Origin of the sequence: Nostoc sp. ChiQUE02 (genome assembly GCF_034531305.2) — a bacterium.
GTDB lineage: Bacteria > Cyanobacteriota > Cyanobacteriia > Cyanobacteriales > Nostocaceae > Nostoc.
Map to the genome: position 1 here is coordinate 173,015 of NZ_JAVRBN020000005.1, position 57,671 is coordinate 230,685.

The following is a 57,671-nucleotide window of genomic DNA, read 5'->3' on the forward strand; positions in this document are numbered from 1 at the left end:
GTATTAATATCGTGATGTTTGTAAGGAATGTTGCAATGTTTCGTATTAATATCGTGATGTTTGTGAGGAATGTTGCAATGTTTCGTATTAATATTGTGATGTTTGTGAGGAATGTTGCAATGTTTGTGAGGAATGTTGCAATGTTTCGTATTAATATCGTGATGTTTGTGAGGAATGTTGCAATGTTTCTGATGAACATTCCAATGTTTCTTATTAATATTGTGTTTGTCGTTAGAAACGTCAAAAAGCTTAGGGGCATTAAATATACGCCCCTACAGATGAAATGATTCACGATCAATAAGGTTTTGCCAGAATAGTAATCGTTCTTTGTTGCGAATTGAACTGGATTTCATCTACCACATATTGCCGATTTCTCGCCACTGACTGAATACCCTGCAACTGTGCTGTAGAAACTACAGGTGGTTTAAGTTTCACCACTGCTTGACCTTGAGTAGAATTTTTTACAGTAAAAGTATTTAGGGGTATACCACTCCAAGTTACTGGCTTACCTGTGGGGCGATCGCGTTCACCCCGGATAATTTGACGCCCATTGCTTCTGTAAACCAACGCCCGATTCTTGAAAACTACTTTTTGAATTTGGCTCAAGGGAATTGTGGCAGTTTTGTCATTACGCCGAATTGATAGTGCTTGCCCTTGTGCATCAATTCCTATTACTCGACCACTGCTTGACTCACCCCCTTTAAAGATGACCTCTGCTAACTCTGGTAATGCTACTGCAAGTTCTAATTCATCTGCGTTGACTGGTGTCTGTGCCAACAAGAAATTTCCCGTCTTGACATCCTGACCAATTACAGCTTCGACATTCCCTGCGATCGCTGCTGCCATTACTAAGATTGCCACAACCCATCCCTGGAAAAAAGCTTTCATGGCTTTAACAGTATATTTGACTATATTTAACTTTCTCATTAAACTTCAAAGGCATATATATAATTTCCGTAAAATCACTAAAACAAACTGAGGTAGGGTGTGTTATGCCGCAGGCTAACGCACCATCCTAAGTAAGTTTTCGGTGCGTTACGCTTCGCGGTAACACACCCTACATTGTTTCCCTTATCTCCACCGTACTTCCCTATGACCCAAGCCCCACATCCTAACCAAGAAACCAATATTTTAGGTAAATTCACCAGTGTACTGGGCTTGCTGGGTGCGGCGCTTTTCTTTGCTGGTTGGATTTACCGTTGGTCATATTTCTACTTTTTTCAACTAGAACTCAATACCCTCGACTTACCTGCACAGTCTTTTTTGATAGTTCCCCTGCAAATATTTCTCGGAGATGGTTGGACAATCTGCAAAAGTGCAATCGCCTTTTTTATAGCTGCGATCGCAATTCAGGCAACGTTATGGTTAATTAAAATCATCAGTGATACGGTAGTCTCTGCAAGCCAATTACTACTAAGTCGCATCATCTCTGCAACTCAACACAAACGCTCATGGACAGCTAAACGGCTAAAATCTCTAGCTGAATTTAGTTTTGGACAACTGCGCTCAGTTGAATTTCTGCGATCGCTAGTCAATGAGATAGTAATAGTATCGTGGGTATTAATTGTGATATTTTGGTTAGCTCGTTGGCAAGGCATTGCAGATGCACGACGAGACGCTGGTCAAAACTCCACTTTGCCGGTTGTAGCCTTAATTACACCGGAAGAAAAGTTTGCTGTAGGGCGCAAACTTGATGATATATTTGCCGATCCCTCCAAGAAAGGCTACCGCATTATTGGCGATCGAGGTCTATTCGATGACTTGCGAGGCAGAGAAGATAATGATATCAGCAATCCAAAGCAGCCGAGAGTCTGGCGCTTACTCCTAGAACGTAGCGGCTGGATTTATTTGTTTCGAGAATTGCCCCCAAATGCAAAACTTGATGAGCTACCCTCAGTATTGGCTATTCAAGAAAGTGAGAAAGGACATATCATCATTCGCAGTCCAGAAGTTTCTAAAACTAGTTCTCCTTGATATATTAAATAACTTGTTTAAATTTAGGTTGATAAAAAAATATTTATTCTTAGCCACCGTTTTATAATAACCCCTTACAGGATCTCCTTTAAAATACTACAGATTCAAAGGAAAAATTTAATGAACCAGTGGCAACCTACTCCTAAACTCAGGAGATATTTAACTCAATTAGTTTCCACTTTTATTGTTAAACCTTTGCAGCCTATAAAACGGTGGTGCATACAACCAATACAAAGTTGGTTGTATAGGTATTCTTCATGGGGCATTGTATCCCTCTTTTTGGCTGGAATTAGTTTAAGTATCCTGCTAGCTGCTTGCTCTTTACGTAATGTCGATAACACTGGTAATGCTAGCGCAACTTCTCAACCTGATGTAACCTTAACCTTTGTTTCTTACTCGGTTACTAGCGCAGCATACGAGCAGATCATTCCCAAATTTATCGAACAGTGGAAGAAAGAACACAATCAAAACGTTACTTTCAATCAAAGCTATGATGCATCACGTTCTCAGACCCTTGCTTCGGTGATTGAGGGTAAAGAAGCTGATGTAGTACACCTGTCACTTGCCCTTGACATTAATAAACTTGTTGAAGCGGGTTTTATTCAACCGGGTTGGGAAAAAGAAGCGCCTAATAATGCAATTGTTACCAAATCTTTAGATGCGATCGCCATCCGCCAGGGTAATCCCAAAAATATCAAAACTTGGGCAGATTTGGCACAAGATGACATCAAGGTGATTACAGCTAACCCCAGAACCTCTGGCGGTGCTCGTTGGAATTTCCTTAATCTCTGGGGTTCTGTGACAAAAGCTGGCAAAAATGAAAATCAAGCAATGGACTTTATCTCCAAAGTCTATAACAATGCACCTTTGTTGCCCAAAACTGCCCGCAATGCCAGCGAACTGTTCTTCAAAGATGGTCAGGGTGATGTTTTGCTCAATTATGAAAACGAGATGATTTTATCAGCAAAAGATGACGATAAAGTTTCATACGTTGTACCTGATGTCAATATCTCTATTGATAATCCTATTGCTGTTGTAGACAAAAATGTTGATAAACACGGTACTCGCCCGATTGCAGAAGCATTTATCAAATTTCTTTACACCCCAGACTCGCAACGAGAGTTTGCCAAATTAGGATTTCGTCCCGTTAATCTAGCGATCGCCAAAGAAACAGAAGGCAATTTTCCCCAAATTAAAACTATTTTCAAAGCTGAAGATTTAGGAGAATGGGACGAAATTCAGGCGAAATTCTTCGATGAAGGTGCTATTTTTGACAAAATTCGAGCGAAAAAGTCAACTTAACATAAAAAGGGTGGCTATAACCGCGTCTACACAGCTAAAGCCCGCGCAGGCGGGTTTCAAAGATATATTGAATAATTTGTTTAAATTTAGGTTAATAAAAAATTATTTATCTTTAACCACTGTTTTATAATGCCCCTTAACTACAGTATCTAACTCAAGTTACCGCAGATTCAGGGGAAAAATTTGATGAACCAGGGGCAACATACTCCTAAATCAAGGAGATATTTGACTGAATTAGTTCAGACTTATATTGTTAAAGCTTTACACGCTGCAAGACAGTGGCGCGTACAACTAATACCAAGTTGGTTGTATAAGTATTCTTCGTGGGGTGTTGCGTCCCTATTCTTGGTCGGAGTTAGCTTGAGTATCGTGATGGCTGCCTGCTCTCCAGGTAATGTCAATAATACTGGTAATGCTGGCGCAGCTTCCCAGAGTGATGTAACCCTAACCTTTGTTTCGTATTCAGTTACTAGTGCAGCATACCAGCAGATCATTCCCAAATTTATCGAACAGTGGAAGAAAGAACATAACCAAAACGTCACTTTCAATCAAAGCTATGATGGGTCAGGTTCCCAGACTCTTGCAGTGATTGACGGTAAAGAAGCTGATGTAGTACACCTGTCACTTGCCCTTGATATTAATAAACTTGTTGAGGCAGGTTTTATTCAACCGGGGTGGGAAAAAGAAGCGCCTAATGATGCAATTGTTACCAAATCTCTAGATGCAATTGCTATTCGTGAAGGTAATCCCAAAAATATCAAAACTTGGGCAGATTTGGCACGAGATGGCGTAAATGTGATTACACCTGACCCTAGAACCTCTGGTGGTGCTCGCTGGAACTTCCTTAGTCTTTGGGGTTCTGTGACAAAAACTGGCGGAAATGAAAATCAAGCAATAGACTTTACTTCCAGAGTGTATAACAATGCACCTTTGTTGCCTAAAACTGCTCGAAATGCCACTGAACTGTTCTTCAACAATAATCAAGGTGATGTTCTGCTCAACTATGAAAACGAAATGATTTCGTTAGCACAAAATGGCAAAAAAATTTCATATGTTGTGCCTGATGTCAATATCTCTATCGACAATCCTGTTGCTGTTGTAGATAAAAATGTCGATAAACATGGTACTCGCCCGATTGCAGAAGCATTTATCAAATTTCTTTACACCCCAGAGTCGCAACGAGAGTTTACCAAATTAGGATTTCGTCCCGTTGACCTGACTGTTACAAAAGAAGTGGAAAACAAATTTCCCAAAATTAAAACTATCTTCAAAGCTGAAGATTTAGGAGGATGGGACGAAATTCAAAATAAATTCTTTGATGAAGGTGCTATTTTTGACAAAATTCGAGCGAAAAAGTCTTAGAGGATGTTAGAAGGAGGCAGGAGATTCCGCTCACATGGGGATTCAACCCCACCTTCCTCGGTAGTTAGGGACTTCCAACTAAAAAAATATCCTATCGCTGTGGAGGCAGGGGGGCAGGGAGCAGGGAGCAGGGGGAGAAAGAAAAATCTTATCTGAGTAAATTTGGATAATTTATTTTCTGGAACTCCCTTATGCAGAAGTTGCGAGGGATTTAAACTTCGGGTTAAGATCCCCAATCTTAGGTCTACTTAAAAACCCACACTGTAACCGATCAAGAAGACAGTGTGGGTGATTTAAGCCTGTAACGGGAATAACAGTCTTTTATTGGCTAGCGGAACATACTACTGACTGAAGTATCTTCATGAATCCGCCAGATAGTTTCTCCTAACAGATTAGCTACTGACAGCACTACTAGTTGTGAAAAGCGATTGTTTTCTGGTATGGGAATCGTATTAGTGACAATGACTTCCTCAAACAAGCCACTAGACAACCGCTCCATCGCTGGTGGAGAGAACACTGCATGAGTTGCACAGGCGTATACCTGACGCGCTCCTTCTTCACGCAGTAATCGCGCTCCTTCCGCGATCGTGCCTCCAGTGTCGATCATGTCATCCACTAACACTGCCGTTTTACCTTTAACATCACCGATGACATTTAACACTTCTGCGACATTATGTGCCTGACGACGTTTGTCAATAATCGCCAGTGGGGCATCATTCAGTTTTTTTGCAAATGCCCTAGCTCGCGCTACACCGCCAACATCAGGGGAAACAACCACCAGGTCGGGCAGTTCTTTGCTTGCTAAATAATCCAGCAAGACTGGCGAACCGTAAACATGGTCAAAGGGGATATCGAAATAGCCTTGAATTTGAGCCGAGTGTAAATCCATTGCTAGAACGCGGTTAGCACCTGCTTCGGTGATCAGGTTAGCAACCAGCTTGGCGGTTATTGACTCTCGTCCTGCCGTTTTGCGATCGGCACGGGCATAGCCATAGTAGGGAATTACTGCCGTCACCTGTCGCGCAGAAGCCCGACGACAGGCGTCAACCATAATCAATAATTCCATCAAATGATCGTTCACGGGTTGACAACATGGCTGGATTAAATAGACATCACAACCCCGAATTGATTCTTGGATTTGAACGTAAAGTTCTCCATCCGCAAATCTTTTGCGAATCATTGGCCCCAAGTCCATGCCCAGATAACGAGCGACTTCTTGAGACAGTTGTACATTGGCAGAGCCAGAAAACAGCCGCAGGCGATGATTCTCAGTCAGTCCTGTTGCAGATGGTTGCACTTTGAAAGTTGCAGAACTGAGCACAGCAGATCCTCTATGTGCATTCATAGCAATATTATCATTAGAGATTTAATAGATTTAACCGAGAAATAGCCTAAAAAAACATCTGTGAGTTTTGTTAAAGCTTCCATACAAAATTTAAACATTTTCCCATAAAATTATCATTCGCTAACTGTCTAATTTTCTTGTCAAGCAAACTATTGATAGCTTAAGGAACATCAAGTCCGTCCACTAGGTCTATAATTCAATTTTTTTGAGTTGAGGCAAATAACCCCAATCTGTCAAAGATTGGTGTCATAGATTGCTTCTTCTAACTACCTCATTTATAACTGACAGTAAAGCATTTACAAATTAAGTGATATTGAGGTTTATTCTTAGACAAGAGAACATTTGGGACTAAGTGTTTAGGGTGTATCTTATTATATTCTATGATACTAGCAATAAATAAATAAACTGGCAGATTTAATTTTAAGTTTTAATTCACACAATAAAATTCCAGAATAGGAATATGTGAAGGAGGCAGAAGGCAGGAGGCAGGTGGTTACTGAGCGAGCGACTACGCTCAGTGACCACCTGCCTCCTTAATTTGCGTATACTCCTAACTGGGGGTATACCCATTAGGTAAGGTAGAATATCGCTGCATGTAAATGTGTTGCCTCTTGGACTTAATCTTTGTGGGTGACTTCCTCTTCAGTTGCTACTACACTCAATCAATCGATCATGCAACCACCCATTACAGTTGGCACTGTCTTGCAAAACCGTTACCGCATAATTCAAATTCTTGGACAAGGAGGATTTGGTAGAACCTATCTGGCAGAAGACCAGAGGCGCTTTAACGAACTTTGCGCGATCAAGGAATTGATTTCAACAGCAACAGAGGCTTTGGCTTGGGAGAAGGCACAAGAGCTTTTCCACCGGGAAGCTGCCATTTTATATCAAATCGAACACCCACAAGTGCCTAAATTCCGGGAAAGATTTGAGCAAGACCAACGCTTATTTTTGGTAGAGGATTATGTTGCAGGTCAGACGTACCGAACTCTGCTGACTGAACGTCAAGCTGTTGGTCAAACCTTTACAGAGGCTGAAATATTGCAGCTGATACAGTTGTTGTTACCTGTTTTAGAACATATTCACAGTCGAGGAATTATTCACCGAGATATCTCGCCAGAAAATATTATTTTGCGAGATAGTGACGCTAAACCTGTGTTGATTGACTTTGGGGTGGTAAAGGAACTGGCTACGCGTTTGCGATCGCCAGAGAGTGCAATGCCAGAAACCACCGTGGGAAAATTAGGCTACTCTCCTAGTGAACAAATGCAAACAGGGGGAGCTTACCCTAGCAGTGATTTGTATGCATTAGCGGTGAGTGCGATAGTTTTGCTGACTGGTAAAGAACCAAGGGATCTATTTGATGAAAATCAACTAACTTGGAATTGGCAGCGGTGGGTAAAATTGAGTCCGCGATTTGCCCAGGTTTTGAATCGAATGTTAAGTCATATACCGAGCGATCGCTATCAAACTGCTGCTAGTGTATCTCAAGCACTACAACCTTTAGAGCAAGTCAGTCTTCCTCCCCTGAATACATCTAACTTGCAGACAATGGCTGTTGGTCGCCGTCCTGACTTAGTACCACCACCAGCTTCGCCCAAGAAACAACCCGATCCTGTGATTCCACCAAGTTCTACTAGTTCAGTCTTGGATAATCCGTTAGCGATCGCCGCAATTGGCATTGCTGTCGTGATCGTCGCAGGATTTGGTTCTTGGGCACTAGTCAGTTCCATTCGCAGTCAGCCAAAAACACCAGATGAGGCGCTTCCACAAAATTTCCCTTCACCAGTGATTTCTGGTGGTACTACATTCACATCTACACCCACACCTACTAACGAGCAACCTGTTGTATCTAGTAAGCGCCTCAATCTGGGATCATTTAATAACACAGCCACGGTTAAAGATACTCTCAAAGCAAATCAAATAATTCGGTACACTTTTTCTGGGGAGGAAGGAGCCAAATTAACTACTTCTATTGAGCCAGGAAGCAACCTTTTGCTAACAATCTTAAGTCCCAATGGACAACCAATCGATCTAAATGCCCAGCAAGTAACAGCTTATGAAGGCATATTGCTGGTAACTGGTAGATATACTATTGAGTTAACTCTGGTTCCAGGAGTTGCCGAAAGCAATTACAAGCTCAATGTTGCATTAGAAAAACCAGTCAAACCAACACCTACAGAGACACCCTTGCCAATTCCGACAGAGACACCCTTGCCAATTCCGACAGAGACACCTTTGCCAATTCCGACAGAAACACCCTTGCCAATTCCCACAGAAACACCCTTGCCAATTCCCACAGAAACACCCTTGCCAATTCCGACAGAGACACCTTTGCCAATTCCAACAGAGACACTCTTGCCAATTCCGACCACTGGTGCAACGCCAACTTTTCCGCCGGTTGATGAAACACAACCATTTTCTGGTCAAAGAAATTAATGTTAAGCACACTACTGATTACTGGAACTGATACGGAAGCTGGTAAAACTGTTTTAACAACAGCGTTAGCAGCCTATTGGCAAAAATATTACCCGCAGCGTAGCTGGGGAATCATGAAACCGATTCAATCGGGGATTGGCGATCGCGAGTGGTATCAAAAGCTATTTGCGCTAGAACAATCCTCAGAAGAAATTACACCTTTGTACTTTCAAGCACCTCTGGCTCCTCCTATCGCAGCAGCACGGGAAAATCGCCGAGTAGATTTAGCTCTTGTGTGGCAAGCTTTATCTAAGTTGCGATCGCAACGTGATTTTGTGCTTGTAGAAGCTTTGGGAGGGTTAGGTTCGCCAATCACTGAGGAATTAACCGTAGCTGATTTGGCGGGGGAATGGCGTTTACCAACTGTATTGGTAGTGCCAGTTAGATTAGGAGCGATCGCTCAAGCAGTGGCGAATGTAGCATTAGCTAGACAATCGCGCGTCAATCTCAAAGGCATTGTGCTGAACTGCGTACAACCCCGAACGGATGCAGAAATAGCCGACTGGACACCACAGCAATTGATTCAATCACTCACCAACACGCCAGTTTTAGGCTGCTTACCCTATCTAGATAACCTGACTGATTTAGATAAGCTTGCTCAAATAGCATCAGATTTAGATTGGGAAACACTAATATTTCAGAACTATTAAATTGACATTAGGGACTAAATTCTTTACTACAAAAATGTATCACCATCAAAATTAATGCAATGAAGCACTACGTAGTTACTTAAGGCTCCTCCAAGTCACGTTAAACTGGGAAAATAATCTAAGTTAGCTGTACTTAAACTAGTTTGTCTTTATAATGGTTTCCACCTTTCCCAATTCTGCTTCTGTTGACCTATCTCGCATCCGACTAGCGATCCGTTCATTGCAACCACAACTAATAGAGTGGCGGCGGCGATTGCATCAACAACCAGAGTTGGGTTTTCAAGAAAAACTAACGGCTGAGTTTGTATCACAAAAGCTGCAAGAATGGGGAATTGAGCATAAAATTGGCATTGCTCACACTGGGATTGTTGCCACCATTAAAGGTAAAGGGCAAGATTCAGAAACAATCCAAAATCCAAAAGTTTTAGCGATTCGGGCGGATATGGACGCTTTGCCAATCCAAGAACTCAACGAAGTGCCCTACAAATCGCAGCATGATGGAGTAATGCACGCTTGTGGACATGATGGACATACTGCGATCGCATTAGGTACAGCTTATTATCTCCAGCAGCATCGCCAAGATTTCTCCGGTACAGTGAAAATTATCTTTCAGCCAGCGGAAGAATCGCCAGGAGGCGCAAAGCCGATGATTGAAGCTGGAGTCCTGAAAAATCCTGATGTTGACGCGATTATTGGTTTGCATTTGTGGAATAATTTGCCTTTAGGAACGGTGGGTGTACGGGCTGGGGCATTAATGGCAGCTGTGGAGTGCTTTAACTGCACAATTTTGGGCAAAGGTGGACATGGCGCACTACCCCATCAAACTGTTGACTCAGTTGTTGTTGCAGCCCAAATTGTCAATGCCTTGCAAACCATTGTCGCTCGAAATGTTAATCCCATTGATTCAGCAGTGGTGACAGTGGGCGAACTTCATGCTGGAACCAAGCGTAATGTGATTGCTGATACAGCGAGAATGAGTGCGACTGTCAGGTATTTTAATCCTAGTTTGAAAGGCTTTTTTAACCAGCGTGTCGAGCAGATTATTGCTGGAATTTGTCAGAGTCATGGTGCGAGTTATGACTTAGAATACTGGTCGCTTTATCCACCAGTAATTAATGATATTAAAATGGCAGAACTGGTGCGAACTGTAGCAGAAGGAGTGGTAGAAACTCCTATGGGTGTTGTTCCAGAATGCCAAACTATGGCTGCTGAAGATATGTCATTCTTTTTGCAAGAGGTTCCTGGTTGCTATTTCTTTCTGGGTTCTGCTAACCCCGCCAAAGACTTAGCATATCCCCATCATCATCCCCGGTTTGATTTTGACGAAACCGCCTTAGCAATGGGTGTGGAAATATTTGTTAGATGCGTGGAAAAGTACTTTCTTTCAACTTAAAGGGTAGGGTACTCACATCTGTTCATTGGTGTCAACTTAAGGTGAAAACCATTAAGCAAGTAGGAAAAGGTTCGATAGTCTTGGAATTTACCAGCATCTCTACGATCTTCTTCCTGATTTTTCGCGAGGTTAAAAAGGCGATCGCGGTCTACTGATAATTTGACCCTTTTGAACCAATCCATTACCCAGATATTTTTTAAGATTTGCAAGAATAATCACATCACCCTCTTTCAATCAAACCATCATACCTTCGTAGCGAATTTTTAATATTAGTTTATCAACAGAGTACCGACAACTCAAACTGTTGCATAAATGTTGTATACATATAGACGGTTATTGGTACTGGGTGTTTAACTAGTCTTAGTAATTCTTACACCAATTATATGGTTTTATACCTTCTTTAATGAAATACACAATAAATAGAAAATATTATCAAAGATACGCTTAGAAAGCTAAGTGTATTTGTGAAAATATTCATAATAAACTGTATTGCTTCTAGTTGTTTTAGTAGAATTCACAACTTGAGCTTATTTTTTGTAATATCTAACCATGCTAACTAAAATTTTGCAAAAACAAATAATTAGGTTTTTTATTTGCGGATTTTTTACGGCAGCTTTTAATATTTTAATTATAACTTTTGTCATTGAATTCTTAAATATTGAAAAACCTATATTTCGTAACATCGCTAACTTGATAACAATTGAAATATCTCTGTTATTTAGTTTCGTTGTTTACCGTAATTGGGTTTGGTCAAAAGGTAATTGGACATTACAAGAAGTTTTGTGGCGACAAATTCCTCTATACCACTTATCATGCGCCTCTATTGTAGCAACGAGAAGTTTGATTTTGTTTCCTGTATTAGATTGGTTGGGCATTAATTACTCAATTAATACCTTGCTGGGGATTTTAGTAGGTTCTATCATTAATTATTTTATGAGCAATCGGTTAGTCTTTAACGAAAAATAACAAAAACTGTATTGAGTATTGAGTTTTAAGTAATAACCAAGAGAATAATTACAATGCTTACAGACAAAAAAAATTTAATATTAAACAAATATGAGTATATAATTCCTCTATTTGCTATAGCTTCATTACTTATTTCATGCATCATTATTTCTGAAAAAAAATATTTTTGGAACGATGAGCTTTATTCATATTATTTCCTAGCTGACCGCTCTTTTAGCCACATGATGGCTGCATTCTATGACAAAATCAATAACACACCGCCTTTGTATTTCCTGCTGGGATGGCTGTGGGCTAGAGTATTTGGTTCTACAGAACTATCACTACGCTTATTTTCTTCTTTAGGAATATGTATAGCTTATGTTCTTGTTTGGGTAACTTTACGCCGCACATATCATTTTTGGCCAACTAATATTGGCAGTTTATCTATATTTTTGACTTCCGAATTGATCCTATCTCAAAATGCTGAAGCCCGAATGTACGGATTGTTCTTGGCGATTTGTGCATGGGCTTTGCTGCAATTTGATATTAATAACAGAAGTGAAAAAATCTCATGGACTATAATTATATCAAACGTTTGTATTCATGCAGCTTTAGTTAACACACATCTTTATGGTTTTTTCTACAGTGGAGCAATTATATTTGCACAAATAGTTAGAGATAGATATTTTCAGATATTACGTCCAAAAATTTATCTGTGTATTCTTTTTAGTTGGGTATCAATTATTCCATATATTCCCGCTTTCATTAACCAAGCTGATGCTGGCAAGCCCCGTGCATGGATTCCTATTCCTACTTTTGAAGATTTAATTAGTTTTCTCACTTTTTCTCGCTCGTGGTTTTCCAAGATTTTCATAGTTTTGATTTTAATAATCATTTTGGGATGGCAATTTTTAAGATACAAATCAAATAAAAGTGGAGATAATAAAGTTTCATCCAAAAATAATCAAAAATTGAAGTCAGACAAATCTCTGTTAATATTTGCCTATTCTTTTCTAGCAGTCCCTGTTCTAGTTTGGATAATTTCACAGAATATTAAACCTATCTTTTGGGATAGGTATATGATACCTAATACCCTAAGTTGGTCAATATTAATGGCTCATTTAACTTCATACGTCTTTGTAAATTCAAAATCTAATCAAAAAAGAATTTATAAAAACTCAGTTTTTTTATTAACGCTAACTACAATCTTAATTTTTACTCCCGTTGTCTATGCTCAGGTTTTACCAAAAGAACAGTTACCTGGACTTAATGATAAAAAATATGGTTATGAAGATTTGCCTATAGTCACACAATTTTCTAATAATTTTCTTACTCGCTTACACTACTCTCCCGATCGAAATAGATATTTTTTTATTTTAGATTGGCAGGCTGCTTTAGATAAAGCTAGTGGACTGTTTGGTTCACAGGAGTATAAGCATCTAGATGCTCTGAAGCGTAACTACCCTGCATTATTTAATAACCAAATTTTAAAAAGTGAGGAATTTCTAAATATGTATAGCCGTTTCTTAGTTTTAGATGATATCAATTATGACAAACAATGCCCATTAGAAGTAAAAGGTTTAGAAAAAGCTGATAAATGGGAGAATATGCATTGTCCAAGATGGGTAGAAATGAGGCTCTTAAACAATCCTGATTACAAAGTAACAGATGTTGGTGATATTGGTGCTAAAACATTATTGCTAGTAGAAAAACAAAAATAAAACCTAAAAGTTCAAATGTACAGACATTATAAATGCAAAAAAATCAACTTTACTAGATAACTAGGAGAACGGTAAATGAGTAAAAAAGTTTTAATTAAGAAACAACAGACACAATCTATTGATCGTATTCTAGGACTCCGTGAGCGGTATAGAGACCAGTACTGGCAAAAATGCGATTCGATCTATCAAAGTAGGTTGCTTTGGAGAGCACAATCTTTCCGCCACATAGTTCACCTTATTCCACATCAAACAATTTTAGAACTAGGTTGCGGTCAAGGCCTTTTTACTCAACAACTGCTTAACATTTCTCGCGGCGAAAACCCTATTACTTCAGTAACATTTACTGATAATCCCCGACCAGCAGACTTGCCCTCATCTGTAGAGTTTATCAACGCTTCTTCTATAGCAGATGCACTAGCAGGGAGGCATTTTGATTTTATCGTTGCAATGGATCTTTTAGACCAGCGCAATTCTCCTTGGTTGCTTCAAAATGTCTACGAATTACTAAATCCTGGTGGCCAAGTTATTTTTTATGAAAGTAATCCTTGGAATATAATTCTGAAACTACGCCGATTTATGTCGCAGTATTTTGGACAAAAGGATCCACGAAAACTGCTGAATCGCTCGGAACTTTATGAATTAATTTCCGAACTTGGTTTCATTAGGGTATTTGCGATATACAACGACTTTGTATACGCACCACTCACACGAAAATTGATTTGGTTACTACGAAATCTCTCAATTCTATTAGAAAATGCACCAAAGATTCAAACCTTGGCTGGCTCAATTCTAATTCATGCTCAGAAGCCTCCTCGTGTGGTTGAGCGGTCTCAAATTTCCTTATGTGAACATCAGCAGTTAAGGGGAGCTATTTCTGTTGTGATTCCTTGTCACAACGAAGAAATGAATATAGTACCTCTGATTACTCGGTTGAAGGAATTATTTGGTGAATATCTGCATGAAATTATACCTATTGATGATAATAGTCGAGACAATACTCGTGAAGTAATTCAAAGACTAGCTAATGAAGATCCAATAATTAAGCCTGTATTTCGTTCACCGCCAAACGGTGTTGGTAGAGCGATCGCAGATGGTTATCGAGTCGCTACAGGTCGCTATATTTTATCTATGGATTGTGATTTTCAGCATCTCTTACCTGAAATTCGCGATTTGTTTGATGCAGCGGCAGAAGGATACGATGTTGTTGTTGGTAGCCGTTTCTCTCGTCATAGCGTACTGCTAAATTATCCTTTTCAAAAAATATTTGTCAATCGTGGATTCCATCTCTTGGCTCAAATTTTGTTTCTACGCCATTTTCGCGATTTAACGAATAACCTGAAACTCATGCGCCGAGAAGTTGTAGAGAATCTCCAATTGACGCAGCCAGGTTTTGCCGTCAATGCCGAAACAGGGTTACAGCCACTCTTGATGGGTTACTCAATAAAAGAAGTTCCGATATCGTGGATCAATCGTACTCCAGATATGGGGGTGTCTTCATTCCGTTTGCTAAAAGTCGGGGGTGGTTATTGGCAGGTATTGCTTCGACTTTGGCTCAAAGTTGTGTTTGGTATTGGAGGTAAATTCTCCAATACTAATTTGACTCAACCGAAGCTGCATAAATAATTTTGCCGATTTAGGTTACCGTGTGAAGGCGGTAGAGTAATAGAAAATAACGGGGTAACAAGACATCTGCAAGCTTGTACCATAATGCTTTTAATCCCTTTGAACTCAACACAATTCAGGTTTGATTGATACTTTGATTGATAGTGAAAAACCTTTGATTTAGTACTAGGTTTCCTAAAAATTGCCTGAACGAGCTTGATTTTAGATCTATCAATTGAATTCAGGAGTCAATCATCTTTATTGTCAATAAACCTGCTCAAGTTTATACTTTGGCAAGTCAACAAGGCTAAAGTTCTTGTATTATAAGGCTTTAGCCTGCTTGTTATCCCGTCACTTTTCTAAATTTATATAGTTAGTGATTTTGAGAAATGTTAACTATCTTTTTAGGAAGACTATTTTATGAATGAATTTAACACATATCTTAAAGTACTTAAATATCATGATATTAAAAATATAGGAATTAGTATAGCTCATCAGCTCACATCAGGGTTAATTGAATTCAATATCCGCTCACTATCCTTGCGCTCCAAGGTCAAGCACCTCTATGGACCACACGAAATTATCTATGCTCCCGACGAACTGCTTTTAATTTCTGTTGTACGCAATGGGGAACTGTACATCAAATCATTCATGGAACATTATCTCTCTATGGGCGTTAGGCACATTGTGTTTCTAGATAATGGTTCAAACGATCGTACAGTTGAGATGCTATGTTCATACGATAGGGTAACAGTGCTTCAAACCGATGTACCATATCAAAAGTATGAGAACACAATGAAAAGATATTTAGCTGAAAGGTTCTCTAAGAACAGATGGAATCTCTGCGTTGATATTGATGAACTCTTCGATTATCCTTATTCTGCAAACCTTAGCCTACGCGATTTCCTTCAGTACCTCAATAAAAACCACTACACGGCTGTAATCGCGCAGATGCTAGATATGTTCTCAAACACACCACTAGCGGAACTAGAGAGTAGTATCAACGATTCGCTAAAAGAAAAATACCCTTATTACGATATCTCTGCAATATATAAGACAGAATATCTCTGGTCGAAACCGGGGAATGACAAAATCAAGATGCACTGGGGTGGAATACGTAAAACTCTGTTTGGCACGAATAACGGACTAACTAAAGCAGCACTCGTTATGATGGATGAAAAGGTGAAGACTTTTGTTGGTTGGCATCATGCTAAGAATGCGAGCATAGCGGACATTTCATGCGTTCTTAAACACTATCCGTTCATCAGTTCCTTCTACACAAAAGTGCAAGATGCAGTACGAACGGGAAGATACGGAATGCTTACGACTGGGGAGTATCTAGCTTACTGGAAGGGGCTAGAGCGTAATCCTAACCTTAACCTGAAGTTTGAAACGGCAAAGTGCTTATCAGGTATGGAGCCGTTAATTGATCAGGAGTTTCTTGCAGTATCTGACAAGTATAGGGAATGGGTGAATACTCACACAACATTCATCAGTTTGTAGATTATAATACTAAAACTTTTAGGATTGTAGATTTAATCATTTCCAAATATAATAGTAGCTTAGAGCTATTCTTCAAAGCTCGGAGCTACTTTTAAAATATATAAGGGTGCATCACATATTAATAATGCACCGTTCTTAAAGGGAAAAATTATGTTTTATTTAATCTTCTTTCCTTAATTAAATGAATTAAAAAGGCTTACAGTTTATTCAAATAATTACTTTATTAAGGAAAGTTGTAATTAAAAACATAAATTAAAAGTGTAAACTTCTATAGTTATCAGCTAATATTGCCCGCAAAGATTTCTTTCAAAATATCTGGAATTGTGTAGGTTATCTCCCAGCTAGGATAGTGGCTTTTGAATTTCTGAATATCACTAATCCACCAGATGTGGTCTCCAATACGATTCGATTCTACATAGCTCCAGTTCAGCTTTTTTTCAGTAATGGCTTCGCAATGTTGAATAGCTTCCAACATAGAACAATTACTAAAACGACTACCACCAATGTTATAAACTTCAGCTATTCGTGGAGCCTGATAAAAGTGGTAAAAAGCATTCACTAAATCGTAGCTGTGGATATTGTCACGAACCTGCTTACCCTTATAGCCGAAAATTTGGTAATTCTTGCCCATAATGGTACATTTCATCAAGTAAGATAAAAAGCCGTGTAGTTTAGTCCCAGAGTGACTAGGGCCAGTTAAGCATCCCCCTCGAAAACAAGCAGTTTTCATGTTGAAATAGCGACCGTATTCCTGCACCAATATATCCGCTGCAACTTTAGACGCACCAAACAACGAGTGTTTGCTATTATCAATGCTCATAGTTTCATCAACTCCCTGATAGTAGGGATGTCTCCGTTCAATTTCCCAGCGCTGTTCTTGCTCAACCAGTGGAAATAAATTGGGAGTATCTCCATAAACTTTATTGGTTGAGCAAAATATAAAGACGGCTTCTGGACAATTTTGGCGGGTATTTTCAAGTAATACTAAGGTGCCATTAGCATTGATAGTAAAGTCGGTATAAGGGGCGCTAGCTGCCCAATCATGAGAAGGTTGAGCGGCTGTATGAATAATTAGGCTAATATCCTTGTTATAAGTTTTAAAGATTTGGGAAATTGCCTCGTGATCGCGAATGTCAACGTTATAGTGTATATATTGATCACCATATTCCTGTAAAAGGCGATCGCGATTCCATTCTGTCGAGGCATCTTTACCAAAGAAAACCTGGCGCATATTGTTATCAATCCCAACAACTGTAAAGCCGCGTTCACAAAAAAATCTTACTGATTCAGAGCCAATTAATCCTGCTGATCCAGTTACTAAAATGATGGACATAGTAATCTCTGAAGTTTATTTAGTAGTAGAAAAACTGAAATATCAAATTTTTAATGTCTATGATTTTGCAGCACATTACCTGGAAAGTAGCGCAAGTATTAGACATGTGTGGAATAGGCGATAATTCAACTGAGCGGAACAAACGGAATCGCAAAAATGCTAGACATTCATCAAGTGCTGCAACAAAACCGTCTACTGAACGTCAGATGCAGATTTTAAATTACTTCTGGAGCTTAAATAGCGATCGCTTCCATAATAGATGTGGATTCGTTTGAAATTAATCCTTAAATCTGCGATCGCTATTGCTTTCTACGTAACTTAAAAACTACAAAGGTATTTAATCAAGGTTAGTATATTTACTAGTAGCCTACCTTGATTGAAACTGGTAATGGATTTTATCAATTATTTCTTGCCATAATATGTGGCAATTACTCAGCTATTTTTACCAAAAAGCTTTTGCTTTGCTACCTTGTAGTATGTCCGGATTTTCTATGCTTCTTTTTCTGATTTGCCGCGAGGTTGAAAAGGCGATCGCTAAAGTTTTTAATTTTCTAATTACTGTAGATACATTAGCTTTTTCACCTCCCATTACAAGTTTTAGAAAATCAATAGCTCTGGTGACAGTAAACCAAGGAAAGCCGTCATGCGCTATGACTTTTATGTTATGTTCACCATACAATAATTTCATTCCCTGATGGGTAGTATTCCATCTATATACTTGTTCCATCCAAGCCTTTTTTGGTGGCTTATCCATTGTCATATCTGTAATGCCGGGTGTTCTATTTGTAGCAATAACTTCTAGAAATATGTCACCTGTAAAGTCTGCATGTTTAGCTAATATCGTGGTATAAGTGTCATCACTTTTGACCCCTGGATAGCTTTCAGCAATCAATGCTAACAAGCTAATCATGACATCAGTTCTACCCACTGTACCTGCTGCTGGCTTACACCGAAAGCCATTATATTTACCATAAACAATATCCATAAACCATTGTATCGGTGGCAGTTCTTCACTGAAATTAGGTAGAAGAACTTCAATTCCATCTACCATACCTTTTTGGTAAACGGCAAACCTATTTCTTGTACCCAGAATATCTATTTGTGGCTGATTTTGCAGTTGGTTTACTATTAACTTTAAACCATTAGACTCTGACTCAATCACTGAATATTTTTGCTCAACTAAAAACTGAGATTCAGCATCAAAAGCCACTAAAATTGCGGGTGGCATCCATCCATTTTCTATACTATTCAGCAGTAATGAGCCATAAATATCTCCCAAAACTCGAATTTTACCTGCTGCATATTGCCCCTCTTTTTGATGGATTACAAATATCCTATGTCTGGATTGCTGAGGTTCAATGTTACTTAAATAATAGGGTTCGCCTTTGCACATTAGATTGCCAAATATTCTCGCTGGGATATTGTTGGCTAACTTTTCGTCAGTATATAGATGAATGACTTGGACATCTGGTAGCAAAGTAAAACGGTCGATAACAGTCGGACACTCAAAACCATTATTCAGACCGATTACTATATCAGCCATCATCCCGATTTCAGAGATTTGTTGAATGATTTGAGGGATAGTATAGGGTAAATAATTTTCGGCTCCTTTGGCAGTTGCAACTATTCCTAATATTCTGGTGCTGTCGAAAGTATTATTAGTTTTAGCCTGAATCCAAGCTCTGTAATACAGAACAGAACTTACATCTGCTTCTAAAGTTCTGTCTTGTTTTTCGCGTAATGCAAGCTTTTCCTCTCTTAAAAAATTGCTGGGGCGATCAGATGTTGCTAATAAGTTATTTAAAAACATTGCTTTACTCCTTTCCAATGTTCAAATGTTCAGTTTTAACTTGGCCGTATTCCAGCTTGACAATCCGATCTGCTAGGTAAAAATATTGGTCGTCGTGACTGATAACCAGTACAGTTTTCCCTCTATTTTTTAGCTCTGCCAGAAGTTGAGTGTAGAAAATTTCCTTAAATACCGGATCTTGATCTGATGCCCACTCATCAAACATATAGATGGGACGGTCTTCTAAATAGGCAGTAACTAAAGCAAGACGTTTGCGCTGTCCTTGAGAAAGATCAGTGGTAGAAAGCACTCCATTATTGACCTTAACTTTATGGTCAAGTTGCAATTGAACAAGGTATTTTCGAGTCTGAATATCCAGATTTTTGCTATCCAAACCAAGGAAACGATCAAAAAGATAAAAATCGGAAAATACTACAGAAAACCGCTGGCGATACCACTCTAAATTATGATTATCGATGGGCTTGCCATCTAGATAAATATTTCCTGTTTCAGGGATATAAAGCCCAGTAACTAATTTAGCCAGAGTGGACTTTCCACTACCATTACCTCCTACAATAAAAACAACTTCTCCTGGATGTAATTTCAAGTTAATAGGGCCAAGGATAAAGTTGTTTTCTTCTCGTTCCTGATAATAAGCATGGGTTATATTTACTAGCTCTAGACAGTTCCAATATTTATCTGATGTCAGTGAAATATTATCACCAATTTCGTTTGAATGATTTGCTAACGATAGGCCCAGAGACTCCACTTTTTTTAAAGCAACTAAGGCTTTAGTTATGCTAGGCATCATACTCATAATGTACTCTAGGGGTGATATCAAGTAGATAATAGTTATGGCATAAGCAGATAGAATTGCAGGTGGAATTTTATTGATATTAGGAAGAATGAATAAAAGTAAACCGATAGCAACAAAAAATAGAATTTGTCCCCAACTAGCAGCAGCAGCAAAGATGCTCATACCCACAACATTATGACGGCGGGATGATAGAGCAGTGGTATGAAAGTCTTCAGAAAGAAATGCTTGGCGTCGTCGATGATGCAGCTTGAGTTCCTTTGTGCCTTGAGTTACAGTACGAAAATGCTTAAACAATTTATCTTCCTGCTCACGAGCCAATTTTAGAAAAGACATAGCTTTCTTCATTGGTAGTGAATAGCTGAATATTCCCAGGAACATAAAGCTAATCCCTATAAGGAAGACTATTTTGGATAACCAGCCCAGATAAATCAGACAGGCAATCACAATGGCAATGTTAATGCACACAAAAGGAACAGTAATAACCGTGTTAGAGATCGTTTGAATATCTTCAGTGAGAACGGCTAAAAGACCATGAGCACCAATTTGTTCTAAGTGACGTAAGGGCGAGGCAAGAATGCGGCGGGTTAAAAGTATCCGCAAGTTGAGGATTGCTTTTTGTGAAAGTTGGATTAACAAAAATTGAGAAGTGAAATTAGCAATTAACCGTACTAAACAAAGACCGACAAAACTCCAAACCAGTATAGTTTTTGATGGCTGGTTTTGACTCAATGTCGTATTAATTAGGGCAATTAAACCAGCAGCAGTGCCGCCGCTGAAAATACCAGCTAAAATTGCAAAAAATAGGTGAAGAGAAGAAGTACGTAATAGCAGGCGGATCAGGTTCATAACGTAATTGATTAATAACCCACAGTATTCGGTCACATTAGCCAGCTATTTGGCAAATAAACATTTTGAAGACAATATCAGAAGCAATGGAATGTTACACCATAGACTGTAATTATTTGACTATCTGCTAACTATTGAACCAGCAGCTTTTACCTCCAGTTGCTTTGATGCTCCAACATGTTGGTAGAGTTTGTCTTCAAATTTTTCCATACATACCGACCAATCAAATTTCTGTATGTAGAGGCGAGCCTGTCGAGACATTTCTTCTTTGAGATCCGAATTTTCTAGAATCGCAATCACCTTCATAGCGAAATCTTTTGAGTTGTTGGGTTCAGCTAAAAAGCCGTTGCGACCAGAGAATATCTGCTCTGAAGTTGAAGGTGCAAGGGCCGCAACTACAGGGGTTCCAGAAGCCAGCGCTTCATTAGTTGTGGTACAAAAGTTTTCGGTGACGGAGGGATTGACAAATACATCTGCTCGCGCAAACCAACCCAAAAGTTCTGTGCCGTGGGACTCGCCCCAAATCGTAATACCAGATTCAAACTTTTGGGCACGCCGACGGATCTCCTTATCCTGGGGGCCACTACCAACAATCACTAGATGGACATCAGGAATTTTGGCAGCAATGAACACAAATGCATCCAGGAGTTGCTTGATATTTTTTTCTGCACTAATACGTCCGACAAACAACAGAGTGGGTCGTTGATCGTTGGGAATAGGGTCATAACAAATGTTTCGGGGATGAAATTTTTCGCAATCGACCCCTTGATAAGGGAGATATTCTGCACGCTGAGCTGTCATCAGTTTGTACTTAGTGAGTTGTTCTTGAGAAGAAAAGTAATTGACATCATAAGCCTCACTCAATTGCTTAATTAAAGTGGGAATGATCGGACGAAGAAATCTGAAAGACCAACTTCCTATGTAATATCGGATATAAGCAACGATATCAGTATGGAATATCGATATTATTGGGGTGTTTGTTCTCTTTGCATATTCGGTGCCAATGGGGCGGCCATAACCTTGCAAAAATAGTGAGTAGTAACCAATCATTTCTGGCGCTTCTTCAACCACCACAATGTCAGGCTGAAAATTTAAGAGCAACTTGGTATCACTCCAATACCGATAGTGCAATGGTTCGGGATGAAACTTGTAGAAAATCAGTGGCTTAGTTGGGTATGCATAAGAAGAAAAGTTGGAGAAAGACTGAACTTCCTCCAGCCTTAACATGGGGCGATCGCGAACTTCTTTGGGGTACAGGTCATTGACTCTAGGGTGGATCAGAAAGACTTCATGTCCCTGCTGTAATAACCAACGAACCCGCTGGTGTACTCCTATAGAAACCCCCGACATGAACGGAGCATATAATGCCGTAAAAATCGCAATGCGAAGACGTTGTTTACTCATGGTTTAACACTTGATATGTATGGATAATGGTCTAACACTTGGTATGTTTGATTAATGGTTTAACACTTGGTATGTTTGGTTAATGGTTGATATGTATGGATAATGGTCTAACACTTGGTATTGAAACTTTATAAATCACCTATGGCGACTCAATTATCTTTTGGATATCTGTTTTTTGCAGCCATTCCTGTATACGCTGCATCCCCTCTTTCAAACCAATTTTAGGTTTATAATCCAAAAGACTTTCTGCTTTAGCAATTGAATAAGCATAGGGGCGAGTGATAAAATCTATAGATTCCGGCAAAATATTGGCTTTCTTGCCAAATAATTTTTGTCCTTGGAAACGTAGTTTTATCAGAAGTTTGAGTTCATCTTTTGGTAGAGAATTGGGTGCAGGTACACCTGCTATTTCTACCAAATGAGTAAAATATTCTTTCCAAGAAGTTTCTTGTCCATCAGTGATATTAAATATTTCACCGTAGGTTTCTTTTGCGATCGCCAAAAAGATAGCATCAATCAAGTTATCTACGTATACATGATTGATGACTCCCCTGCCATCATTGGCATAGACAAATTCTTTTTGACGCATCATCAGAATGGGTCGGACTATCCAAGGAATACTTCCTGGGCCATAAACATCACCTGCTCTAATGATGATGATGCCAAAATCTGGTTTTAGTGGTAATATTGCTTCTTCAGCTTCTATTTTCGTCTGACAGTAGGGATTATTATCGCCAGACAACGGCCCAGATTCCGTGATGCGATCGCAATAGTTAAAACCATAGACCATGCCACTTGAAAGATGCACAAAGGTTTTGACACCAGCATTCTTAGCGGCTTTAGCTATATTGACAGTACCGCCAACATTTACCTCACGAAAATGGTCAATTGACCCACCTTCTTTGGCTAGTTCAGCCGTATGTGCAACTATATCTACTCCCTGACAAGCTATTTGGGCAGTAGCTGGGTTAGTAACACTACCAACAATCACCTCAACGCCCAGTTTTTGCGCTTGTTTGGCTTTATCTGAGGAACTTTGCAGCCCACGGACTTTCATTCCCTTTGCTATGGCTAACTCAGCAAACCGCAAACCGATAAACCCATTAATTTCTGTGATGAGAAGAGTTTTGTTTTCGATATTCACAGATTCAATCCACCACTGTAATGCTGGTTTGAATTTAGGTGCGTCATCTACTTCTCACATATATAGTAAGAATGTTATTAACACTGCCTAATAATTTCATCCAGTTGTGATTTATAAGCATATTATGACGATGAGATACTCAATCGCAACTGATATGCAACTCATACGCAACTTGAGAAATACTTGAGTAATTTTTTATAAAAAGCAAAAAGTCATTTGCGTAAAAATACTAGAAATAACGCTCTAGCATTTTTATGCAAATGACCTAAGCTTAATCGTGATTAGATGCTTCAGCTTTGCTGTATCGTACCCTATTCTTAAAGCTTGCTACGCGCAGCGTTTCACAGCAAAGAGAATCACCCTTTTGAATATGCTTATACAGCAATCCTAACTATTAAACAGTGATGTGATAATTAAGAGCCTCTTCGCAAATTTAGTTTCTGTATTCTTCTACTTTCGATTTGAGAGAGCCAAAATGTTTTCCACCTAATTCAATTTGCCCGTCTGCACACCCAGCTTTCAACCTTTTGACTAAATAATCCAAATCATGAGCTATAAAATTTGTGCCATGATCTGGTTCTATCAAACTAACTAAAGATATATTTCTTGCTTGTTGTTCAGCCAAGCTAGAAATACCTAGAAAGTTGAATACACCAGATTCATAGGTTCCACAAGGTACCGAAGGATTATGTACTCCAACACAGTATTCATTTGGTTTAAACCAATCAAATGCTGGATAGCCGTGAAAATGAACAATTGCTGCACCATCTTTAATTAATTCTGGTGTATACAAAGCCGCAGAAAGACTAATCGCAAGCATGACATAAATATCATAAGAAGGTTTCATATCTGCTAACTCCGAATGAATAACTTTAGGTAGTTGGAGATATAGCTTTTCTTTCAAACCAATTCTGATAATATCATCAGCGAGATTTAAATCTGTTTTATTTGACCCTGAACGAGAACTTACAAGCCAAATATCAGGTACTTGCCTAAATACATATTCTTCTAATCGTTTGATTTTGATATAGCGTCTACCTTTTTCATTTTGACGAAGTTCATTACTACTAAATCCCTTAACAGGTAATAAACTTTCCCACTGATTTTTAGTTACTTCTATATCTCCAAAATATTGTGGAGGTTCAGCATAGGCAACAAAGCCATAAGAGACACCTGTCCTGCCATTTATAATAACGCTGACAATATCTCTATGAGATTTTCTTTTAATAACTTCATCAAGCTTAAAGCCAGGAGGAAATAAGCCTGTTGATGCCAATTCCTGTCCCAATTTTACTAATTTTGCAGCATAGCTAGATTGCTGAGGATTATACTGCCCTAGTTCAAATCGACTCAGTAAAAGTGGTGCGATCGGCACAAAAACTTTAGGAATTAGTGATTTCAGGACAAATCTGTCTATCTCATTTTTGGAAAAAATAGAGTCTGAAAGATTCATATTTAATATAGAGATTTTATCAGATGATACCCCAATAACAATCTCTGAGAATGTTCTAATTAAAGTGTTTAGTCCAATATTTATTTTTTGTTTATACGGGATAGAAGGGTTGGTAAAATCAAGGTCTATTTCACTAAGGACAATTACTTGTGTCTTGCTAGGATTGTCAACATACTTAGCTGCATGATCCTCAGCCCAACTGCTCAATCGAGCCATTTTTATAACAGGGATTTTTCGACCATTTAAAACAAATTTAGAATAAAATTGATAGAGTAGCTCTGCTGCAAAGATGCCAATTTTTCTTAAAATAGAAGGGGGTATTTCTACATCAATAATTGCATTAACTTCTGATTTAACTCCTTTAAACTTGAATTTTTTGTTTTTGTTAATTATTGGGATAATTAGGTCATAGTTGAATTCTGCGATCGCTTCCTCCCAAGATAAAACTTTTACCCCATAATCTCTCAGTTTCACTTCCAATTCTTGGCGAAATTGCCGAATTTCTTGATTTTTGTAGCTCTTAGGCAAAGGCTTAAATGTAACTATCAGCTTTTGAGCCATAACTTTAGGATCGATAATTGGCGGCTTATACTCCACAGATGATTGCTCTGCAAATCCTCCAATTAGACGACCAATAGTTTGTAAGTTTAGTCCCTGACTTAAAGGGACAGACTCTAAATCAGCAGCTACATCCATCTCGTGTAGAAATGCGATAATCTCTGCTTTGCAAGCAACTATTTCTGCTTGCATTTTTAATGTGATTACTCCCTTTGGTGAACGAATTTTTAATTTGTCGTTATCAACCCATAAATGAACACCCTGTTGAGTAAGGTTTGCTACAATCTTTGATGCGTTCATAGTTTTAGAATCTCCTAATGGTTTCAAAATCTTCATTATTTAGCCTCTCAATTGAACAATAAATAGCCTAGTTGCATATTAAACTAGAGTTTAAATTCAAATTGCAAATATCACAAATATAAGACATAACATTATTGACAAGATTTTCCATAGTATCCTGACTAATTGAAGGTTGAGAAAATACAAAATTTAATAGCATTTTTCCTTCAAAAGTTGAGGCATGGATAACAAAAACACCTGCATACAAAGCATGAGAACCAGCAAAACTGATTTCTTCTAATTCAAATTCACCGTAATGTTTGGGAATATTTACTTTCCCAACATTAGAAACAGAAACAGTGGCAGCTACTTGCTTGGGGTAGATAAAACAAAAATCTATGAGATGTTTGGCAATCAAAATCATTTTAAAGAGTTGGCCGGACTTTTTACCGACTTCCAGCTTTTGTTTTACTTCACGAGCTAATTCCCAAAGGGATGTGTTTCTCTTTATGGTATGAAATCCCATAATAGAGGAGGCTAATACAGCCATGTGATCATCACTGATTTCTGGTTCCAGATGTCTTCTCAAATCAAAATATGATAGGCAGTTTACTCGGACATTTTTTCTATGATCTTTAATTATTTTTCTGCCTATTGTAAACATCAGTACAGCACACAAAGCACTATGTACTGTTGTATTTTCTTGCCGACAATGATTGACCAACTTTTGAGTTAAGTCCTGATCGAGTTGTCTTTGGATAATATTGCAACGACGCTTTGCAATGGACACATACTTTTCAAAGCCTAATGTTTGTGGTCGATTCCAGATGTGTTGCAACGCAACTTGTAACAAAAATATAATACTGTTTATCCTACCTCTGAAACCCCTAGTCCATTCGGGCATTAGTTCTTCGATGGGTGGAAGTGGAGTTAAGCTTGTAGCTAGATTAATTGGTTCGCCGGACACAATTTTATGACAACAAGTCAAGATTTCTGAGTGAAGTTGGATGGATGATAAACCATCTGCGATCGCATGATGTATTGTTGTAATTAGGTAAGTTATATGTTCCTCACCCAAAAGATGAACAAGAACCACTCGTAGCAGACCTTTGCTACTATCAATTCCCTTGTTCATCTCTTCATAAACCACTTCTTGCCACTGCTCATTATTTAACTGCCTTACAACGCGTAAAGCAATATTTGCTGTTCTTTGACTTTGAAAGCTAAGACTATTCTGAGAACGAACAATTTGAGAACTTAGACGAGGGTGACGACACTGAATCACGTCTAAAGCCTGTGTCAGAGTTTCTTCGCAGATATAGCCCTTGATACGACTAATAGTTACTATGTTCCAGGTTTTAGCACGGCTATTTAAGATTTCCATAGCTTGCTCAAGGCGTCCCAGTTTTCTGTTGTAAATCATATTTACTTTTGATTTCCTTTAACGACTGATTGTTTGCAAGCCTAGTTCTTATTGAGGTTGCCATTATTGTTCAATAAGCTGAACAACCTATTGAGTAAAGCTTGCTAAAAGCCTGGATATATTCATAGTTTCAACCTATCAAAATCTTGTTATGTAAACTCTTCAAGAACAGCTTTGGCTTCAAATCTCAAAAATCTCTGACTGCGAAGCTTTAGATTCTTCGGCTAAACGCTGGGATAGGGTTTCAATTGTGGGGTAATGCCACAATAAGATTGGAGATAGCTCAAAACCAAATAATTTCTCTGCTTTGCTAACAAGAAACATTGCCTGCGCTGACTCTAAACCGTAGCTGTCTAAAGGCTGACTTACATCTATATCCTTGGGTTCAACTCCTAATTGCTCTGCAATATGAGATACTAACCAGGCTTGAATTTCTTCTGCGGTATAAGACTGCTTTTTAGTTGTCTCAGGAATAGGCTGATTCATTTACACACCTCTGAAGTAAAAGGAATTGGATATATAGCATTCCTAAATAGGATATGAACAATCTAAAAGCCTGATGCAGTATATAAGTTTTGTTCACAGCCTAAATAGGATTACTGTACTGGCTAAAATTTTGAAAAGTTTAAGGTAGGAGATATTAGAAAAAAGTTTTAACTTTTGCTACTGCTGCATATCTCCTAAGCGCATATCGAGCTACGTGACATTTATCAATTAATCAGCCACCCGAATGCGAATATCACCCTGCACTACGCATTGACAGGCTAGGCGAACATTGGGATTATCTGGAGCCAACACATCAAGTAAAATCTGCTCCTCATCCATCACAGGAGTTAGATTTTCTATCCCACTTACAACTTCTATAAGACAGGTTCCGCAAGCAACACAACGACAACCAAATAAAATTGAACTAGGATGTTCATCACAAATCTTAGTTAAGCGTTGGTTTGCTTCGACTTGAAGTGTTTTTTGATCGTCTTCAAAATGAATAGATACTATCATTTCTAAACTCACTAGTTTCAGGAAAGAGGGTTAGCAGATTTAGCAACCCTTAGGCTACTTCAACAACTTTTTGAATTTCCTTAATTGCCAAAGCATCCTTGTAACGCTCATAGCGATTACCTAGCTTACTTGTATTTAACTCCAATCCCAGTGCCTTTATCAGACGCTCTAGCTGCTGAGATTTGTATTGCCAACTCTTTTGTTCCATGTAACCAATTATATTGCGCCACTTTGAACTTACCTGTCTCCAAGAATCAACTAATTGATTTATATCTACTTGCTTATCAGCTAATTCAGGATGGTGCAGAGACATACTTAGTGAGTTTAATCCAATTCTAACATCAGTTAACATAATTCCTTGTACGGTGAGGTCTAACTTCTCTAAATAAGTTGTGAAACTAGCACTTATGTAGTCTTCCACAATTAGCTGCATGAAATATCGAACGAAATCTTGAGCCTCTGGAGGAGCTGCCCTATACAGTTCTACTCCTAAATCAAAAGATGTTGTGTAATGGCGTGCTTCATCTGTTAAGTGACCCTGATTCAATTCAAAAGCTAATAGTTCATAATCAAACTTTTCAGGGGAATCAAATAAATAGGCTTCGCTTTTTTTTAATTCCACATTAGCCATGTACCGATACAGCAGAGCCAAACTACCCAAGCCACTTTCTTGGACTTTTTCGGCGGGTAGCATTCTCATAGCATCCCCAATCATGAAGCGTAAAGTTCGATATGTAAAATTTTGACCTCGCTGCTGTGTCTGTTCTACAATCTCTTTAAGAAAGCTTTTCCCCTTTTGAAGATTCAACAGAGTTTCATTTAAATCTTCATCAAAAGTAAAACGAGTATCGAAGTTTTCAAAATCTGATTGAGGTATTGCACCAACAGAACCATAGAAAAACCCAGGCTCATCAAAGGAGCTTTGAATTCCTATTTCTCGACAGACCATACTATATACGGTTCTAAAAGACCAAATGTGATCCATTTCTTCATTAGTTTCCTGATGAAGGATCATAAATTCGTCTGAGTATGGAGCAAAAACTTTTTCGGCAATGCTCATATTGGATATCAGAGACTGATATTCGCTATTGGCTACATATTTGTATAAGTTAGCAAAGAAGGTCGCAGATAAAATCGACATTTGACGAGCATTGAAGGAAAGTAAATACTCACAAATTGGTACGGGTAAGGGAAGCATTCCCGGATGAGAGTAAAGTTTTTCTCCTTTAATTCCCTGCTTGCTCATTGCTATAGCAACAGTTTTTAATTCTAAGGGATGAGTATGTGCCTGCTCGAAAAGCTTATTTTGAATCTTAGGAATTCGGTTATCAATTTTAACAGTAGTCATGTGATTTTCCTCCTTTAATTAAAAGTAACTGGGCGATATTCACTGTAATAAGCTGGCATTTGTAAGCCCTGAATTTTCAAACTTTGTATTCGGTATAAAAATGCCGCTCCGGTCATAATATGGTTAGCAACATCAACTACCTGGCGATTATTTGATTCAGATAAGTAAGAACCTCTAACCCAGTCATTGAAGCTGCCCATAGCAGGGCCACACCAGATTTGATAATCCATTTCTCTGCCTTTTTCCCCAAAGTTAGACCAACGGGATGATAATCCCAAATACCAGCGGAAAATTAGAGCCATCTTCAGTTTGGGATTGTTAATAGCCTTGGTTAATTTATCAGGATTGCGTTGAGATAAATAACTAACTGTTTCTTCCCAAACTGCTTCTAAGCTCTTTCTGAAAACTTGTTTTTCTAATTTTTCTCTTTCTGCTAACGGAATATTTTCAATTGAGTCATAGTTTTTGTATAACTCAAACAATTTTTGTGCCCGTAAAGGAAACATAGTTCCTCTTTTGAGAACTTGGAGTTTTACCCCCATTTCAAACATATCTGCCGCCGGAGCCATCATCACATCAGCCATCTCGGCTTGAGCCAGTAATTGTTTAGTATGTTGAGAAGTTCCGGCTTCAATACAAGACTGGTTAATTGAGCCAGTCACAATATAAGCAGCCCCCATCATAAAGGCAGCTAATGCTGATTGTGGCGTAGCAATTCCTCCTGCTACTCCGACTCTGACAGGCTTTTCATAAGAAAATTGTCTTTGAATTTCATCTCTCAATTCTAAGATGGACGGTAAAAGACAAACCAAAGGACGATTATCTGTATGACCACCAGAATCTGCTTCTACAGTAATATCGTCAGCTACAGGAATTTTTTCAGCGAGGGTTGCTTGTAATTCATTAATAAGACCTTGCTCAACTAATTGTTTTAAAATTTTTGTAGGAGCAGGTTGTAGAAATTTGGTTGCAACTTCTCTCCGAGAAATTTTGGCAATGATTTTATTTTTGATTTCGATTTGATTGGCTGCATTCAAACTAAGTCCAGCAGCTCGGTAGTAAACAATGTTGTCAGTCAAATCGAGGAAGGCGGAAGCTTCGATTGTTCTTACCTGATATTTAAGATACAAATCAACAACACCGCGTTCAATAGCTGGTTCACTGGGACTGTGAAGTAAGTTAAATGCGTAAGGGCCTTGGGGTAAAGCTTGTTGAATACGGTTAATGGCTGCTTCGACACGAGCAGGAGACAAGCCACCAGCACCAAATGAACTCAAGATTTTCTCTTTACCAAGGGCAATTACTAGTTCTTCAGAAGCAATTCCTTGAGCCATTGCGCCCGTGGCATAAGCGTATTTTACACCATGAAAGCTGAGAAAAGTTGGATCGCCTAATTGTCGAATTGATAACGGTGGAACAGCTATTAATATTTCTGCCTGTTCAGCTTTTTGTTGGTTATAAGGATATAAGTAACCTTCGTTAGTTGCGCCAATTTTTCCTTCAACTCTAATAATATAACAAGGCTTTTCTAAATTTAGCAATTTAGATTTTATGCCTTTCTCATTAAAAGATACAGAATCTAAAACACCTTGCCAAACTTGATTTTGATGGTAAGAAAAGTCTGATGTTTTCAGGTAGTTACCATTTTTGTTTAGTATATTGTTTGTGCTTACCATGTTTTTCATCCTCCGGTCAGATAATGTAGCTGAATAAAAGTATGAAAATTTAGATTTTATTCAAATAACCTTTGGTAACAAGCCGTTTGCAACTGAATTATGGCGCTGATTTGCTTTAGAGACTCCTGTCGCGCTTGTAAAAATACAGCATGGGCTTTAGTCATACGGGAAGCATTTTCACTCAGCTTTTGATAGTAAGGGCTATGTAAATTTAGAAAATGCGGTTCATCAATAATATGGTCAGTTGTCAAACTAGAAGTTAGAATTGATTGATAATTTTCTGCTTCTGTTGCCCAAATTTCGTTATTTTCTGATTTCTCTAAAGTTTCCAAATTACGCTCTTTGAGTAATAGTCGAGCAGATTCGCTACCCTTTTTAATATTTCCTTGCTCTGGGAAATTTTCTATATTTTTAGAGATATTGACAGGAGTTGTGATTGTATTTTGAAATAAAGAAGAATTCATTTGTGCTAATTCCTTGAAATCTGGTAGGTTATACTGCTGTTGATGAACAGTGCTTGTGGGATAGCTAAAAGATATATCTTGAAGTATTTCTTGATTTTTATGGTTCAAAGATATGTAACTAATCTTGTGACAGTTTAAGGTTATAGTTCTCAGCGTAGATTTGCTTTGGTGGGAAATTTCTGCCTCTTGAGAATATAGTGGCGATAAATCCAGACCAACCCGATGACTGAGGAGTTTTGCTAAGGCTTTGATAATAGAAGTATGATCGTCTACACCTCTTTTATTAAGAGACACTGTGATGTGTTCTTTTGCGTTGAGGGTTTTATCAATCCATCTGGAACAGTTACTACCGGCACCTACTTCGATGAAGATTTTGAAGCCATCTTCATAGACGCAGTTAATTAGCTGAGGAAAATTAAGCTGTTGACAGAGATTTTGAGCAATGTTGTGAGCAATAGAATGGCTGTCAATGGCAATGGGTTTATACTCAGATGCAGAATAAAAAATAGTCTCTGGGACGTTTTGTGTAGGTAATGTATTTAATCTCACAAGTTCATCGTATTCAGAGCGCATTGCCTCGCAATGAATGACATGGGTGAAGGGAGCAGAAAAAGCATTACAATTTAGGTTGGTAATCACTCGCTGGCAGGCTTGGATTTCACCCGCGATCGCAACTTCTTCTGTAGTATTAATTAAAGGCAAATAGACGTGTTTTTCACCTTTGATAGCTTCCTGAACACGCGATATTGGACACATGAGAATATAGTTGCGCCAAAAATCTTCACCTTGTTCATTCTGTCCTTGAGGTAATCCCCAACATTCGCGCACAGCGTTTTTGGGGCCAGATAGCCTTGTCTTCAGCAGAGATGATGAGTTAAAGCCCTCACTACCTTCTTGAAACTCAGTCCAGACACCTTGAGCCAACATCATGCTAATTTCGCCCAAGCTATAACCAAAAGCAGATTGGGGCTTGAGTTGGAAATAATTTTTCAGAATTGCTGTCATCAGTCCAGCACAGGCCATTTCTGATTCGAGTACTGCTACTGAATCTTTGAGCAATTGCTGCTCAAGAGCTTCTAATTGCCTAGTTGACAATTTTCCTAAGCTTCGAGGGTAAATAAGTTTTTCGACGTTGGCAACACGATTGTAGATGCTTCTGATGAACGGATCATCGTAAAGTTGAGGAAATAAGCGAAACAGATTTCGACCAAGACCGATATAAGCACTAAAGGCACCTGGGTAAACGAAAGCAACTTTACCTCTTTGACCCAGTGGTTTTGCCGTAAAATAGCTACCGAGAGGACTTTGCCAGTCTTTCCCTGTCTCGAAGGCATTGGCAATACCCTTGAGAGAGTGCTGAATTTCCCGCAGCAATTCATCTTGATTGTGTCCGAGAATTGCTAGAGCATAAGTTGCCTGTTGACGCTGTTGAAAAGCTGTAAAAGTCTGTCTAGCAGCGGCAGATAGGGAAGAAGAGTTTTGAATAGTTTGCTCAAGTGTGCGAATTTCGTCTAATAGAGTTAATTGATCGTCAGCTGCGATCGCAAACACATGATAAGGCATTTGCTCTAAATATCTGCTGCTGCGATCTCTCTGATTTGGTTCCTCTGACAAAATTAAATGTGCATAACTCCCATCTATCTCTATCCCATTAATCGCAGCTATTCTTTTAGTGGCTCCTTTTTCTAAAAACCAGGGTTTTGATTCAAAAGCGACATAAAAGGGACTATCTTGCCAAATCTCTGGTATTTTTGGTCCAGACCACTGGGGAACTGCGGGGATGTAGCGGTGATATAAACAGAGTGCTGTTTTAACCAGACTGACTAGTCCCGATGCAGCATAAGTATGACCAATATTGGCTTTGACGCTACCGATCGCACAAGTTAAATTTGGTTCAAGAAGAGGCAGGGGAGCAGGGGGATGTTCAGTCGAGGTACAATCCCCGTCTGAACGAGAACCACTTAAAGCTTGCTCGACTTCGTTTCGCGGCAGGGGAGAAGGAGCATTCCCCCTGCCCCCTGCTCCCTTCCCCCCTGCTTCTTGTTCAGATGTGCGGTAAGCTGTGAGCAAACCTTGAATTTCTGAGTCATCTTGCTGAGGAATTCCACTACCAACAACTTCCAAATAGTTAATATCTGTTGGTTTGATATCTGCAAGATGAAAAGCTTGTTGACAAACTTGTGTTACCGCATTTGGGGATTGGGGGCTGGGGACGTGATTTGTTGAATTTTTCACGAGACTGAGAGCATCAATCGTTGCATATATGCGATCGTTCTCTTGTTTTGCTGTTTCGTGGAGCTTCAATACTACAGCCGCTGCACCCTCGCCTACTATCCAGCCATTGGCATTGCGATCGTAACTGAGAGTATTCACGCCCGTGTTAACTTTTGCTATTTGATTTCGTTGTAAAACACTAGCGCCATCCCCAGCAAGCTCAATTGCACCGACCAAAACGGCATCTACTTCTTTGATTGCGAGTAGCTTTTGTGCAAGCTCCAAGGCTTTGAAAACAGTATTTTGTTTGGCAATTAATGTGAATGCAGGTCCAGCGAAATTCCACAGTTTGGAAATATAATTAGCCAGTCCGTTTTCGATGTAACTTGGATATTCAATGTCTTCTAGTTGCTCTGTTTTTGGAAGTTGCTCCAGAGTCACTTCTGTAGCAGTAGCAATAATAATTGCTATTCTTGCCCCTTGAGGAAGTGCCGCATCTTTGAGAGCATTATCAGCTACCTGAAGCATCAACAGTTCTTGAGGTTTAAAATTGTCTACTTCTTCTGGTGGAATTTCCAAATGTAAAGGATCAATTTCAAAATCTTTAATGTATGCGCCTAATGGGAATACACTATCGCTAAAACCATAGTCTTTCAGCAACTTTTCTTGTGCTTCTATTGCTTGTAATCGCTGAGGAGGTATGGAAATAAAATGCTGAGTTCCTTCATAAATACAGCGTTCAAAGGCATCTAATCCTTTGCAGCCGCCACCTAAATAACAATCCATTCCCACAATCGCTATTTTAGGAGTTTTATTTTTTGCAAATTCTTCCATCACCTATCTCCTCAAGCTGATGTATACATTCTTCAGTTGCTGATTTCCTGATTTTTTACGGTCTCAGGAAAACCTTTCTCTAAATCTCTCTCCTAAAAGGAGAGAGACTTTGAATTTTTTACCTGGGGGTTAGGAGGCTTTTCCACATGATATGAGAAGTTAGGCTGATTCCTACTTAAATTTCATCTAATTGCTTGGGTAAAATAGTTCCCTTTGCTCCAAGCATTCGGGTATATATTTGTCCTTGTGAATTATGGGCAATAACATCCACGACTAAACCCGATTCTGTCTTGGATTTTATTTCACAAGAAACATAAAATGTTTCATCAAAGGGGACAGCTTCAAACTGTTCAAATATTTTGATTTCTGAAGGTAAACAAGCTACCTGATAAAAATGCTGTGCCCAAATCCAAAATGCATGAATCTGCACATCTGCAATGTAGGGATTAAATGTTTGAACTGGGAACTGTCCTTGTTGTCTTTCTCCAGGCTCCGGCAAATAGCATTCTATAGTAATCTTGTCCAGACTGGCATTTAAGACAGATTTTACGCCTTGAAAACTAAGTCCGTGAAACAAGCTAGCTGCCCCATTTTGATAAAGTGATGAAGTAGTAGCGATGATTCTATTATCCTGCCTTAAATTCAGAAATTCGTGTGTAGGGGCACTAGGAGCTTCCCGCTTCAGTTTCATCTGGCTACTAAAATGATAACGGATTTTTCCTTCTGGAGTTTTACTCCAAATTTTGGCATCAAAATCTATCTCATTAATATCATTTTTAGCAACTTCTTGCAATTCTAAAGTGTATTCAGTTGCCAAATTTTCATCAAAGATTAGTCCTTTCAAAACTTTATAATTTGTACAACTGAAGGCTTTGTAACCAGGATAGATTTGTTCGCAGGCGTTAGCAATCCATAATAGTCCGCAAGTTGCTGGCAGAACTGGATAACCAGCTATTACATGGTCTTGCAAAAATGGATTAGCTGCTAATGTTAGTTGCCGTTGGATACGAAAACTTCTTAACTCCCTTGGTAACTTTTCGGGGATATAAACCAAGGGGCTACCAATTACAACTTGCACAGTTTGTTGATTTGCGCTAGCTAATTCATTAACTAACATTTCAGTGCCAATGTCAATCGGAATAGTCTCGATGTTTCGTTCAGCAAAAGCTTGCTTTAATTCCGGAGAAACCATACCACTATCCCAAGGGCCCCAATTAATCGCTACTACATGAGAATGGGGATGGTTGAGTTTGACAAGGTGGGCTGATTTGTTGAGAATTTCATTAGCGATCGCATAATCTGTCTGTCCCACATTACCGTAGAAACCAACTACAGAAGAAAACAGGACTAAATAATTCAATTGATTGGGTGGTACACACCGCAACAGGTTTTCTAGACCTTTAACTTTGGCAGTGTAAACTGTTTCAAAATCTTGGACTGATTTTTTCTCAATCCGCTTATCAGCTAGGTTACCAGCCCCGTGAATAATTCCTGTTACCGGGCCGAAACGCTTAACTGCATTAGCAACTTGTTCCTTAAGAGCGATCACATCAGTCACATCAACATTCAAATATTCAGCTTGTCCACCCGCCTGCTTAATGGCTTGTAGGGTTGTGGCAATTTCCCGACTAGATGAAATAGCGTTAAACTTTTTCTGCACCATTGCAGGTGTGGGTTTTTCGCCTTTGGCGAAGAAATCCTCCATAATCCGTTTTTTCAAATCAGCTTCACTCAAGTAGCCTTCAGTCCACACAGGTTCAGGATCGGCGGCGGAACGACCTACCAAGATAAATTTGCATTGATAACGTTGCGCTAATTTGATCGCACACTGAGCCGTTATCCCTTTCGCACCGCCAGTTACGAGAAATACCTGAGATTGGGGATTGGGGATGGGAAAAAGGTTGGAGGAAAGGGTGCTGGGTGCAAAAGGGATTCCCTCTAGTTCCTGCTTTGTGTTTTTTTGTTCTTCCTGTTCACAGATTAAGGTTGCTCGTCCTTGTGAACCGTATCCCACTTCTACAACCAATAGATTGGGGTCGTGAAGTTCGGCGAGAATATGCTGTGCTGATGTTTCAGCATCTAAATCATGACTGAGGTCGATCGCTCGGCAAAATACAGATTCCCATTCCTGGTTCAAACTTTTGGTGAGTCCAAATAGTCCAGCACCAATTGCACCAAAGTTAGTTTTTTGTCCTAGTCCGAATTCGCCATCCAGACGAGCCACAGTTACAAAACTACTGCGTCCTTGAAGTGCTGCTTGATTGAGTGGTTCTTTGAGATATTTGGCGATCAGAAAGACGTGGCGAAGAATAGCTTTTTCTGATTCCAGATAGCGGACATTATTGCTTGTATCTTCGTGAGTGGAGGGATTCAGATGGATAAACGCGGCGATCGGGCCATAGTTAATAGCGATCGCTGTTAACTGTTCTTGCAAATGCTCCTCGCTCAAATCTGCAAGCACCACACGGTTAATCCCTTCAGGTAAAGCAGATTGCTTAGGAATCACGGTTGCAGGAAAAGTTAAGACAACGGTTTTCCAGCCGCGCTTTAACAAAGTCTCAGCTAGTTTCGCCGTGGTTAGAGAACCATCATCAGTAAGCAAGGCGATATGCTGCTCAGGTAACGTGAAATCTAAAGCATCAGGTTCGGGAAGATATTTGAGTCTGACAGGAGAGCGAAGAATTCGGGATTGGGAATTAGGTATTGAAGAAAACTCTTCTCCTCTGCTCCCTGCTCCCTGCTCCCCTGCTTCTTTCTCAGTCCCTAGTCCCTTTTCTATATATGCAACAATTTGTCCGAGGGTATGTAATTGAGCCAATGCTTCTGAATTCAGCTTGGGTAAATCTGGGTATAGCTCTAGCAACGCTCCCAAAATTTCCACCAGTTTGACGCCATCAATTCCCAAATCTGTCTCAAGATCCATTGAGAAATCTAACATCGTCGTCGAGTAGCCTGTCTTTTCACTAACGACGTTGAGCACAATGTTAGCAAACTCTGGATCTGCTAAGTCAATTGATGGAACTGGGGATAAAGAGGCAGAGGGAAAAGACTCGTTGCTAGTTTCTTTATGCTCCTCTGCTCCTCTGCTCCTCTGCTCCTCTGCTTCCCCTGCTCCAACCACTGGTGCGTTAGGCAAGCCCGCCGCCGCAGGTATTGCTGCTGAGATTTCTGATGCAATTTTCCCCATATACTCAGCTATTTGACCGAGGGTGCGTAGCTGTCCCACTTCTTCTGGATTCGGCTTGGGCAAATCGGGGTATAGTTCTAACAACGCTCCTAGAATTTCCACACGTTTGATGGAATCAATCCCCAAATCTGCCTCGATATCCATCGTCAGCTCTAACATCTCTGTTGGATAACCAGTTTTATCACTAACGACGTTAATCAGAGTTTGACTCAGGGTCGCTTGATCAATGATTACTGCTGGGGGTACGGGTGATACTGGTTCTGGAGGTGATACTGGTTCTGGAGGTGCTGCGGGTGCTGTGGGTGCTGAGGGTACAAAGGCTACAGTTGCAGTATTATTCTCCTCTACTGGAGTAATATCAAGAACTGCTGCTTCATGATGTGCGCCATTACCATTTGTGCCGTTACCATTAGTTGAAACTGGCTCAGATTTAGTGGCAAATCCGTTACTCGGTAAAGCAACTGATGCAGTCTCCAGAACAGGGTTATTCTCTTGGGGTGGTGGAGCTACTGGACTAGGTTGATAGTTGATCGGCGGTATCAGACTCTGGGGAGTGGTATTGCTGGGCGACTGTTCATAATGTCGCTGGAGCAATTGAAAAAAGTTGTTAGTGTATTCTTGCTGATGGTTCAGATATTGCTCATGAATGCGGAGGCTGTCAGTTTGATGGTCGTGAAACCGCATGATGCTGCGCTCTGAACTGGAAACTACTAGTTGCTGTGTTTGTGTTTGTGGCTCGCTGAATTTACCACTTCCCCACAACGCATGTTGTTGCTGCATGAGTTGGAAAAAGGTTTTGGTATATTCTGTCTGATGGTTTAAAGATTGTTCATGAACCTGCAAAATTTCATGTTGATGGCGATTGAACTCTATTAATGTGTACTCTAAATTGTCTATAGCTCTTAGGTAACTCAGAGGAAGTTCTGGACTAGGTTGCAAAGACTTGAGATCCAGTTGGTCTAATTGCCCATTCTGCACAGATTTCACTCCACCGTTGACTGTTACTTTCTCTGCTGGATGAGAGGGGTTAACTGTTGCTGAGTGAGATTTATTGCCATTCGCAACTGGGGATTGACCATTGACTGCGATTTTCTCTGTTGGATGAGAGGGGTTAGCTGTTGCTGGTTTATTGCCATTCGCAACTGGGGATTGACCATTGACTGTGACTTTCTCTGTTGGTTGAGAGGGGCTAGCTGTTGCTGGTTTATTGCCATTCGCAACTGGGGATTGACCATTGACTGCGACTTTCTCTGTTGGTTGAGGTCTTGCTGGTTGATTACCGTTAGCAACAGTCAATTTCACTTGATGCCCATTTTGCATAGCTTTTTCAAAGGACTGCTTTGTTTTTTCTGATACATAGTTGGTGCTATTTAAGCGGACATTCAAGAGCTTATTTGGAGAAACTTCGGGGATTTTGTACTCCAGTTGATAAGGGTCTAAGTTTTGCAAAGGTAATCCAGCAACGCGCAACTGGATAACAGCTTGCCGCAAAGTGCGATCGCTATCTTTGAGATGGCTGGTATTTAAAGCTACAGCTAAATGCGGGCGATCGCTAAGAATATCTTTTACCAAGTTGGTGAGAACGCTTCGCGGCCCAAATTCAATGAAGCAGTAACCGCCTTCAGCATAAATATTTTCAATTTCCTGCTTAAATAGCACCTGATTCTTCAGGTGTTCTTTGAGGACTTTTTGAATAACTTGCGGTTCATTTGGGTAACGCTTTCCAGTCACATTGGTGTAAACCGGGATTTGTGGCTCGTTGAAAGTAACTTTCTCAATTGCTCTGGCAAAGGGTTGCTGTGCATAAGCCACTAGTGGAGTGTGAAAGGCTGCGGAAACTCCCAGCAAGATGCTAGAGAATCCTTGAGTTTTCAGAGCCTCCTTTACATTGGCAATTTCAGCTTTTGTCCCTGCTAACACCATTTGATTTGGAGAATTCAAGTTAGCAATGGTAACTAGCGGGAAATTCTGAATGAGTTCTGTAACCTGATTGACATCCCCTTTCACCGCCAGCATGGCTCCCGCATCCAATTCGGGATCTTTTGGTGCAGCCATCGCTTGACCCCTGGCTTTGACCAAGAAAAAGTAATCTTTTTCACTTAAAACTCCCGCAGCCCAAAGAGCAGTAAGTTCTCCAAAGCTATGTCCGGCGACAAAATCTGGCTTAAACCCAGCTTGTTGCAATATCTTGTACAGACCAGCGCTAAAAGCCCCAATTGCCGGCTGTGCATATTCTGTTTGCTGCAACACTTTCATCTGGGCAGTCTTTTGATCTAAATCGAAGACAGGGTTAGGGAAAATAACCTCCGAAAGGGGCTGCAAACCGTCTTGGCGTAAAAGGCTATCAATTTGAGCATAGGTCTCTCCCAAGTCAGGGAAGTTAATTACGAGTTCCCGACCCATCTCTAAATATTGCGAACCTTGCCCGGAAAATAGGGCAACCACCTTCCCCTCTGTAACTATGCCAGTTTTGCGGTAGTAAATTCCTTGGGGATGTTCCCAGGATTCTGCTTGCAGCTTGTTTCTTAGCAACTCAATACTTGTTTGTAATAAGTCGCAAGCTTGGGTGAGAGAATCAGCAACAAACCCTAGTCTGGCATTTGCGATCGGAATTTCTAAAGATTGAGACGCCGAAATCAATTCTGTGTAAAGTTGCTCTCCCGTATCAGATTGCAATTGCTGTCCAATTTCTTGAGCACGCGACAACAATTCTTCAGGCGTTGACGCAAATAGCAAGACCGGCTGCGAAGGTTTGTGTAAACGATAAGGTTGCTGATGTTGACTTGTGTATTCTTCCAAAACGACGTGATAATTTGTGCCACCAAAGCCAAAAGAACTCACCCCTGCACGTCTTGGCTGGTCATCAGCACTAATCCAAGGTCTGGTTTCCGTATTTAAATAAAATGGGGAGCTATCAATATCTAATTTAGGATGCGGTTTGGTGACGTTAATTGTGGCTGGTAATACTTTGTGGTGTAAAGCCAAAGCCGTTTTGATCAAACTCGCCGCACCCGCAGCCGCTTTTGTATGTCCAATCTGCGATTTGACAGTTCCCAGGGCAATATGTTGTTTTTTGGGATTATTTTCGCCAAAAACTTCTTTTATAGACGAGAATTCGGCTGGATCGCCAGCCATAGTGCCAGTACCGTGTGCTTCAATCAAACCAACGCTTGCAGGCGAAAATCCGGCATCTTCGTAAGCACGATGCAAGGCTCTGACTTGACCTTCCGGACGCGGTGCATAGATGCTTTTATAGCGGCCATCGCTAGAAGTGCCAATACCTTTGATGACTGCATAGATTCGGTCTTGATCTCGTTCAGCATCCTCAAGGCGCTTCAGGACTAACATTCCCACACCTTCACCCAACATCATCCCATCAGATTCTGCATCGAATGGTTTGACATTCTCACCTTGGGAAACAGCAGGAGTTTTGCTGAAACACATGTAGGCCATGATTGAGTTGTCGGTGTCAACTCCGCCAGTGATCATCATATCGGCTCGATGCTCAATTAGCTCACTAATTGCCATTTTGAGAGCACCTAATGAACTCGCACAGGCGGCATCTACTACACAGTTAGTCCCGCCCAAATCTAGGCGGTTAGCAATTCTTCCTGTAACTACATTTGCCAGCATACCGGGGAAGGCGTTCTCATCCCACTGCACATATGCACTTTTAATTTTCTCGATGATTTTTTGTGTATCTTCATCGGATAAGCCACTGCCTTTGAGGACTTTTTCCCAAACTGGGTACTGCATTCTCGCAGTCAGTGGAACTGCCAATTGCCTACCTAGTGCCACACCTAAGATTACACCAATGCGATCGCGATTGAACTGGCGAGATTCGGCGTAACCGGCATCTTCCATCGCTGCTTTGGCAACAATCAAACCTAGCAATTGCGAAATGTCTGTGACTTCTAGGCTGTTAGGTGGCAACCCAAATTCCATAGGATTGAAATTGACATCCGGGATAAATCCGCCTCTTTTGCAATAGGTTTTATCAGGTGTTCTGGGATTAGGATCGTAATAATCCTCTACATTCCAACGCGAGGCGGGAATATCAGTAATACAATCAACTTTGTGAATAATTTTTTCCCAATATTCCTGTAAATTTTTCGATTGGGGAAATATAGAAGCCATCCCGATAATCGCAATGTCGGTTTTTTGCCGCTGTGTATTTATTGTGCTGGTTACTGGTGCATTTTCAACCATAACTTTTTTCCCCTGTATGAGCTTGATTAGAGCCTGTTCACAATTGCTCACTTCTTCTTGCAACTGTGCCAAAACAGCTTCAATTCTAGAAGCAGCCATGACTTTATCTTTACTATTGGATTTGTAAGATGTAGAGATTTTTATAAAATTATTACCTCTACAAATAAGATAGAACGCGATTAGCTTTTAGACAGAATCGGAGTTATAGATGATGAATGATATGCTTGGAGTTGAGGATTCAAGAGTCAAAAACCAGGCTGTAAGAGATTGTAATGGCGATATTCTGAAGTCTAAATATATAATTACGACTTCTTTAGTGCAGTATTTCACGCATCTAAAAATCTCTTTAAATTAGAGATGGCTTCAACGTTAAAACATAAGTGATTAATCCAGGGCTATCTATTTTCTTCTAAATATAAACTGCTCAGAACTCACTCAAATTTCAGGCTAATAACGTATAGTCCGTTAAAACAGACTATAACCTTTTCTCAGCCGTCTTTAGACGACTTTCGCTATTAGACTGAGAATTTATCCTGAGGCGGACTAGATGAGAATGAAATAGCCCTGGTTGTTGATCGGTTTTAGCTTGGATAGTTTCATCCAGAAAACTTATCCTACTCCGTGTTATCCTATCAACTGTAGCTTGAACTTAATCTTAGACTAGTTGCCTCTGCATTACAATTGATATGCAACTTACATACGACGAGATAAGCGTCGCCAAATGAAATGTTCTAAAACAGAATCTTTTAGACAACTTTAAATTAACAGTACTATATTTTTGGTTACACATTTGCTAGCTATTATTGGGTAAGTGAATCAGAATCTACACATTAACTTATACAGAATCCTCTTCTGGATTGGAATTGTCATCTTCTTTACTAGTTATCGGCTGATGTTGAGCAGCAGCTAATAGCTTTTGCTCAAGTCTACTAATACTAATTCCCAACTCAGAAGCTTTTTTGGTTTTCCACTCTTCTAGCTCACAATCATGTTGATTGAGCCATTCACGCACCGCAACGCGGGCCATTTCAGCTTTGCGAAGGGTCTGGCGAGCTGCATGAAAAATCAGTCGCTGGTTATCAAAGCTTGGCAATGAGAGCATGAATCGCTGTAGTTTCATTTTATCTAGGGTCTTTGGAGGGCGATCGCTGTCACTCACATAACTATTAAAACTCATTTCAATTAGTATGTCATATAGTAAAAATACATTTTATAAATTGCATACAAATTGCATATATCTTACTTTAATTCATCATTGTTGACTTTAGTATTTGCCAATAAAAGTATTAATTTATCAACCCGGTTGGACTGTATATAATTTATTTGCGTATTTAAAGACACAAATACCCAAGCTTTTTAATAAGGCGGGTATCTATGAATTACTGCTATGGCTTTTACATCTATCCGAAAGTTGATTTATTTTTTTAAGAAATTATGCATTAATCAATAAGCTAATTTTTTAAAAAATTCTTATTGCAAAAGAATCAATTTGTCACAATGTAACAATAACCACTAGCAATTATATCTGAAGCATGAAAAATTCTTACGGACAAAAGATCCATCACAAACTCAAGACTTATTTTGAGATGCTGAGTAATAGCGGAAACATAACAGTGTTTAAAAGTGGGAGACAATTGCAAATATTATCCATATTTTATATCCAGCTTATTGCTAGTTATTCATTATCAATAATGTTGCATATAGGTTGCAATTGAGTATCAATCGGTTTATCGTAAGTGATTAAATAATCTAATTCAATACTGTTTGTTTAAGAACGCAAAGAGATACATCAACAGGGTTAATATAAATATAAATTCACCTGATTAGCTGTCACTCTATACATTCATAAACGCACAGTATGATAATGCGATTTAATACGATTAACCGTGTTGTACGAAGCGTTCTGCATAATTTGACTGTCACGAAAATATAAGGGCTTGCTGGCATGAGACTATCTGAGCTAGATCCACTCATCCCGCTAATTGAGTTAAGAGAAGAACTCCTGAAATTACCAAAAGGCTACTCGTTTTATGAAGAGGAACTGGTAGATTTTTTATCCCGACGAAGATGGCCTGAAAGTAATCGCCGTATTGACCGGACAACTTTCTGGCGGTGGAGAAATGACAACGGAATCGAGCATCAAAAAGTATTTAGTCGATTAGATATCTTAAAACTCTGTCAAATTTGCGACCACTATCGGATAGATGGCACTCGCAGCGAATACTTGGCGATCGTTAAAAGTAAAAAAGAGGTAGTGCTAAACAAATAAAGCTATCTCTGACTAGATGCCTAAAGTATCAAATGATTATACCGCAAGTTGATTCTACTAACGAATTGATGTTAGTGATATCTGGCTTCGGAAAATCCCCACCCCCCTTCAAAAAGCTACGGTGTACACACAAGTCCTAAAAACCCAGTAATGCAAGGGTGTGTTATGCCGTAGGCTAACGTACCATTCCAGATTTCCGGTGCGTTATGGACATTAGTTTATAACGCACCCTATCAGATTCAAGCCAATGTCAATAAGGTTTTCCGACTTGTGTACAGGGTGTCCTTCAAAAGGGGGGTTTAATTCCCTTGTTAAACAGGAGGGTAGAGTGGAGCAAGTTTTAACCAAAGCGTATTGATTGATGGATACTCTTTCAAGAGTTATATCCTCCCAACTTTCCTTTTATCAAGAATTTAGATCCGACATAATCAGGCAATTCAAATAAAGTGCACTTTATATTCTGCTCTATCTTTTAGGTCTACTTTCATCTCTGCTGTTTCTGACTAATTCGGCAGCGCCTTGTGATCAGATATCGCTAACTTGGAAGAGATAATTATGGTACAAAAACAAAAACAATCATTCATAAAACCATTCATCAAACCTTTAGGTTGGTGGCCGGTCATGTTAGCAACTACTATGGCTGTAGCTACTAGTGCCGTTACTTTCTATAGCTTTTCGAGATTTAAGTTGTCCTCGAAAGTGCAGCCTCTACCTACTCCAAGTAGTTCATCTAAAATGACTGCTATTTCTGCTTTAGGACGTTTAGAACCTCAAGGAGAGGTTATTCGTCTGTCGGCCCCAGAATCCCAAGGGGGTGTAAGGGTGACAAAACTCATGGTAAATAAAGGAGATCGGGTGAGACAGGGGCAAGTAGTTGCAATTCTAGACAGTTACTTTCCCCGTCTTGCAGCCTTCGAAAAAGCCCAGCAACAAGTCCTAGTTGCCCAAGCTAGTCTTAATCAGGTAAAAGCTGGCGCAAAAGCCGGAGATATCTCTGCACAAAAAGCAACCATTGCTCGTTTAGAAGCTGAGTTGCGTGGAGAAACTTCTGCCCAACAAGCGACGATCGCTCGCTTAGAGGCTGAGTGGCGGAATGCTGAGAGTGAAAATCAGCGATATCAGCAGTTATACAAAGACGGTGCAGTTTCAGCCTCCGACGCAGATACTAAACGTTTGCGGGTAGATACAGTTCAACAGCAACTCAATGAAGCTAAAGCTTCTCTCAACCGCACTATAGAAACTGTTCAAAAGCAGTTAACCGAGGCGAAAGCCAGACTCAAGAGTATTGCTGAGGTTCGTCCTACCGATATAGCAGCAGCCCAAGCTGATGTCGAAAGTGCAGTAGCCTCAGTGAACCAGGCTAAGGCAGAGTGGGATTTAAGTATTGTGCGATCGCCCATAACCGGGCAAATCATGAAAATTAATGCTTGGCCTGGAGAAATTATCGGTACTACAGGAATAGCTGATTTAGGCCGCACACAACAAATGTATGTAGTAGCAGAAGTCTATGAAACTGATATTAAAAAAGTACGTATAGGTCAGTCGGCCATTATTACTAGCGATGCTTTACCAGGTAAATTACGAGGAAAAGTTGCAGATATTGGTTTGCAAATTGGCAAACAAAATATCTTTAATAGCAATCCTCAAGCTGATACAGATAACAAAATAGTTGATGTAAAAATTCGTATTGACAATCTAGAAGATAACCAGCAAATCGCTGGATTTACTGATTTGCAGGTAGAAGTAATTATTTATACTCCAAATCATTAATAAAAGTTTTTTAAGGTTATTAAACCTCTCTACTCTACCTGCTAATTATTCATGATTTGCTACGCCATAATTAATTACAAAATGATCCGCGATCGCTAAATAGTTCGTAATGAATCTACGCAAAATAATCTGGATTTAAACAAGTAATTTTTTCTCAATTTAGCCTAATATATATCCTTGAGGTTTACTAAATGATTCTCAATATTCCCTTAGCCTGGCTACAACTAGCCCGACAAAAAATTCGCTTTCTTGTAGCTTTAGCTGGAATTGCTTTTGTTGCAGTTCTAATGTTTATGCAAATTGGTTTCCAAGCTGCCCTTTATGACAGTGCTACGCAGTTGCATAAAAATCTGGAAGGAGACTTATTTTTAATCAGTGCTCAATATAAATCTCTAACATCAAATCAAAGCTTTTATCGTTCAAATTTATATCAAATATTAGGTTTTAATAGTGTAGAATCTGTTAGCCCTTTATATGTGCAATTTGCTAAATTCAAAAATCCTAAAAATGGTCTAAAATTCCCGCTATACGTACTTGGATTTGACCCAGTTAAATCAATTTTTAAGTTTCCTGATATCGATGAAAAACTCAATTTAATCAGAATTCCTAATGTTGTTTTATTTGACCGAGATTCTCGACCAGAATTTGGTGCGATCGCTAAAGATTTTGAGCAAGGAAAAGTTATAAAAGTTGAAATATTCAGCTATACTGGATTAGTTGGTTACAGAGTTAAAATTGGTGGCTTATTTAAGCTAGGACCTTCATTTGGTGTTGATGGAAATTTAATCGTTAGTTCTTCAACTTTCCTCCGGATATTTCAAGATCGTCCGGTACAAAAAATAGATATAGGCTTAATTAAGCTTAAACCTGGTGTTAACCCACAAAAAGTTTTAGCAGATTTATCAGCCAAGTTACCCAAAGACGTAAGAGTTATTACCCGCAAAGACTTTATTGCTTTGGAAAAAGCCTATTGGTCTCTGAGAACACCTATTGGATTTGTGTTTAATCTGATGGTGTTAATGGGGTTTGTTGTTGGTGTAATCGTTGTTTATCAAATACTTTATAGTAATATTTCTACCCATTTAACTGAATATGCAACCTTAAAAGCAATGGGATTCAAAAACAATTACTTATTAAGTGTGGTTTTTCAACAAGCTTTAATCTTAGCATCTCTAGGTTATGTTCCGGGTTTGGCTATATCTATTGCCCTATATGATGTGTCAAAAAATGCTACTAAGTTACCAGTTATGATGACTACAGATAAAGCAATTTTAGTATTAATTTCAGCAACACTAATGTGTTTGACTTCTGGCTTTTTATCTACAAATAAACTCCGAAATGTAGATCCAGCAGATATTTTTTAGCTTCAATTTATTGGATAAATAAAATGTTAAAACAAAAATTCATTGTCACCATAGAAAATCTTAATCACTACTTCGGAGAGAAAAAAATCCGAAGTCAGATATTATTTGATATTAATTTTAATATCAAATATGGAGAAATTGTGATTATGACTGGACCATCAGGTTCAGGAAAAACAACTTTGCTGACTTTAATTGGTGGGTTACGTTCTGTCCAAGAAGGAAGTCTGAAATTTCTCGAGCAGGAGCTTTCTGGAGCTAGTAATCAGCAATTAGTTAAAGTACGTCGCCATATTGGCTATATTTTTCAAGCTCACAACTTACTAGATTTCTTAACAGCCAGACAGAATGTTCAAATGTCACTTGAATTACACAAAAATATTCCTGAATTAGAAGCTCGCAACAAATCAGAAGCTATACTCAATGCTGTTAAATTGGAGAATAGAGTTAACTATTATCCATCCGATCTCTCTGGAGGACAAAAACAACGGGTAGCCATTGCTCGTGCTTTAGTAAGCCATCCCAAATTGGTTTTAGCTGATGAACCTACAGCGGCTTTAGATAGTAAGACAGGCCGAGATGTTGTCACCCTGATGCAGAAACTAGCTAAAGACCAGAATTGTGCTATCTTAATGGTTACTCACGACAACAGAATTTTAGATATTGCAGATCGGATAATTCATATGGAAGATGGTTATCTGGTGAAAGAAGTTTTGTCATAGTTCAAATGGAGACGTGTTTGACTTCCTTGGGTTGAAAGGTGTTAAACAAACCCATGAGCTAATTTCTAAATCATTTACTGGTTTTATCTCCCATAAAAAATAAAAGCCGTGGAAATTTAAAGGTTTTCACGGCTTTTTAGTGTGGTGTAAGGAGACTTATATTTAACTATGATATTAAACCCATCTGACTATTAACAAGACATAAATAACGTAATTTGTAACAGAATTGTTCTTCTATGACATAAAGACATTATTATCTGGTCAGTCAAAAATTCTTAAGGGGCGACATGAAGCCTACAAAGTAGATTTTATCAGTTCCATAGCCCCCAGCCCTTTCAATCTATTCAGATGCTGCTGGAAAATCACCCAGTGGAAGATATTGGTTTAATAGTTACTAGGGGGTTATTGCAAATTGACCCTAACAATCAGATTGTACTAACTCCTGACTCCTGGTTTCTGTTGATTGCTAACTTCTAAAGGCAAGAAAATCGTCAAAACTTCGCCATACTGTGGACGCTGGCGCACAATCAGTTTGCCACCGATCGCCTGAAACAAATGCTTGGTTGCCGCAATATTCAAACTAATCGTACCTGTTTCCGGTTGGAACATCAGCAATTGACCAAGCGCTTTGCGAATTGGTGGCGTTGCAGGTGTGGTGGCTTTACTTGAATCTTTGCATCTGAATTGGGGCGATAATTGTAACTTCAGTTGATCTCCAGCCGGGATAACTTGTACTTGGATATGGCTACCAGAGGGTAAACTGCGAGTGAAATTCTCCATCAAACCAGTGAGTACCTGATCCAGCATGGTAGGATTGCTCACCACTGTTGGTAGTTGCTGGGGTAAAACAACATTTAAAGTTAAGTTCCGCCGATGCGCTGCTTGTTCCCAACGGGGAATGCTTTGCTGCAACACCTGATCTAAAGACATCGGTGTGAGTTGAGTTTTTGAGGATTTCGCTGAAGCAGTAGTTTCCAATTCTGCTGCCTTAAACAGCAACTCCATGCGGTCAATTTGCTCGGTACACTCGTGATCGATAACTTTTAAACGATTGATCACGCTAGCATCTAAGTCTCGCCGCTTCAGTAGCAGGCGAGTCATGGTGCGAATAGTTGTTAAAGGTGTGCGGACTTCGTGAGCGAAGGCTTGCAGCAATTCCACGTCAGGATTTGGGGTTTGGGCATCCCTTCGGCTTCGCTCAGAGCAAGTGGGGATTGGGCATTGGGGATTGGGGATTGGGCATGGGTTATTCTCCTTGTCCCCCTTGTCTCCAGTTCCTAGTAAACAGTCTTTAGTCTCTTCTGCTTCTGTTAATTCCTGAAGCAACAATTGGCTAAACTGAATCACGATCCGACAATCTGGTGTTACCGGAGAATACTGTTGTACTAATTGATCCAGCCGGGCAAAAAATTCTGGATTAGCCAGCATTACCCTTGCTCCTAGCGATCGCCAAGCCTGCTGCACTACCTCTGGCTCAAAAGAAAATGAAAAGGTTTTTTTACCGTTTTTGTGGGTTGCTAAAACCAGCACTAATCTAAATTTATCTGTGAAAACCAAACAAAACTGTTCTGCCCCCAACGGATCGGCAGGTAATAAGGAAAGTACCGATTCATGGGGAGCGATTTCTTCATTTACAGACGCCATTACATCTGGCATCTGAAATGGCATCAGCGCCAAGGGATTAAATGGTTTTGCCGTAAAAGTTACTGTTTGTAAGTTTTGAGTCAGTTTTGGCTGACTAAATAAGGGTGCTGGTGCAGCTAAAACTAAGCCTTGGGTTGTGTCTCTTGAAGCAGCTGCTAAAGTATTTAATAGCAAATGTTCTGTCGCTGCTAGGCTGACACGCCACTGCCGCTCTGCTTTAGCAGGTGAACATTCAGCCACACTTGATTGATTTTCAGCCAAGATTTCGCTCAGACTTGGCAATATCCATTTGTACACAGGCTTTCACCCCTTAATTCAAGAGCGACTAACAGCGTCTAGGGTAGACATTTCACTACTACCTAAGAGGTTATAGCTATTTGTGTACTGATGACAGTGGTAGAACCGAACAATTCAGGCGCAATTTCCCCTCTAAGGGCGATGTCTACGACGGGCTACGCCTACGCAGTTATGGGCTGAAAAAGAGGCAAGGGAGCAGGGAGCAGGGAGCAGGGGGCAGGGGGCAGGGAGCAGGGGCAGGGGGAAATGAAGACACAGAAATGAAGGAGGGAAAATGGGTCTGAGTTCCCCACAACAGACAAGTGTAGTTTTTGTACCATAGGGGAAGCTAAGGTAACAGGCGGGAGCGAACCCTTTTCTGCCCCCTGCCTCTTCGTTGAAAAACACTCGCGCTGACTTTTAACGACAGACATGGCGATCGCAGATTGATAATTGTGCTGATTTCACGCCTCGAATCGGGATTGCAATGACAAACTCTGCACCCTGTCCCGATGATGAAATGCATTGCAAAGATCCACCATGCTTTTCAGTAATTATCTGGTAGCTGATCGATAATCCCATACCAGCCCCCTGACCAACTGGTTTTGTGGTGAAAAAAGGGTCAAATAAACGCGACTGGATTGCTTCTGGAATTCCTGGGCCATTATCAGCAATCCGAACGATCGCATTTTCATTTACCTGTTCCGAAGAAATGCGAATCAAGGGATTTGGACAAAGTTCTTTTTGGAAACACTCTTCTAAAGCATCGATAGCATTTGTCAAGAGGTTCATAAATACCTGATTCAGTTGCCCTGCAAAACACTGAATCTTAGGCTAGGGCTGTTTTATAAAGCGGTGTATATTCCAAAATTACTGCACCAATCGTTTCCTCTTTCCTAGTCTTAAAAGCAACAGCAATCAATTGAATCCCATCTGGGTACTCAGGACTGTCCTCAATATATGTTCTGGGTATACCATCATGAATAGTTTTACCAACTTCATTATTGCGATCGTGATCTAATCGCGTACCAATGTCTTCGGCAACTACATCTGCCAGAATGATTTTATTGCGGTCTACGATTTCCAGATCGCGCTGATGTTGCTTGTGTAGTGCTTGAACATGCTCTTGCAACTGGGCTAGCATCTCATCTTGCGATCGCATTTCGTGGTATTCAAGCTCATGACTTACAAAATATCCCAGTAGTTCAGCAACTTCTTCAGCCTCTTGTTGAGCAAGATACTTAGCTATCTTCAATTGTTGATGAGCACTAATCGCACCAATAATTACTGAAAGAGTAGCCATTCCTAGAATACCTGAAATTAATTTTTGACTAATTTTCATTGCTTGCTCGAAACCTCAAGTGCTGGCTACTGTGCTAATTCAGTTTTGGGGAGTTTGTCCTTTTCCTAAAATTCCCCGTTCTCAGCCTGAAAGCTACAGAGTCAACAGCCATTAGCAAAATTTTTAATCTGGGTTTCTTTTAGCGATGTGCGATGTACGCCCTGCCGTAGGCGATCGCATTTTTTTAGGTAGATTAGCAATAGACTATCTTAAAAGTACTTTATGACTTCTTTTGATTCAGTTGAAGATTTGGTACTAGTTGCTGGTGCTACTGGAGGAGTGGGGCAACTGGTGGTAGGCAAACTGCTGGAAAAGAGCGTGAAAGTTCGTGTCCTGACACGCAATGCTACAAAAGCTGAAGAGATGTTTAACCAGAGAGTGGAAATTGCCGTCGGTGACATCCGTCAGCCAGCTACACTACCAGCTGCAACGCCAGGTGTCACCCACATCATCAGTTGTACTGGAACCACTGCCTTTCCCTCTGCGCGATGGGAGTTTGACCAATCCCCGAACTTGATTGAATGGGGAATCACTTTCCTTAACCCCAAATCTAGTGAAGCAAAAGCAAAGAATAGTCCAGCAAAGGTCGATGCCCAAGGTGTAAGCAACCTAGTGGTAGCAGCACCCCGGAATTTGAAGCGATTCGTTTTCGTCTCTTCCTGTGGAATTCTGCGTAAAAATCAGTTTCCTTTTAGTATTCTTAATGCTTTTGGCGTGTTGGATGCCAAACAAAAGGGCGAGGAGTCCATTATTAATTCAGGATTACCCTACACCATTATCCGTCCAGGACGCCTCATTGACGGGCCATATACCTCATACGACCTCAACACCCTTCTCAAGGCAAAAACAGGGGGTAAATACGGTGTGGTCGTAGGCACTGGGGATACACTTTCGGGTGATACCAGTCGAATTGACGTAGCCAATGCTTGTGTAGAATGCCTTTTTCAGCCAAGTAGTGCTAGGAAAATTTTTGAAATAGTCAACCAGGGACAAAGACCGCCTGTGATTGATTGGGAAACTCTTTTCTCTGGGCTTGAGTGAGTGGTAAGTGCTGAGTAATATTTTATTCAATCCCCATTACCCCTTATCCTCAAAGGGGGCCCGAGTTCCCAATCCCTAATCCCCAAATATTGCCGAATATACGGAATTACGGAAGCGTGGGCTACGCCTACGCGCCTTTTAATCTGGTTATATTCTCAGTGCTTCTGTACTTTGTTCCCTCTAAAGACGGCAAACACCACTCTGACGTTACGGTTCACCCTAATTACTGAAAGTATTAATTCTCATACATTAGACAAAGTGAAGGCAAATTAATCCATGAACCAACTAAAAACACAATTTAGTTAGTTTAACCGTCCCAAGCAAGGTTCGGGAAACCACCCTTCATGGACTGGCTATCACTAAGCTTCAGTATATATATCAGCGTAATCTGGAGTTTTAACCCCAGGAAAGCCAAACCAAAGGTATTGATGCTGAACTGGCTGATTTATTGACCCTGTTGGTTCAAAATTTAGTCCTTTATATTCTCATTCATTCATTCATTTGTAGTTATACGGAGCCAGCACCTAAAATGGCAAAAGTAGTTGGAATTGACTTAGGAACAACGAACTCCTGCGTGGCAGTGATGGAAGGTGGTAAACCCACAGTAATTGCTAATGCTGAAGGTTTTCGGACAACGCCATCAGTAGTCGCATTTGCGAAAAATGGCGATAACTTGGTTGGCCAAATCGCCAAACGCCAAGCGGTGATGAACCCCGAAAATACGTTTTACTCAGTCAAACGCTTTATCGGACGCCGCTACGACGAAGTGAGTAACGAAGCTACGGAAGTTTCTTACAAAGTCCTCAGCAGCAACGGCAATGTCAAATTAGATTGTCCTATAGCTGGTAAACCGTTTGCTCCTGAAGAAATTTCTGCAAAAGTTCTTCGCAAACTAGTTGAAGACGCCAGCAAATACCTGGGTGAAACCGTAACCCAAGCTGTAATCACCGTTCCAGCATACTTCAACGACTCTCAGCGGCAAGCGACAAAAGACGCTGGTAAAATTGCCGGGATTGAAGTTCTACGGATTATCAACGAGCCTACCGCTGCTTCTCTGGCTTATGGATTTGACAAGAAGAGTAACGAAACTATTCTTGTATTTGACCTTGGTGGCGGTACCTTCGACGTATCCGTGCTGGAAGTAGGAGATGGAGTTTTTGAAGTACTAGCTACATCTGGTGATACCCACCTTGGTGGTGACGACTTCGATAAAAAAATAGTTGACTTCTTAGCTGAGAAGTTCAGGAAAGCCGAAGGTATTGACCTGCGGAAAGACAAACAAGCCTTACAACGTCTGACTGAAGCCGCAGAAAAAGCCAAAATTGAGCTTTCTAGCGTCACCCAAGCAGAAATTAACTTGCCATTTATCACTGCTACCCAGGATGGGCCCAAGCACCTGGATACAACCTTGACTCGCGCTCAGTTTGAAGAACTTTGCTCTGACTTAATCGACCGTTGCCGTGTTCCTGTGGAAAACGCTCTCCGGGATGCCAAGTTAAACAAAGGTGATATTGATGAAGTGGTATTAGTTGGTGGTTCTACCCGGATTCCCGCAGTCCACCAGATTGTGAAGCAGGTATTGGGTAAAGACCCCAACCAAAGCGTTAACCCCGATGAAGTCGTAGCAGTTGGTGCAGCTATTCAAGCTGGGGTACTCGCTGGTGATGTTACTGGCATCTTGCTGTTAGATGTGACACCCCTATCTTTGGGTGTTGAAACATTGGGCGGCGTGATGACTAAAATTATCCCCCGCAACACAACAATTCCCACCAAGAAATCCGAAGTTTTCTCCACCGCTGTGGATGGTCAAACCAACGTAGAAATTCACGTTCTCCAAGGTGAACGCGAATTCTCTAACGATAACAAGAGCTTGGGAACCTTCCGCCTCGATGGTATTCCTCCTGCACCACGCGGCGTTCCTCAAATTGAAGTGGTGTTCGATATTGACGCCAACGGTATCCTTAACGTCACCGCTAAGGACAAAGGCACTGGTAAAGAACAGTCCATCAGCATAACCGGCGCTTCCACCCTGGATAAATCTGATGTTGACCGGATGGTTAGAGAAGCTGAACAGAACGCTTCATCTGACAAAGAACGACGTGAGAAGATTGAACGCAAGAACCAAGCCGACTCTTTGGCATACCAAGCCGAGAAACAGCTACAAGAATTGGGCGATAAAGTTCCCGCTGCTGACAAGACTAAAGTTGAAGGTTTAGTGAAAGAACTGCGGGAAGCAGTTGCTAAAGAAGACGATGAGCAAATCAAGAAGCTCACCCCAGAATTGCAACAAGCACTATTCGCCGTTGGTAGCAATATCTATCAACAAGCTGGCGGTGGTGCTGCACCAGGCGCTGAACCTCAAGATGGTGGTTCCACATCTAGCTCTGGTAGTGGCGACGATGTGATTGACGCTGATTTTACAGAGAGCAAATAATTTCCCTACTTCTTTTGGGAAGATTATTTAGTCCCACCTCATATTACCCACTCAGACAAATGCCTGAGTGGGGATTTTTTTTTAGGAGTTATAAGTTATTAGTAAAAATAATATTGCTAACTCTTGATTTTAATTCTTAACTTTATTCCTAACTCCTGACTATTAACTCTTAACTCTCTTATGCCATATCCACAAGCACCTTGGACACTTCAAGGTTATGCTATCCAAACTTTGCACTTGGTAAATAGTGACCGAGTGCGCCCCTTGATTCCCTTAGAGTTAGAAATTATTTCTGTGTGGCCTGGTAAAACTTTCGGTAGTGTATATTTATCTAATTACGGGTCAGGTTCAGTACTGGAGTACAGTGAGTTAATTATTGCCTCCGCTTTGGTTAGTTACCAGAGGAAAATCGGCGCTTGGATTTCTCACATTTATGTAGATAATGTTGATTCGGTGGCTGGCGGTCAAGAAATTTGGGGACTACCAAAGGAACTAGCTGAGTTTACCTGGGAACAAGGAAAGCATGTCACTGTGCATCAGGGAAACCGGAGATTGTGTAGTCTCAACTATAATCAACAAAGCTTGGCATGGAGACAGAGGTTAAGTGCCTCTAGTTTCAGCGCAAAGGATGGTAATTTGCTGATATTCCCTGCTGAATTTGAGTCTCTGTTGGGTTTGATTGGTTCTAAGTTAGAAATCCCCGCCGAAAGTCCTTTTTATGGAATAGGTTTAGGTCAGCCTTGGTTAACTGTGCGTTGTGAGCAGATGAGCCTGCGGGTTGATGCGCCAAAAGTGGTAGGTAAGATGGGTATTTAGTACATTGTGCCGGAAGTTTGCCTATCTTTAACCAGTTGCTAAGAGCAAATTGTCTGGTTAATTGAGATGTTAGCTGGATTTTTGCCAAGCTGTACTAGACATTTCCAGATTGAGGACAATACCAAGGCAATGTCTGACCTCAAGTTGCTTTTTAATATATTGGGGCATAATCCGGAATGCTGCACTTTGATTTTGTAGCTCTATATATACCTATAAAAGTAAACATAGGGCGGTCGCTTGAAAGGATGAGGAATAGATTATCTAAATTATCTCGTAATTATTAATTGTATGTAATATGTAGCATTTTTAAATCGAAATGTTTATTTAATTAGCAAGTTTGAGAAAACGACACAATTAAAAAACTTGCCCTACTGTTGATTAACAGTAGGGTTTTTTATGGAAATAACAAGATTACTAACTTTTTTAATAAATTGATAATCTAATCTCAAATCTGTCATGCTTTAACTTATATTTTTTATAAATGCCTGTATAAAACGCTAAAGTTAAGATAATAACATTATGCATGGTTGCGAAATGGATAGTCACGAACTAGCGATCGCACTCCATAAATAGATGATATTCGATATTTAAACCATATTAGCAATAACAGTCTTTTAAAGGTGTTTTATTTTACTCTAAATCAGACACCTTTATTTTTCACTTTTTTTGTAGATGTCGTCACAGAGATAGCGATCGCTCTCTGCTTTTGGGTTATTCTTCAGATAATCACGCGCTGCCACGCAACCGCGCTTGAGCAGTTCCTTAAGGTCAAAATTCCAAACTGAAATTTTATTACCACCGCTTGCAATACTTTTACCATCTGGACTATAACTCACATCATTCCAGCCAAAACGCTCAAAAGTGGTTAACGGAGTACCATCAATGCTCCAAAGTTTAACTTTTGTCCAGCTAGCTGTGGTAATCTGCTGACCATCAGGACTGAATATAACTCTAGTCGCAGGTTCATCATTATCGATAGTTACTGTTTTGCTATCTTTGTCTTTAAGACTCCAGATTTTAATAGAGTTGTCTTTACTAGCAGAGGCAATAAGCTGACCATTGGGGCTGAAACTAATACTTGTAATATTATTTCTATGCTCTTTAAATTCTTTAATTACCTCGCCATTAACTGGTCGCCATATTTTGACGGTTTTGTCAGCACTGGCAGAGGCAATGAGCTGACCATCTGGACTAAAGCTGACGCTATTCACTTTATTTTTATGCCCTGTGAATGTTTTGTATGGTAAACTTTCAAATCTGCCCTTGCTATTGCGTCGCCAAAGTTTTACTGTGTTGTCCTTACTTGCTGAAGCTATAATCTGACTGTCAGGACTGATACTGACACTAGTAATCAGATTATCATGCCCTTTAAAAGTTTGTAAGAGTTGTGCTTCCTTGCCTAGTTTATCAGGAAGCTGCCATAGTTTTACAGTGTCAATACCACCAACAATTGCTATTTTGTCAGTATGAGGAACAGACAAAATTTCCTTAACCCAATTACTTTGCAATTTTGGGATTTTGTTTTTTTTGGTATCTATTCTCCAAAACTGCACGCTATTCTCTGCAGTACGGATAACTAAAGTTTTACTATCTGAACTAAAACTTATGGGCAAGTTTTCTCCATAATTACTAAACCTCTCAGTTTCTTGATTGGTAGAACCTTTGAGAGTGGTTATCAAAGTTCCATCATCAATTCGCCAGATTTCTATATTGTTAAAATCTGTGCGGATAGCTAGAGTTT

General features: G+C 39.9%; 37 protein-coding genes and 1 pseudogene (1 of these 38 cut by a window edge). 18 read left to right on the forward strand and 20 right to left on the reverse strand.

Translation table 11 applies throughout. From position 1 onward, the window contains the following. Nucleotides 1–294: 294 nt before the first annotated feature. Nucleotides 295–888 carry a hypothetical protein gene (locus RM347_RS07360; RefSeq protein ID WP_322719146.1) on the reverse strand — a complete coding sequence of 198 codons (594 nt, stop codon included), beginning with the start codon at nt 886–888 and terminating at the stop codon, nt 295–297. Between the two features lie 204 nt (nt 889–1,092). Here RM347_RS07360 and RM347_RS07365 point away from each other — a divergent pair, with 204 nt between their 5' ends. The 3 genes from RM347_RS07365 to RM347_RS07375 all read left to right on the forward strand — a co-directional run bounded on the left by RM347_RS07365 (nt 1,093) and on the right by RM347_RS07375 (nt 4,638). After that, the gene (locus RM347_RS07365) at nt 1,093–1,974 is read left to right on the forward strand and encodes a hypothetical protein (protein ID WP_322719147.1); all 882 of its coding nucleotides are present in this window, start codon (nt 1,093–1,095) and stop codon (nt 1,972–1,974) included. A 120-nt stretch (nt 1,975–2,094) separates the two neighbouring features. Beyond that, on the forward strand, nt 2,095–3,276 hold the full coding sequence (locus RM347_RS07370) for a sulfate ABC transporter substrate-binding protein (protein WP_322719148.1): 1,182 nt from the start codon (nt 2,095–2,097) through the stop codon (nt 3,274–3,276). A 186-nt stretch (nt 3,277–3,462) separates the two neighbouring features. Next, the gene (locus RM347_RS07375) at nt 3,463–4,638 is read left to right on the forward strand and encodes a sulfate ABC transporter substrate-binding protein (protein ID WP_416211907.1); all 1,176 of its coding nucleotides are present in this window, start codon (nt 3,463–3,465) and stop codon (nt 4,636–4,638) included. Nucleotides 4,639–4,966: 328 nt separating this feature from the next. On the opposite strand, the gene RM347_RS07380 is transcribed toward RM347_RS07375, so the two are convergent. Next, a complete protein-coding gene (locus RM347_RS07380) occupies nt 4,967–5,983 on the reverse strand; it encodes a ribose-phosphate pyrophosphokinase (RefSeq protein WP_322719150.1) in 1,017 nt (338 codons plus the stop codon). Nucleotides 5,984–6,655: 672 nt separating this feature from the next. Between RM347_RS07380 and RM347_RS07385 the strand changes: the two genes are divergently transcribed. From RM347_RS07385 to RM347_RS07415, 7 genes are all read left to right on the forward strand, one after another. Continuing rightward, entirely contained in the window at nt 6,656–8,422 is a 1,767-nt protein-coding gene (locus RM347_RS07385) for a protein kinase domain-containing protein (RefSeq protein WP_322719151.1), read from the forward strand. Beyond that, a complete protein-coding gene (bioD, locus tag RM347_RS07390; protein WP_322719152.1) occupies nt 8,422–9,111 on the forward strand; it encodes a dethiobiotin synthase in 690 nt (229 codons plus the stop codon). The genes RM347_RS07385 and bioD overlap by 1 nt, the downstream gene beginning before the upstream one ends. 154 nt (nt 9,112–9,265) lie before the next feature. Continuing rightward, complete coding sequence (locus RM347_RS07395; protein ID WP_322719153.1) at nt 9,266–10,504, forward strand: M20 metallopeptidase family protein; 1,239 nt, start codon at nt 9,266–9,268, stop codon at nt 10,502–10,504. 549 nt (nt 10,505–11,053) lie between these two features. Further along, entirely contained in the window at nt 11,054–11,470 is a 417-nt protein-coding gene (locus tag RM347_RS07400; protein ID WP_322719154.1) for a GtrA family protein, read from the forward strand. Between the two features lie 53 nt (nt 11,471–11,523). Continuing rightward, complete coding sequence (locus tag RM347_RS07405) at nt 11,524–13,170, forward strand: glycosyltransferase family 39 protein (RefSeq protein WP_322719155.1); 1,647 nt, start codon at nt 11,524–11,526, stop codon at nt 13,168–13,170. A 75-nt stretch (nt 13,171–13,245) separates the two neighbouring features. After that, nucleotides 13,246–14,793 carry a bifunctional class I SAM-dependent methyltransferase/glycosyltransferase family 2 protein gene (locus RM347_RS07410; RefSeq protein WP_322719156.1) on the forward strand — a complete coding sequence of 516 codons (1,548 nt, stop codon included), beginning with the start codon at nt 13,246–13,248 and terminating at the stop codon, nt 14,791–14,793. A 399-nt stretch (nt 14,794–15,192) separates the two neighbouring features. Next, nucleotides 15,193–16,275, forward strand: coding sequence for a glycosyltransferase family 2 protein (locus RM347_RS07415; RefSeq protein ID WP_322719157.1), 1,083 nt, complete (start codon nt 15,193–15,195; stop codon nt 16,273–16,275). Nucleotides 16,276–16,552: 277 nt separating this feature from the next. Here RM347_RS07415 and RM347_RS07420 read toward each other — a convergent pair whose 3' ends face one another. After that, the gene (locus tag RM347_RS07420; protein WP_322719158.1) at nt 16,553–17,608 is read right to left on the reverse strand and encodes an NAD-dependent epimerase/dehydratase family protein; all 1,056 of its coding nucleotides are present in this window, start codon (nt 17,606–17,608) and stop codon (nt 16,553–16,555) included. 53 nt (nt 17,609–17,661) lie between these two features. On the opposite strand from RM347_RS07420, the gene RM347_RS07425 reads away from it, so the two are divergent. Further along, nucleotides 17,662–17,883 (forward strand): hypothetical protein, encoded by a 222-nt coding sequence (locus tag RM347_RS07425; RefSeq protein WP_322719159.1) that lies wholly within the window; start codon nt 17,662–17,664, stop codon nt 17,881–17,883. 167 nt (nt 17,884–18,050) lie between these two features. Here the strand turns inward: RM347_RS07425 and RM347_RS07430 are convergent, their stop codons facing one another. The 13 genes from RM347_RS07430 to RM347_RS07490 all read right to left on the reverse strand — a co-directional run bounded on the left by RM347_RS07430 (nt 18,051) and on the right by RM347_RS07490 (nt 43,432). Then, nucleotides 18,051–19,418, reverse strand: a complete 1,368-nt coding sequence (locus RM347_RS07430) for a hypothetical protein (RefSeq protein WP_322719160.1) — start codon at nt 19,416–19,418, stop codon at nt 18,051–18,053. 4 nt (nt 19,419–19,422) lie between these two features. Next, a complete protein-coding gene (locus RM347_RS07435) occupies nt 19,423–21,060 on the reverse strand; it encodes a cyclic peptide export ABC transporter (protein ID WP_322719161.1) in 1,638 nt (545 codons plus the stop codon). Between the two features lie 120 nt (nt 21,061–21,180). Next, the gene (locus tag RM347_RS07440; protein WP_322719162.1) at nt 21,181–22,464 is read right to left on the reverse strand and encodes a glycosyltransferase; all 1,284 of its coding nucleotides are present in this window, start codon (nt 22,462–22,464) and stop codon (nt 21,181–21,183) included. 139 nt (nt 22,465–22,603) lie between these two features. After that, nucleotides 22,604–23,608 carry an NAD-dependent epimerase/dehydratase family protein gene (locus RM347_RS07445; RefSeq protein WP_322719163.1) on the reverse strand — a complete coding sequence of 335 codons (1,005 nt, stop codon included), beginning with the start codon at nt 23,606–23,608 and terminating at the stop codon, nt 22,604–22,606. A 433-nt stretch (nt 23,609–24,041) separates the two neighbouring features. After that, a complete protein-coding gene (locus tag RM347_RS07450; protein ID WP_322719251.1) occupies nt 24,042–25,919 on the reverse strand; it encodes a hypothetical protein in 1,878 nt (625 codons plus the stop codon). Between the two features lie 67 nt (nt 25,920–25,986). Continuing rightward, entirely contained in the window at nt 25,987–27,321 is a 1,335-nt protein-coding gene (locus RM347_RS07455) for a phthiocerol/phthiodiolone dimycocerosyl transferase family protein (RefSeq protein ID WP_322719164.1), read from the reverse strand. 180 nt (nt 27,322–27,501) lie between these two features. Beyond that, nucleotides 27,502–27,807: an acyl carrier protein gene (locus RM347_RS07460; protein WP_322719165.1), complete on the reverse strand. Its 306-nt coding sequence runs from the start codon at nt 27,805–27,807 to the stop codon at nt 27,502–27,504. 228 nt (nt 27,808–28,035) lie between these two features. Further along, nucleotides 28,036–28,323, reverse strand: coding sequence for a 2Fe-2S iron-sulfur cluster-binding protein (locus RM347_RS07465; protein WP_012408027.1), 288 nt, complete (start codon nt 28,321–28,323; stop codon nt 28,036–28,038). A 49-nt stretch (nt 28,324–28,372) separates the two neighbouring features. Beyond that, complete coding sequence (locus tag RM347_RS07470; protein WP_322719166.1) at nt 28,373–29,671, reverse strand: hypothetical protein; 1,299 nt, start codon at nt 29,669–29,671, stop codon at nt 28,373–28,375. Between the two features lie 14 nt (nt 29,672–29,685). Then, the gene (locus RM347_RS07475; RefSeq protein WP_322719167.1) at nt 29,686–31,347 is read right to left on the reverse strand and encodes a PfaD family polyunsaturated fatty acid/polyketide biosynthesis protein; all 1,662 of its coding nucleotides are present in this window, start codon (nt 31,345–31,347) and stop codon (nt 29,686–29,688) included. A gap of 56 nt (nt 31,348–31,403) precedes the next feature. Beyond that, nucleotides 31,404–34,859 carry a type I polyketide synthase gene (locus RM347_RS07480; protein WP_322719168.1) on the reverse strand — a complete coding sequence of 1,152 codons (3,456 nt, stop codon included), beginning with the start codon at nt 34,857–34,859 and terminating at the stop codon, nt 31,404–31,406. Between the two features lie 175 nt (nt 34,860–35,034). Then, complete coding sequence (locus RM347_RS07485) at nt 35,035–42,354, reverse strand: SDR family NAD(P)-dependent oxidoreductase (protein ID WP_322719169.1); 7,320 nt, start codon at nt 42,352–42,354, stop codon at nt 35,035–35,037. 736 nt (nt 42,355–43,090) lie between these two features. Further along, nucleotides 43,091–43,432: a hypothetical protein gene (locus RM347_RS07490; protein WP_322719170.1), complete on the reverse strand. Its 342-nt coding sequence runs from the start codon at nt 43,430–43,432 to the stop codon at nt 43,091–43,093. 768 nt (nt 43,433–44,200) lie between these two features. On the opposite strand from RM347_RS07490, the gene RM347_RS07495 reads away from it, so the two are divergent. From RM347_RS07495 to RM347_RS07510, 4 genes are all read left to right on the forward strand, one after another. Next, a complete protein-coding gene (locus RM347_RS07495; protein ID WP_322719171.1) occupies nt 44,201–44,524 on the forward strand; it encodes a hypothetical protein in 324 nt (107 codons plus the stop codon). Nucleotides 44,525–45,079: 555 nt separating this feature from the next. Then, a complete protein-coding gene (locus RM347_RS07500; RefSeq protein WP_322719172.1) occupies nt 45,080–46,294 on the forward strand; it encodes an ABC exporter membrane fusion protein in 1,215 nt (404 codons plus the stop codon). Between the two features lie 191 nt (nt 46,295–46,485). Beyond that, nucleotides 46,486–47,658 carry an ABC transporter permease DevC gene (gene devC, locus RM347_RS07505; RefSeq protein ID WP_322719173.1) on the forward strand — a complete coding sequence of 391 codons (1,173 nt, stop codon included), beginning with the start codon at nt 46,486–46,488 and terminating at the stop codon, nt 47,656–47,658. 23 nt (nt 47,659–47,681) lie between these two features. Further along, nucleotides 47,682–48,377, forward strand: coding sequence for a DevA family ABC transporter ATP-binding protein (locus tag RM347_RS07510; protein WP_322719174.1), 696 nt, complete (start codon nt 47,682–47,684; stop codon nt 48,375–48,377). Between the two features lie 435 nt (nt 48,378–48,812). Here RM347_RS07510 and RM347_RS07515 read toward each other — a convergent pair whose 3' ends face one another. The 3 genes and pseudogenes from RM347_RS07515 to RM347_RS07525 form a co-directional block, all read right to left on the reverse strand. Beyond that, nucleotides 48,813–50,318 carry a sensor histidine kinase gene (locus RM347_RS07515; protein WP_322719175.1) on the reverse strand — a complete coding sequence of 502 codons (1,506 nt, stop codon included), beginning with the start codon at nt 50,316–50,318 and terminating at the stop codon, nt 48,813–48,815. 399 nt (nt 50,319–50,717) lie between these two features. Continuing rightward, nucleotides 50,718–51,131: pseudogene (locus RM347_RS07520) on the reverse strand (sensor histidine kinase); the annotation flags it as partial. Beyond that, nucleotides 51,127–51,639, reverse strand: coding sequence for a hypothetical protein (locus RM347_RS07525; protein WP_322719176.1), 513 nt, complete (start codon nt 51,637–51,639; stop codon nt 51,127–51,129). The pseudogene RM347_RS07520 and the gene RM347_RS07525, both read right to left, overlap by 5 nt. Before the next feature lie 222 nt (nt 51,640–51,861). On the opposite strand from RM347_RS07525, the gene RM347_RS07530 reads away from it, so the two are divergent. From RM347_RS07530 to RM347_RS07540, 3 genes are all read left to right on the forward strand, one after another. Continuing rightward, the gene (locus tag RM347_RS07530; RefSeq protein ID WP_322719177.1) at nt 51,862–52,680 is read left to right on the forward strand and encodes an SDR family oxidoreductase; all 819 of its coding nucleotides are present in this window, start codon (nt 51,862–51,864) and stop codon (nt 52,678–52,680) included. Between the two features lie 529 nt (nt 52,681–53,209). Continuing rightward, complete coding sequence (gene dnaK, locus RM347_RS07535; RefSeq protein WP_322719178.1) at nt 53,210–55,114, forward strand: molecular chaperone DnaK; 1,905 nt, start codon at nt 53,210–53,212, stop codon at nt 55,112–55,114. A gap of 180 nt (nt 55,115–55,294) precedes the next feature. After that, on the forward strand, nt 55,295–55,930 hold the full coding sequence (locus RM347_RS07540; protein ID WP_322719179.1) for an acetoacetate decarboxylase family protein: 636 nt from the start codon (nt 55,295–55,297) through the stop codon (nt 55,928–55,930). A gap of 650 nt (nt 55,931–56,580) precedes the next feature. Here the strand turns inward: RM347_RS07540 and RM347_RS07545 are convergent. Next, nucleotides 56,581–57,671, reverse strand: partial view of an eIF2A-related protein gene (locus tag RM347_RS07545; RefSeq protein WP_322719180.1) — the end only. It continues 4,957 nt past the right edge of the window; only the last 1,091 of its 6,048 coding nucleotides appear in the window; the start codon falls outside the window, past its right edge; it ends in the stop codon at nt 56,581–56,583.

Bases quoted from the DNA above. Each gene is read 5' to 3' on its own strand.
- RM347_RS07450 (WP_322719251.1), bottom strand. From the start codon at position 25,919: ATGAACGCATCAAAGATTGTAGCAAACCTTACTCAACAGGGTGTTCAT.
- devC (WP_322719173.1), top strand. From the start codon at position 46,486: ATGATTCTCAATATTCCCTTAGCCTGGCTACAACTAGCCCGACAAAAA.
- RM347_RS07530 (WP_322719177.1), top strand. From the start codon at position 51,862: ATGACTTCTTTTGATTCAGTTGAAGATTTGGTACTAGTTGCTGGTGCT.
- RM347_RS07385 (WP_322719151.1), top strand. From the start codon at position 6,656: ATGCAACCACCCATTACAGTTGGCACTGTCTTGCAAAACCGTTACCGC.
- RM347_RS07380 (WP_322719150.1), bottom strand. From the start codon at position 5,983: ATGAATGCACATAGAGGATCTGCTGTGCTCAGTTCTGCAACTTTCAAA.
- RM347_RS07430 (WP_322719160.1), bottom strand. From the start codon at position 19,418: ATGTTTTTAAATAACTTATTAGCAACATCTGATCGCCCCAGCAATTTT.
- RM347_RS07410 (WP_322719156.1), top strand. From the start codon at position 13,246: ATGAGTAAAAAAGTTTTAATTAAGAAACAACAGACACAATCTATTGAT.
- dnaK (WP_322719178.1), top strand. From the start codon at position 53,210: ATGGCAAAAGTAGTTGGAATTGACTTAGGAACAACGAACTCCTGCGTG.
- RM347_RS07455 (WP_322719164.1), bottom strand. From the start codon at position 27,321: ATGATTTACAACAGAAAACTGGGACGCCTTGAGCAAGCTATGGAAATC.
- RM347_RS07510 (WP_322719174.1), top strand. From the start codon at position 47,682: ATGTTAAAACAAAAATTCATTGTCACCATAGAAAATCTTAATCACTAC.
- RM347_RS07525 (WP_322719176.1), bottom strand. From the start codon at position 51,639: ATGAAAATTAGTCAAAAATTAATTTCAGGTATTCTAGGAATGGCTACT.
- RM347_RS07540 (WP_322719179.1), top strand. From the start codon at position 55,295: ATGCCATATCCACAAGCACCTTGGACACTTCAAGGTTATGCTATCCAA.
- RM347_RS07490 (WP_322719170.1), bottom strand. From the start codon at position 43,432: ATGAGTTTTAATAGTTATGTGAGTGACAGCGATCGCCCTCCAAAGACC.
- RM347_RS07370 (WP_322719148.1), top strand. From the start codon at position 2,095: ATGAACCAGTGGCAACCTACTCCTAAACTCAGGAGATATTTAACTCAA.
- RM347_RS07480 (WP_322719168.1), bottom strand. From the start codon at position 34,859: ATGGAAGAATTTGCAAAAAATAAAACTCCTAAAATAGCGATTGTGGGA.
- bioD (WP_322719152.1), top strand. From the start codon at position 8,422: ATGTTAAGCACACTACTGATTACTGGAACTGATACGGAAGCTGGTAAA.
- RM347_RS07415 (WP_322719157.1), top strand. From the start codon at position 15,193: ATGAATGAATTTAACACATATCTTAAAGTACTTAAATATCATGATATT.
- RM347_RS07500 (WP_322719172.1), top strand. From the start codon at position 45,080: ATGGTACAAAAACAAAAACAATCATTCATAAAACCATTCATCAAACCT.
- RM347_RS07360 (WP_322719146.1), bottom strand. From the start codon at position 888: ATGAAAGCTTTTTTCCAGGGATGGGTTGTGGCAATCTTAGTAATGGCA.
- RM347_RS07465 (WP_012408027.1), bottom strand. From the start codon at position 28,323: ATGATAGTATCTATTCATTTTGAAGACGATCAAAAAACACTTCAAGTC.
- RM347_RS07460 (WP_322719165.1), bottom strand. From the start codon at position 27,807: ATGAATCAGCCTATTCCTGAGACAACTAAAAAGCAGTCTTATACCGCA.
- RM347_RS07475 (WP_322719167.1), bottom strand. From the start codon at position 31,347: ATGGTAAGCACAAACAATATACTAAACAAAAATGGTAACTACCTGAAA.
- RM347_RS07485 (WP_322719169.1), bottom strand. From the start codon at position 42,354: ATGGCTGCTTCTAGAATTGAAGCTGTTTTGGCACAGTTGCAAGAAGAA.
- RM347_RS07365 (WP_322719147.1), top strand. From the start codon at position 1,093: ATGACCCAAGCCCCACATCCTAACCAAGAAACCAATATTTTAGGTAAA.
- RM347_RS07425 (WP_322719159.1), top strand. From the start codon at position 17,662: ATGTCTATGATTTTGCAGCACATTACCTGGAAAGTAGCGCAAGTATTA.
- RM347_RS07440 (WP_322719162.1), bottom strand. From the start codon at position 22,464: ATGAGTAAACAACGTCTTCGCATTGCGATTTTTACGGCATTATATGCT.
- RM347_RS07470 (WP_322719166.1), bottom strand. From the start codon at position 29,671: ATGACTACTGTTAAAATTGATAACCGAATTCCTAAGATTCAAAATAAG.
- RM347_RS07395 (WP_322719153.1), top strand. From the start codon at position 9,266: ATGGTTTCCACCTTTCCCAATTCTGCTTCTGTTGACCTATCTCGCATC.
- RM347_RS07400 (WP_322719154.1), top strand. From the start codon at position 11,054: ATGCTAACTAAAATTTTGCAAAAACAAATAATTAGGTTTTTTATTTGC.
- RM347_RS07420 (WP_322719158.1), bottom strand. From the start codon at position 17,608: ATGTCCATCATTTTAGTAACTGGATCAGCAGGATTAATTGGCTCTGAA.
- RM347_RS07495 (WP_322719171.1), top strand. From the start codon at position 44,201: ATGAGACTATCTGAGCTAGATCCACTCATCCCGCTAATTGAGTTAAGA.
- RM347_RS07375 (WP_416211907.1), top strand. From the start codon at position 3,463: ATGAACCAGGGGCAACATACTCCTAAATCAAGGAGATATTTGACTGAA.
- RM347_RS07405 (WP_322719155.1), top strand. From the start codon at position 11,524: ATGCTTACAGACAAAAAAAATTTAATATTAAACAAATATGAGTATATA.
- RM347_RS07435 (WP_322719161.1), bottom strand. From the start codon at position 21,060: ATGAACCTGATCCGCCTGCTATTACGTACTTCTTCTCTTCACCTATTT.